This window comes from Campylobacter sp. RKI_CA19_01128 (genome assembly GCF_025771175.1).
GTDB lineage: Bacteria > Campylobacterota > Campylobacteria > Campylobacterales > Campylobacteraceae > Campylobacter_D.
Genome location: NZ_JAKMPU010000002.1, coordinates 1 through 57,671 on the forward strand (window position 1 = coordinate 1; position 57,671 = coordinate 57,671).

Sequence of the window (57,671 nt, forward strand, 5' to 3'; positions counted from 1 at the left end):
CCTTTTGTTCTAATACAGCAAGCATTTCATTAAGATAATTTTTAAGTTCAAGCAATTGAGGGTGTGCTGGCATAGCAGTGATTCTTGCTGCTAAATTGCCACCTTCAACCTCTCTAACGGTTTCTACTGATTGCTCTACTGCTTTAGCATCTTGTTCTAATGCATTTTTAGTTTTAGTGATGTTTTCATTAATAGCTTTTGCTATTATTCCAAATTCATCGTTGCTTTTAACATCTATCATAGCAGAATCTTTAGTTTTATGATTGATGAAGTCAAAGAAAGAACTAAGACCATTTTGTATAGCTTGTAAAGGTGATAGATAATAAGAGATGATGAAGTAAAGTAAAACAATACTTATAATACTTGTAAAAATAACAATAATAGTTTGAATGTAAGCTATTTTTAGTGCAGGGGTTTCTATTACCTCTACATCTTCACCAGCACAAGTTGTATAACCATCAATTTTTACACAAATACCAAATCTATCGCCACCATTTTGAGTGGTATAATTAAAAATATTATAATCTCCAGCATTTTCATAAGCTTTAGCTACTGTAACTATATCTGGATTTTGCTCTCCGCCAACTAATGATTTATCAGTTGATGCAAATACAGTATAAGCATGGTCAAATACAAAAGTTCTTCCTGGTAGTTCGTTAAATTTTTCTTGTAAGTCTTTAACCAAAACATCAATTGCTAATACCCCTATAAATTTACCATCTTTAATTAAAGGCATAGCATAGGTAAAACATGGCAATCCTGTTGTTGCATCAATATAAGCTGCTGTGATATATAAACCATTTTTCTTTCTAGCTTCTATATAAAATTCTCTTGTGGTGGCATCATAATTGTCAGCTTTTCCATAAATTCCATAGTCTAAGCCTTTACTATCGCTATCTGGATCGCTTACTATTAATTCTCCATTTGATTGAGCTATATAGACAGCCAAATAGCTGTTTATATCTCTAACGGTTTTAAGTAAATCGCCTGTGTTTTCCATAAGCTTTTCTTGGGTATTAAGTTCGTTATATGGAAGTCTTAAAATAGCTTGAGAAAGTTGCTCTAAAGAATGAGTATGGAGACTTTTAAAATCTCTCATTGATTTTTCTGCAACTTTTACATAGTTAGTTTCAGCCTTAACCACCTCATGATTTAAAGCTTTTTTTGTAAAAATAAAGCTAATAATTCCAAGTACTATCAAACAGATGATAGCTATAACATTAGCAATTAATGAAATTTTTAATTTAATACTTTTCATTAAATAACCTCCTTTTTCATTTGCAATGTTGAAATTTGGTTTTATTATAACATTAAAATCAAAAATGTACAAATATTATCTAAATGATAAATTTTTATATTAATGTTTTTAAGAGTTTAGAGCATGCCTGCGAGAGTATAGTATAAGTCTCATTAAAATCTCCGCTATACCAAGGATCAGGAACTTCATCGTATCCTAATTCTAAAGCATAAGAAGTGATTTTGTGAATTTTGTGTTTAAAATTTGGAAAATTTTTAACTACATCATTATAATTAGAATTATTCATAACGATAATAAGATCATTTTCTTCACACATTTTTAAGCTTAGCTTTTGACTGCAAAATGGCTTGGAGTTGATATTTTTACTATTTAACATGGCTTTGGTTTTATAGTGCATATCCTCTCCATCATGATAACCTGAAGTGCCTGCGCTAGAAACAATAAATTTATCGTTTAAATTTGCTTTTATTAAAAGATCTTTCATAATAAATTCAGCCATAGGGGAACGACAAATATTCCCTAAGCAAACAAAAATAATTTTAGTCATTTTTTCCTCAAAAATTGTGTAGTTTTTTCAAAATTATAGCAGTATTTCAAAATATTTTTTAAGATTAATTAAAACTAAGATATAATTTTTCATTAATGGGGAGCTTTTGCTGAGAGGAAGTTAGACTTCGACCCTTGAGAAGTTTGGTAATGCGAACTTTGAATTCTTGCAAAAACTTTCCTTTTTTATAAAAAAGGATAAAAATGATACAAGCAAAAACAAAAACTAAAATTCCTATCTTAACTATAGCAGGAAGTGATTGTAGCGGTGGGGCTGGCATACAAGCTGATTTAAAAACTTTTAGCGCTCATAATTTATTTGGTATGAGTGTAGTTTTAAGCGTTGTGGCTGAAAACACTGCAAGAGTGATTTCTTGTTTTGATATACCCACTAAGATAATAGATGAGCAAATGTTAGCAGTTTATGAAGACATAGAGCCAGCTGCTGTGAAAATTGGGATGCTAGGTTCAAAAGAAATTATAACTTGCGTAAAAGAAAATTTATTACGCTTTAAAGCCAAAAATGTAGTGATTGATCCTGTGATGTTTGCAAAAAATGGCTATGCTTTAATGCCTTTGGAAAATTGTCAGTTTTTTAAAGATGAAATTTTATCTTTAGCTGATGTACTTACGCCAAATATACCTGAGGCTGAATTTTTATGTGATTTTAAAATACTTAATGAAGAGGATATGAAAAAAGCTGCTATAAAGCTTTTCAAAGAAGGTGCAAAAAGTGTTTTGATTAAAGGTGGGCATAGTAAAAATAATACTAATGATGTTTTTTATGACGGAAAGGAATTTAGTATTTTTAAAGCAGAAAAAATCAACACAAAAAACACACATGGTACAGGTTGTACATTAAGTTCAGCTATAGCTAGTAATCTTGCCTTAGGTAAAGAAAAGCATGAAGCTATAAAGCTTGCTAAAGATTATGTATATGGGGCTATATTAAATTCCTTAGCACTTGGAAAAGGTTGTGGTCCAACAAATCATTTTTATCAATTTGATAAGGAATAAAAAATGATTAAAATAGTAAGAGAAAAAAATCCTTTGATTCATCATATTACTAATTATGTTACAGCTAATGATTGTGCGAATGTAACTATAGCAATGGGAGCAAGTGCTGCTATGGCTGATTTTTATGAAGAACAAACTGATTTTGCTAAAATAAGCTCAGCCTTAGTATTAAATACAGGCACTATTAATCAGCTTGTAGCAAATTCTATGCTAAAAGCAACCAAAGAATATGCTTTATTAAATAAACCTATAGTTTTTGATCCTGTTGCTTTGGGTGTGAGTAAGGCAAGAGATGGGATTAATTTTGAATTGCTTAATCTAAAAGGTATTAGTATTGTTAAAGCAAATGCGTCTGAAATGGCTAGTGTTATAGGTTTAGATGGTAAAGCAAGAGGGGTTGATAGTACTTTTGTAATTAATGATGAGTTTTTAGAAAAAGCTAGAGAATATTCTTATAAAACTAAGCGTGTTTTAGCTATAACTGGAAAAATTGATTATATTATAAATCAAGAGCGCATTGCAAAAGTTTATAATGGCTCTATCATGGCTACTAAAATAACTGGAGCAGGTTGTATGTGTGCTTCTTTGTGTGGGGTTTTTGCAGGAGCATTAGAAGATAAATTTCAGGCTAGTTTATATGCTTTATTGAGTTTTGGTATAGCTAGTGAAATCGCTCAAGAACTTTCTAGTGGGAGTGGTAGTTTTAGAGTGAATTTAATCGATGCTTTAAGTAATTTAAATGATGAAGAAATTAAAAAAAGAGCTAAATATGAAATCATTTAAAATTTATCTTGTTGCAAGCAAGGGTGAGAAAAGTGAAAGTGAGTTTTTAAATATTTTAGAAGCTTCTTTGAAAGCCAAGATTGATATTTTACAACTTAGAGAAAAAAATCTTAGCACTTTAGAATTTTATAATCTTGCTTTAAAAGTTAAAACTTTGTGTGAAACATATAATACGCCTTTTGTGATAAATGATAGAATCGATATAGCCATGGCTGTGAATGCAAATGGAGTGCATATAGGACAAAAGGATATGCCTTTAAAAAAAGCAAGAGAACTTTTAGGCGAAGATAAAATCATAGGACTTACGATTAATCATAAAAGTGAGCTTGTCAACACTCAAAGCGCTACTTATCTTGGAGTAGGGGCTGTTTTTGCTACGCCTAGTAAGCAAGATTGTGTTGTACTTGGTATAGATGGATTAAAAGAAATTGCTAGTTTAAGTTCTTTACCTATTGTAGCTATAGGTGGGATAGATGAAACTAATTTAAATTTGCTTAAAGACTGTAATATACAAGGTATAGCTGTGGTTAGAGCAATAATGCAAGCAAGTGATCCTTATATGGCAACTTTAAATTTAAGATCAAGTTTTGATAAAACTTTTATAGGAAAATAATGATTTATTTTATAGGGGATAAAGAATTTGATGGCGTTAAGACTATAAGATTAAATGAAATCAAATTTCTTGATTTTGAAGTGAATTTAAAAGAATTTGATTGTTTAATCATTAGCTCTAAGAATGCACTCAAAGCATTAATGTCAAGTAAAAGTAAAATTAATTTTGATATTAAACTTTATGCTGTGGGGCAAAAAAGTGCTGATTTTGCAAAAGAACTTGGTTTTAAAAATATCAAATATCCTAGTAAAGCTTATGGTAAAAATTTAGCTAGCGAGTTTTTATCTGAGTTTAAAAATAAAAAATGTCTTTATTTAAGAGCTAAGAAAATTAGCTCAGGCCTTGATGAAGTTTTATTAAATGAAAATATCTCTTTAAAACAATTAATTGTTTATGAAAATGTAGCCATAGAGCCCAAAAAAGATGAGTTAAAAATACAACATCCTAGCGTTTTTATCTTTAGTGCTCCTTCAAGCATAGAGCAATTTTTGAAATTTTTTGCATTAAAAAACGAAGATAAAGTTGTAGTTATAGGTCAAAGTACAGCTTTAAAACTTTGTAATTTTAAAAATTTATATATATGTGAAAAGCAAGATCTAAACTCTTGTTTAAATTTGGCTAAGAGTTTAGATCTTTAAAAGTATTATATAGTAAAATTGAAGCAATAAAAATCATACAAATATCGCCCACTAAAGTAGCTAACCAAACTCCATTAATCCCTAAAAATTGCGTTAGTATAGATAAAGATAAAAATGGAAAAATAAGACTTTGGGAAATAGAAATTCCTAAAGAAAGCAAAGGTTTATCAAGTGCTGTGAAAAATGAAGCGCAAAGTTTTCCAAACCAGGAAAATAAAAACGAAAAAGAAAAAAATATTAAGGCATTTTGTGCTATATGGATAAAATCTTGGTTGTTATCTTTGTTGAAAACATTTACTATAAGGTTATTGAAAAAATAAACAAATAAAAACACTATTGTGCTTATACCCCAAGAAGCAAAAAACATTCTTTTAAAAATAGCTTGAATTCTTGCAATATTTTTGTGTCCATAATTATAACTTAACGCGGGTTGCATAGCATCGCACATGGCCAAAACTAGCATGAAAACAAAAGTACTAAGATATAAAATCACTGAAAATGCTGCAACAGCTGTACTTCCAGAAAGTTCAAGCAAGAAAGCATTAGCTAAGATGGTATAAAAAGAGCTAGAAATATTAGAAAAAAATTCAGATGAGCCATTATAAAGTATATTTTTTAGTATTTGTAGCTTGATTATTGGCTTTTTAAATTTTAAAACTAAATCTTTAAAAACAAAAGGTAATATCCCCAAAACGCTTCCTAAAAACATACCTATGCAAGTTGCTAAAGCTGCTGAAAAAAGTCCCCAATCAAAAACCACTATAAAAAGCCAATCAAGAAAAATATTGCTCAAAGCAGTAACAACATTAACTACCATGCTATAAAAAGTTTTTCCGCATATTCTAAGATAATTATCCATAGCAAAAGCTAACATTGTAAAGGGAGCAAAAACAGCAAAAATTTGCATATATTCAGTAGATAAGCTTTGAATATTCTCATCAGCTCCCATAAAAGCACTTAATGCTTTTGCTAAAAAAAATCCTAAAATTCCCATTAAGCAAGAAATTGCAAAAATAAGAACTATGCAAAAAGAAAAAATAGCTCTTGCTTTTTCAATTTTTCCTTTACCTAGATTAATTGCTATTTGCACCGATGAACCTATGGCTATCATGTCAGCTAAAGCAAAGCTTATCATGATAAAAGGCATCATTAAATTCATAGCAGCAAGCGCGTCTGAACCTAGATATTTTCCAACAAAAATTCCATCAATAATCACATAAAGATAAATAAAAGCCATACTAGCCATATTTGGCAGGGCGCATTTTATAAATAGTTTGGTAGGATTTAATGTAGTGTAAAAATTATGTATTGACATAGGTTTTCCTTATTAAAAATTATTTTATTTAGATTATGCAGATAAAATAAATTTAATAAAGAGATTCTATGCCTTCTATGATATCTTTAAAATACGGATCAACAATGATTATAAAAAAATCTCTAAAAAGCATTTATATCACCTAAATTTTAAAAATACAATAAATAAAAGAAATTATATTATAGTAGTGGTTATAAATTTCTTAATATAAAATTTAATAATTTTTATCCGATTTTTATAAACCCACAAAAAAAAGGAGCAAGGATGCAAATAAATTCGTATTCACGTGTGGCAGTGGAGTCACAGATTAGCAATAGGAAGGCTGATTCGAATACTAAGCTTGAAGATGCCAATACTAAAAGCGCTAATAGCACAAAAGATATTGATGAGGATAAGCTTAGTAAGCTTGCTAGTATAGGCGGAAAAGGCATAACAGAACTTTATGCTATGAGTTTTATGCAACAAGCATTTAGCATGAGTTCATCTAATGGTCTATCTCAAGCTGGGATTTTTCAAGGAGCTCAGTCTAAGGATTTTTTAACGGCTATTTTATCAAATGTAGATTTTAAAGCTATAGGATATGAAGGTAAAGATATACTTAGTTTAAATGCTGATGAGGCAAAAGAGCTTATTGGGGAAGATGGGTATTTTGGTGTAGCAAAAACATCTCAAAGATTGGCTGATTTTGTTATTAATGGGGCTGGTGATGATATGGAAAAACTTCAAAAAGGTTTAGAAGGTCTAAAAGCAGGATTTGCGCAAGCGGAAAAAATGTGGGGTGGCAAACTTCCTGATATCAGCTATGAAACAATTGATAAAGCTATCGAAAAAGTAACTCAAAAAATCAATGAAATGGGTGGAAATTCTTTAGATATCAATGCATAAATTTATATCCCTAGTTTCAAACTAGGGATTTAGTCTATTTTTAAAACGCTTAAAAATGCTTCTTGAGGTAAATGTACTTTGCCAATAGCTTTCATTCTTTTTTTACCTTCTTTTTGTTTTTCAAGAAGCTTTCTTTTTCTAGTAATATCCCCGCCATAGCATTTTGCGGTTACATTTTTACCCATAGATTTTACATTTTCTCTTGCGATGATTTTATTTCCAATGCTTGCTTGGATAGCAACTTCAAAAAGCTGCCTTGGGACGATTTCTTTCATCGCTTTTACCAGCTCCCTGCCTTTACTTAGTGCCTTTTCATTTGGCACTATGATGCTTAGTGCATCGACATTTTCACCAGCTACTTTAATATCAAGCTTTACAAGATCACCCACTCTAAATTCAATAGGCTCATAATCAAAACTAGCATAACCTTTGGTAAGTGATTTGAGTTTATCGTAAAAGTCCATAACGATTTCATTTAAAGGTATATCATACTCAAGTAAAACACGCTCAGGGGTGATATAATCCATCTTAACTTGCATACCACGTTTGCGATTTAAAAGAGTGATTAAATTTCCTAAATATTCGCTTGGGGTTATAATGGTTGCTTTTACATAAGGTTCTTTTATGTGATCGATTTTATTTACTGGAGGCAACTCACTTGGGTTTTGAATTTTTAAAACTTCTCCATCGGTTTGATAAATTTCATAAGTAACAGTTGGAGCAGTAGCAATCAAATCAAGGTTAAACTCACGCTCAAGTCTTTCTTTAATAACCTCCATATGTAAAAGACCTAAAAAACCAACTCTAAAACCAAACCCTAAAGCTAGAGATGTCTCAGGTTCATAGGTAATAGAACTATCATTGAGTTTTAATTTATCTAAAGCATCTCTTAAATCTTCAAATTTATCCGTTTCTATAGGGTATAACCCTGCAAAAACAAAAGCTTTAGCTTTTTCAAAACCACCAATGGCTTCTTTTGCTTTGTTTTTGGTAAGCGTTATGGTATCACCTACTTGAACATCAGCAACATTTTTAAGTCCAAGCACGATAACACCTACTTCACCTGATTCTAATTTTTTGGTTTTTATAGGGCTTAATGGATGAGGGTAAAAAAGATCTTGCACAAGATGTTTTTTATCTGTACTCATAACTAAAACTTCATCATTTTTAGCTATATTTCCCTCATAAATTCTAACCAAAGCCAAAGCTCCAAGATAATTATCAAACCAAGAATCATAAATTAAAGCTTTAGTAGGTGCTTCATCATCGGTTTTTGGCGCAGGAATTTTTGTGATGATGGTTTCTATGAGTTCTTTTATACCTATACCTGTTTTTGCGCTAACACAAATAGCATTAGAGCAATCAATGCCTATAATATGTTCTATTTCGTGCTTAACTTTTTCTATATCAGCTGAAGGAAGATCTATTTTATTTATCACTGGTATGATTTCAAGATCGTTTTCTAAGGCTATATAAACATTGGCTATAGTTTGAGCCTCTACTCCTTGAGAAGCATCAACAACAAGTAAAGCCCCTTCACAACTTGCTAAAGAACGACTTACTTCATAGGAAAAATCAACATGACCTGGAGTGTCTATTAAATTTAATACATATTCTTCATTGTTGAATTTATAATTTAAACGCACAGATTGAGCTTTTATAGTTATACCACGCTCTTTTTCTATATCCATAGTATCCATTACTTGGGCGCTCATTTGTCTATCGCTAATTGCACCACACTCGCTGATAATTCTATCGGCTAATGTACTTTTTCCATGATCAATATGAGCTATAATAGAGAAATTTCTAATATTTTTCATCAAAAAACCTTAAGATTGTCTCATTTTTCTTTTTGCTAAACCTATTTGCTCATAAGCATCTATTTCGTTTTTTAAAGTTTTATATCTTTTTTTTAATTCATTATTTAAAAACGAAATATTCTTAGGAGTGGCATTGGCATTTGCTGAAATAGCACTAATAAAATCAAGTTTTCTTTTAGTGGCGCTATCTTTTGGATTAGATCCTAATTTTTGTGAATTTAAAAACTGCAAAATCAAAGCTTGAATTTCTTGAGAATTTTTTGCGGCATTGGCTTTGGAGATAAAATCTTCTATGCCGCTTATTTTTGGAGTTTTGTTTATGTTGGTTTTGTTGGGTTGTTTATCTTTGTGTGTAAAAAATAAAACTAAAAGAATTCCAAGTATAATAACAATAACTAAAGCAATAATCAAAAATACAAAAAGAGAATTATTCATTTAAAACTTTCCTATAATTTTTTTGCATAAGATTTTTTGAAATAACTTGCTATGCTTAATGCCACCATAAATAAAAAGCCCCAATACACATAATCAGGAATTTTTACTGAATCTCCTGCTGCGTAAGAGTGCATACCAGTTAAAAAGTAATTTACTCCAAAATAAGTCATAATAATCACCCAGTATGCAAACATAGAGCAAACCGCAAAAGTGTATTGATTTGCCCATTTTGGCACCATTCTAATGTGTAAAATAGCCGCATAAACTAAAATACTAATTAAAGCCCAAGTTTCCTTGGAATCCCAACTCCAATATCTTCCCCAGCTTTCATTTGCCCATATAGCACCTAAGAAATTTCCAACTGTAAGTAAGCAAAGTCCTAAGATCATAGCCATTTCATTAATTCTTGTTGCTTCTGTAATATTTCTTAAAATATTTTCATTATGTTTACCATTGATTTTTAGCATGCATAGTAAAACAAGTACAAATATACCTAATAATGCACATAGTCCTAAAAATCCATAGCTAGCAGTAATAACTGAAACATGTATAGTTAGCCAGTATGATTGCAACACAGGAACTAAGTTGGTAATTTGTGGATCCATTTGGCTAAGATGAGCTACACCTAAAGTAACCCCTGCTAAAATAGAAGTTAAAGAAAGTGCAATAGGGCTTTTTCTGGAAAAGAAAATTCCAGATAATGATAAAGCCCAAGCTATATAAACCATACTCTCATAAGCATTGCTCCATGGTGCGCGACCTGCTATATACCAACGCAAAGCCAAACCTAAAGTATGGATGAAAAATGCCACGATATTAAATACATAAACACATTTAAAAATAAAATCAATGCGTATTTTTGGCAGTAGCATCTTAACAAAAACTATAATTAAAAGCAAAAATCCAGCACAAAGATAAAGAGGGGTAAGATTTACAAAAATTTGACTTTTATTAAAAAAGATTTCTGTGCTAATTTTTTTAGCACTAGGCATAACTTCATGGCCGTATTTTTCTTGGTAATTTTTGATAGCATTTAAGTTTTTAGTTGCTTCATCCCAGTTATTATGTACAATGGAATTACTAACTGCATTAAAATAGTTTTCTAAAATACTTTTAACTTCTGCACCTTCTGCACCTTTTAATCCTATATAAGCTTCACGTGGTGCCACCCATTGATTATTTGTGCTATTTTGTAAAGGAATAAATCTAAAAATATCACCTGAGAAAATTAAATTTACAATATTAACCCTTTCATCAAGCTTGATGATTTCTTTATCAAAAACACTTCTGCGGTTTGGATTTTTTCTATTAGCATTTTCTACATATTTTTGTAGTTTATATGAATCTGTAGTGAAAAAATCTTTAAAACTAGTATAGGCTCTAGGCTCAATTTCTAAAATTTTAGAAATTTCTTCATTAACCAAACGACTGCTTGGCATAAAAATAATATCTTTATCATACCATGCACTACCATCAAAAATCATTGATATGATTGTTGCTTCAGCACTTTGTCCTTGGAAGGTCGTTGTTTTATGTATTTTTTCTAAAACTTCCATGGCTAAAGTATTAAAAGGAACCATTCTACCATCAGGCTTTTGCACTATCAAAGAAGCAAGTTCTTTAGCGTGTGCTTCATCTACCTTGATGGGCTCATTTGCGTAAGTATTTTGGCCTGCAAATAAAACTAATATAAAAGCCAATATCGCGCTTGTTCTTTTCAAGGTGTCTTGATTGATTAATTTAGCTAAGGTTCTAAATCTTGAATGAGGATTTAAAATATTTAAAAACATTCCTAATGTGAGTAAAAAATATCCAATATATGTAGGAATTTTACCCGGATCTTTATTGACTGAAAGTATGGTACCAAGCTCATCTTGATCATAAGAACTTTGGTAAAATCTATAGCCTTGATAATCTAAAACATTATTCATGAAAATTTTATATTCTAGTTTCTTATCAGCATTGTCAATTTCTACATAACTTGCATAAGACATAGGCGACATCGAGCCAGGATAGCGTTCTAATTCAAAGTCTTTTAGGTACATTTCAAATGGCATTTCTATTCCTTTAGGACCCCATCTTAAAAAGAAAGGTTGGCCTGCTACATCAATACGGATAGGCGAGTTGTATTCTACTAGGAAAACTTCTTTGGATTCTCCTTTGTAACTTAGTTTTAATTTTAAAGCATTAATAGCATTATCTGAAAGTTGAGTTGGCATATATTTAGTACTTTGAGCAAAGTCTTTGAAATTATTTAATAAAGAATTATTCCAGTATTTTGCCTCGCCAAATAAAGAAATCAAAGCATTGCGTCCTAGCTCTATCCAACTATTTTTAAACCAAGTAAAAAAGCTTTCATCTTGAGCTTGATTGATACCTTCTAAAGTTTTTTTGCCATGCAAGGAAGCAAATTTAACCACTAAATTAATATCATTAAAAGAATATAATCTTAAATCTTTAGCTTGTGCTTTTTGATTTGCTTTTAAAATATTTTCTTTGCCATCACTCATTGACATGTATTTTAAATCAAAATCAGCACTAAGTTTTAAATCTTTATCGATTTTTATATAAGGACTTGGAACAGAGTCGTTTAAAAATGCTATATTAACGCCGTTGATATTTTCAATATCTCCTGCTTGAAAAAGCAATTCTTTAGATTCGTTATTTTGTGAAAGCATTAAAGATAAAAGTGGAGCAGAATTATTATCATCAATATAAACTTCTTTTGCATCTAAGATTAAATTTTCATATGCAATTTGAGCTTTTTCATCAGGCAAGATTAAGTCAAATGAAAAATCATTTACAAAAGGCAGGGTTGCAATATATTCAGATTTTGAAGCACTATATACTTTATCATCTTTTAAGGTTGCTATGTAAATATAACTTTTTGAAGTTTCAATAATATTGTTTTTTTCATTTTCTCTAATGTGTAAATTTCCCTCAAATCCCATATATCTAGTCATCGCTGAGCCTAGTAATATAAATAAAAATGAGATATGAAAGATTAAAAGTGGTATTTTTTTCTTATTAAACATTTTGTATTTAAAAAGAGCTACTAAAAGATTAATCCCTAGTATGAGTTGTATAAAGCCAAACCAAGAAGAGCCATAGATCATTGCCCAAGCTGTTGGTGTATTATAAGCACTTTCTATGAAAGTAGCTAGGGCGCAAAATAGGGCAAAAATTAAAAACAAAAAAATAGAAATTTTTATATCCCCAAAAGCTAAAAGTTGTTTTTTCATGAATTAAGCTCCAAGGTATTTTTTTCTAATCTCATCATTGCCGATAAGATCTTTTGCAGGTGCATGCATAGCAATTTTGCCATTTTCCAAAACATAAGCATAATCGCTGATTTTTAAAGCTGAAAATGCATTTTGCTCTACTAATAAAATGGTGATTCCTTCTTCTTTTAATTTGACTATAATATCAAAAACTTCTCCAACTATTTTTGGAGCAAGACCTAATGAAGGCTCATCAAGCATTAAAAGTTTTGGCTCACTCATGAGTGCTCTTGAGATAGCTAGCATTTGAGCTTCTCCGCCACTTAGAGTTCCTGCAAGGGCATTTTTTTTATCTTTTAATCTTGGGAAAAGCCTATACATTTGATTTTTTAAATGCTCATAATTTTCTGCATTATTAAAAGCACCAATTTTTAAATTTTCCTCTATAGTAAGATTGATAAAAACTCTTCTTCCCTCAGGTACTAAGGCGATACCTTTTTGAACTAGAGTGTGCGGTAAATGTCTTTGAGTGTCATAACCTAGAAAAGTTACCTCGCCAGTTTTTTTAACACAATTTAGCATAGCATTAAGTGTTGAGGTTTTTCCTGCGCCATTTGAGCCTATTAAGCTAACTATACTTCCTGTTTTTATAGTAAAATCAATACCTTTAACAGCTTCAATCAAACCATAATAAACATGTAAATCTTTAACTACTAGCATTAAAATCTCCCAAATATGCACTAATTACTTCAGGGTTTTGCACCGCATCGTTTGGTTTTCCCTCAAAAATAGTCTTACCATAATCAAGCACCATAACCCTATCACAAAGTTTATTTACAAATTTCATATCATGCTCTATAAGTAAAACACTAATTTTTTTATTATCTCTTATGTTAAAAATTAACTCAGCTAAATCATCACTTTCTGTAGAATTCATACCTGCTGCAGGTTCATCTAGCAATAAAAGTTTAGGATTTGTTGCTAAAGCTCTTGCTATTTCAACTTTTCTTTGCTGACCATAGCTTAAACTAGTAGCTTTTTCATCAGCCAAATGAGCAATATTGAGTTGTTCTAAAATTTCATAAGCTGCTTTTTTTGCATTTTTTTCTGCTTTGGAAAATCTTCCAAGATGTAAAAAGGCTTCGAAAATATTATATTTAATACTCTTATCAAAACCAATCAATACATTTTCCAAAACACTCATGCTTGAAAAAAGTCTGATGTTTTGAAAAGTTCTTGCTATACCTAGATGAACTATTTTGTGTGGTTTTAAATGATCAATTTTTTTTCCTAGAAAAAAGACTTCCCCGCTACTTGGCTTATAATTTCCTGTAATAATATTAAATAACGTAGTTTTTCCTGCGCCATTTGGGCCTATAAGTCCAAAAATTTCACTTTCTTTAATGGCAAATGAGGTATTAGCTATAGCGCTAACTCCACCAAAATTTTTATGAATTTCTTTAAGCTCTAAAATCATTTTTTCTTCCTTTTAGAAAACTTAAACAAAACATCTGTTAATTCTTTATCTCCCATTATTCCTCTTCTTGCAAAAAGCATTACCAAGATCAATACAATGGAAAATACAACCATTCTAAGACCAGGCATAGCAGGGGTTTCATAACCAAAAATATTCATACTTTCATCTAAAAATCTTAAATACTCGCTTCCGCCTATTACTAAAATAGCCCCAATGATAGCACCAGTAGTTGAACCTAAGCCACCTAAAACAATGATGATTAAAAGTTGGAAGGTAAATAAAAAGTCAAATTGCTCAGGTGAAACTGAAGCTAGTGCACAAGCTAGCAAGCCTCCCCCAACACCTTCTAAAAACGCTGAAGTACTAAAGGCTAAGGTTTTAATATTAAAGGTGTTTATACCCATTGCTAGCGCTGCATCTTCATCATCTCTTACAGCTTTCATGGCTCTACCAAATTTTGAACTAACAATGTTTAAGATGATAACAACTGAAAATATGGCAATCCCGCCACTCCAGTATAAAGTAGTGTGTTTAGGAATGTCGTTTAAGCCCAAAGAGCCATTTGTAACAGAAGCAAAGTTAATCGCCATAAGTTTAATGATAATACCAAAACCTAGTGTTACAATAGCTAAATAATCCCCTCTAACTCTAAATACTGCAAAAGCCAAAACTAAAGATAAAAGCATAGCGCAAAGTCCGGCAGCAAGTAAAGCCACAATAAAACTTGGCGAATGAATCATCAAAATAAAGCTACTTGGATCTTCTAAAGAAAACTGGTCGATTTTGCTTTCACTTGTAAGTAATACTAAAGCTGCAACATAAGCTCCTATAGCTACAAAGCCATTTGGTTCTAGTGAAAATTGTCCCGTAACCCCGTTGATAAGATTATAGCTTACTGCTAAGATAACAAAAATAGCAATATTGCTTAAAATTCCTATTTTATAATCATTGAAAAAATAAGGAGATATAAAAAGAAAAGCAAGCGCTATGATAAAAAAACTTAAATGTGTAATTTTTCTTGCAACCATCTTAAAACCTACTTTTTTCAAAATTTATGCCCAAAATTCCGGTTGGTTTAAAAAGCAAAATCAATACTAAAAAGATAAACGCAAAAGCATCTTTAAAACCAGAAAGATCGGGGAAAATAGCAACTACAACAACTTCTGTAAATCCTATAATCAAACCACCTAATACCGCTCCAGCAACCGAACCAATACCACCTAAAACAGCAGCGCCAAATGCCTTAAGTCCTATAAGAGTTCCCATGCTAGGTTCAACAGAAGGATAACTAACAGCCCAAAAAATACCACCAATAGCGGCTAAAGCTGAGCCTAGTGCAAATACAATAGCAATAATACGATTTGCATCAATTCCCATTAAATTTACAGTATGAATATCAAAAGCTAAAGCTCTAATAGCAATGCCATATTTGCTTTTATAAAGTATGAATAAAACCACTAATAGTATAAAAAATGTCAAAATAGGCACTAAAATACTATTAATGCTAATGCTGATATTATTAAAATTAATCACTGTTTCAAGATAACTTGGCACAGGAAAATATTTTGGTGTTGAGCCAAATAAGACATTAAATACATTTTGTATTAAAAAGCTTATGCCTATAGCTGTAATAAGTAAAGAAATTCTAGGTGCTTTTCTTAAAGGTTTATAAGCTATCCTATCAATAGCTATACCTAAAGCTGCTGCAAATAACATAGCCAAAGAAAGAGCTCCTAAAAAAGGCACATTCATACTTGTGACACAAAATAAAGCTGAGTATGCACCTACCATCATGATATCGCCATGTGCAAAATTAATCAATCTTAAAACACCATAGACCATTGTATAGCCTATAGCAATAAGTGCATACATGCTACCTAAGCTAAAACCATTTATAATTTGCTGTAAAATTAAAGAACTATCCATTGAACCTCTTAAAATTTTATTTACGGAAGAATCGTATCTTTATAAATTTGTTTTTGATTTTCTATTGATTTTATAACAATTGAACGCGTAGCATTGCCTGTTTTGTCAATGTTAATTACTCCGCTAACACCTTCAAATTTTGAAGTAGCGTGGATATTGTTATTAATGCATTCACTGTTAAAATCATTAACACATTTTTGCATAGCTTCAAAAATCACAAAATACGCATCTGCACCCATAGCTGTGAAATTTGGAACTTCTTTGCTTTGTTTTTCTTTTTCATAAGCTAGTATGAAGTCTTTTGAAAGTTGTGTTGGTGGGTTGTTATAATCAAAGCTATCGGTAAATAAATATCCTTCTGCAGCATCTTGAGCTAAATTAATAAAGGTTTCATCAGCCACCCCATCTGCTGAACCCATAGGGATATTTATACCCATTGCTTTTGCTTGTCTTGCAAATAAAGAAGCTTCGGTATAATATACTGGAAGATAAATAAAATCAGGTTTTAAATTTTTAATTTGTGAAAGAATAGCTTTGAAGTCTTTATCGCCTGCTGTGATTCTAAATTTATCTAAAATTTTTCCACCTTGCTTACTAAATTCTTTTTCAAAGGCTCTAGTTAAACCCAAAGAATAATCCGCGCTTTGATCGCTAATTATCACAGCTTTAGTATAGTTAAGTTTATTTTTTACATAATTAGCTAAAGATGAGCCTTGGAAGCTATCCATAAAACAAACTCTACTAGCATATAATTTTTTATTTAAAATTTTATCAGCAGTAGCTGCAGGAGCAACCACTGGGATCTTTTTTTCTTCGCCAATTCTTATCACTTGCAAAGTATTAGCTGTTAGCATTTCACCAATTAGCGCATAAGCTTTGTTTTGCGAAACTAATCTTGTGCTAGCATTGGCACTTTCTATTTTATCACCTTTTGTATCTACTACTACTAAATTTACTTTATCTCCATTACTTAGAGTGTTTTTCATGGAATTTGCAATTTTCACTCCATCTAAAGCACTTTGTCCATATGCTGCCGTAGAACCTGTTAGAGGTAAAACTACGCCAATGTTGATTTCTTTTGCTTGTATAATATTGCAAGCTATGACAGATAATATAGCTATACTAATTTTTTTCATAGTTTACCTTTCAAGGATTGATAATAGTTTTATATACTTGTTTTTGATCTTGTATTTCTTTTATAACTACAGAACGACTCGCATTACCACTAGCATCTATGCTTATAACCCCACCCACACCTTCAAAATTACTGGTTAAGTGAATTTTTTCATTAATGCATTGTGCATTAAGATTGCTAGCGCATTCATTCATTGCATTTACCATTACATAATAAGCATCAGCTCCCATAGCAGAAAATGCTGGAAGCTCTTTGGTGCCATGATCTTTTTCATAAGCATTGATGAAATTTTTAGATAAAGTTGTTGGAGGATTGTTATAATCAAAACTATCAGTAAATACTACTCCATTGACAGCATCACCACCAAGCTCAATAAATGTTTTATTGTTTACCCCATCTCCTGCGCTTAAAAGTTTGTTAAATCCAACCGCTTTTGCTTGTCTTGCTATTAAGGCAGCTTCTGGGTGATAAATTGGCATATAAACAAAGTCTGGATTGATACTTTTAAGTTGTGAAACAATAGCTTTAAAGTCCTTATCACCCGAAGAAATGGTTAATTTTTTAAGTACTTTTCCACCATTTTGCTTAAATTCTTTTTCAAAAGCTCTTGCTAGACCCAATGAATATACATTGCTTTGATCGACTATAACAACCACGCTTTTTAAATTTAAATCTTTATAGGCATAATTAGCAAATTTATCTCCTTGAAAGCTATCCATAAAACAAACTCTACTAGCATAGCTTTTTTTATCTAAAAGCTTATCGCCTGAGGCAACTGGAGCTATAGCAGGAACTTTTCTTTCTTCAGCTATGGATAAAACTTGCATAGTATTTGGTGTAACAGCTTCGCCTATAAGCCCCAAAACTTTATCTTGAGAGATAAGTCTAGTAGTAGCATTTGCTGCCTCTATTTTATCACCTTTAGTATCAATAGCTATAATTTTAATACTATCTCCATTTTTTAAATTTGGATTTAAAGTATTGGCTAGTTTAATGCCCTCATATACATCATTACCATAGGCTGCTAAAGTGCCAGTAAGCGGCAAAACAACCCCTATTTTTACCTCTGCAGCATAAATTGAACTAGCACAAAGTAAGCTAGCTAACAGTAGATTTTTTTTCATGAAAACTCCTTTTTGTTATTTTAAAAATGTATTGTGTTTAGTTTTTGGTGCTGGCTCTTCTTCTAAAAGATCTTTTTGATTAAGCTCTATAGAAAAATTTTGTCCTTTTAAATAAGCTATGATGTGGTTCATATCACTATCACTTAATTTTTTAGCATACAAACTCATTTGGATATTATCGCTTGATTGATTTTTAAAATATCCATTAGCATAATCTTTCAAAGCACCTTTGATTTCTTCTGGACTTAAGTCTTTAAGAGCTCTTTTGCCATAAGAATTTTTTTCTCCGTTCTCTCCATGACAAGTATTACATTTGTTTTTAAAATATATCTCTTTAGCTTTTCCTAAGTCATAACTAATGTTATCATTAAAAGTATAAGTAAATAAAGATTTTACATTAAAAGCTAATAGTGAATTAAAAAATAAAACACTTACAATAAACAAGCGCAACATAAATATAACCTTTTTTAATATATAAATAAAGCTCGATTATATCTAAAAAAAATAAATAATCTCACTTTACTCTCACTTTTTTAAAAAATTCCAAAACTTTAAGTCACTTTGCAAAGGCTTATAGGGGTAAAATATTAAGAATACTAGCAAGTAAAAATATACATAGCAAAGAAGCTTTACTAGAAAATCTACCTAATGATTTAAAAATAAAAGAAATTAAAATACACGGATTAAAAGAAGAAATAATTTTAGATATAGCAAGCTAAGCCTTTTTGGCTTAGCTTTTATAATTAGAATTTGTATAGAGCTTCAAGTCTGATGAATTGATCATCTTTATCACTTGTACCAGCTGTATTGAAATCTTCTGTTAAGTAAGAATAGAATCCACTGAATGTAAGTTTTGGACTATAAGCATAAGATATGCTACCTACATACTCATTTTTATCTATATCATTTTTACCTGTTTGCTCAGTTTTACCACCAATATAGTCAAATCCTACTCTTAAAGTTTCAGCAAAAGTATAGCCTAAACCTGCAAAATAGAAGAAGTTTTCACCATATACATGAGTTAATTGACTAGTACCTTTAGCATAGAAAATTTGTTGACCTGGAGCAATAACTCTACCTGTATCTTCTAGAGTAACTACAGTTTGTTTGTCTTTATCACCATAACCAACTACACCAGCTTGGAAATCAAATGCAGAGATATTACCACTGAATTTAGCTGCATAGAAGTTACCATTGTCTACATTATTACCATAAAATTTTTCAAAATCGCTATCTAGACTATTTCCTAAGTATTGACCTTGGATTTTAAAATTCATATCATTAAATGCAAATTTATAGCTAGCATCTACTGCATATAAGAATGCATTATTAGCTGAATAAGCAGCCCATAATTGGAAAGCAAATGGATCAAAATCACCTAATACAGCAGCACCATATAATGATGATTTCTTAAGTTTTGTATCCGTAAAATCGCTATCATCTTCCCAGTTGAAAGCATCAAACCAGTAACCTGCAAAAGTTAAACCCTCGATAGAGTTGTTAAGAACTTTAGCTCCTGTTCCTACTGCATCATCAGTCCAAATTGAACCAACTTCCATTTTACCGAAAATTACATTTGTAGCATAAGCTTCATTAGTATATTCTAAGTAAGCTTGGTTTACATTAAATGTATCACTTGTAGTAGTGCCTTGTGCTCCATTTTTATTACCAAAACCAACATCTGTTGCATCATATTGGAATTGAACGAAAGCTTTGAAGTTATCATCTAAAGCTGCTTTGAAGTTTAATTGAGCTTTAAATTTATGCTCATTGTTTTTAGAGCTGTTGTAACCATCTGTAATCACATCACCTTGCTCTTGTCTATCAGATTGGAATCTGTATCTCATCATTCCTGATACATCAACATCTTTTATAGCTTCTTCAAGTGAAACAGCGTTAGCTGCTGAAAAAGCACCTGCAGCTAAAGCTGCTACTAAACTAAGTTTAACTAGTTTCATGAGAATTCTCCTTATTAAAATTAAAACTATGGTTTGTATTATATCATAGTTTTATATGAGAATTCTTAAAGTAAACAAAAATATGTATTTATTGGGATATATATTTGAAGTTATAGCGTGTTGTTATACTATAATTATTAGTATATAATGATTATAGTTTAGATAATCAAACTATATTTAAGTTAAATCTTTAAAATTATAATTTAATTTTATTCCTAATTTTATATTTTATAAATAATCTCATTCATATTTAAAACTATATATCTTTAAAGATCTAGTAAAAAACTAGATCTTTAAAAACTAAGGAGTTATCTATGAATGTTTGCTTTTACAGATGTAATTATGCTCTTTGATAGTTAATGTTTGGAAACTGGGTTAGCATTTTAATTTTTTAATAACACTGTCTAATTTTTTACTATCTCCATCTTTTAAATCTTCTAAAGCCTCTATAGCAGGAACGAAATCTTCCATTTCATCAAGATAGTTTTCTAAAGCATTGCGTAAAATTTCAGCCTTTTTCTTTTTAGAAAATTTTGCAGTTTGACTTAAGCGCTCGTAAAGTTCTTCTGAAAGAGTTAGGGTGTATCTTTTATTCATTGTCTAGCCTTTATTTTGTCTTATTGCTTCTTGGCAAGCTTTACATTTATAATTTGCGTTAGTTGTTTGTATTTTTTGATGAATTTCATAAGGAACTTTGTGAATTTTATTTGCGCAAGAACAAATGTATTCATAAAATTCTTGCAATTCTCCTAAGTTTGTATTTTTGTTTTTTTTGCTAAGTTGGGCTTGATGCCATTTTTCTATTTTCATATCTTCTCTTAAAATATGCTCTAAAAGCCATTTGGATGCAATTATATTAAGTTTTTCTTTTAAATCATTAGTACTTTTTAAATTTTGAATCAAATCTATCATGGATTGTATGATGCTTTTATGAATTTTTTGATGATTAGCAAGTTCAGGATAGCCTATTTTTGCCATATATTTTTCTTCTTCGGCAAAATGTTCTTTCATGTAATTGAAAAAATCCGCAAGTAAAAATTTAATCTGTCCTTTATGAATAGGTTTATCTGAAATCATCTCAACATTGGCAGCAAGTTCAAAAAGTTTTTGGTGCTGCTTGTCGATTTCTTCATTGTGAATACTATATTTGTCGCACCATTTTGGTAACATACTAAAACCCCTTGTTTGGTTTGTGGGAGAGTTCTTGATGTATTATAATTTACAATATTTTAAATTATGATTAATTTTTATTAAATTTCGGTTTTTTCTTTACATAAAATTAAATTAGTAGAGCATTTTTTACATTTAAATTGTACTTTAGAATACTGCATTTTTAAATGAATGTCATAAGGAACTTTATGAATTCTACCTTCGCATTGGCATTGATATAAGAAATTTTTTATTTTTGGTTTTTCTTCTTTAAAGTTATCTGAAGAATTTTTTGTTTGCATACTTTGTTTCTAATACTGTATCATCGTATCATGCTGAATGATATGTTCTATAAGCCATGAATTAACCATTATGTATAATTTTTCTTTTAGGTCGTTGGTGCTTTTTATGCTTTGTATGAGTTTTACCATAGATTGTGTGATTTGTTTATGCATGAGTTTATGTTGGTTAAATAAGGATAATTAATCTCAGCCATGTAGTTTTCTTCATCTTGAAAATGAATTTTAATATAGTGAAAAAAATCAGCAACTATTTTTTAAGTTCGACTTGATAAATTGGTCTATCTGAAATTTCCTCTACTTTAAAAGTAAGTTCAAAAAGTTTTTTATGTTGTTCATCAATTTTTTCATTATTAATGCTGTATTTTTGATCCCATTCAGGTAACATAAGAGTCTTAAATATAAGATATAATATTATATAAATACCAGGCTTTAATTCTACTAAATTCACACTCAATTTACACAAAAAAAATATAATGTTTTAAGTAAAATATAATAAAAAGGTTAAAAATGGCTACACAAATTCTTTTGTTAGAAGATGATATTAATTTAGGAGAAATTGTTAGTGAATTTTTAGAAGAAGAAGGTTTTATAGTTACTTTAGTGGATAATGCTCAAGATGCGCAAGATAAAGCTTATGAGAAAAATTTTGATTTATGGATTTTAGATGTAAAAGTTCCACAAGGTGATGGTTTTAGTGTGCTTAAAAATTTAAGAGAATCTGGCAAATATACTCCAGCTATTTTTATGACTTCATTAAATACTACTATGGATTTACAAAAAGGTTTTGAAAGCGGTTGTGATGATTATATTAAAAAGCCTTTTGAATTGCAGGAGTTAAAAATAAGAATTAATGCTATTTTAAAGCGTTCTTTTGCTCATAAAAATGAAGATTATGAAGACTTAGGAAATGGTTTTAAATTTGCTTTTGTTTCACAAACTTTATATCAAGACGATAAGCCTTTAACCCTGCCTTTAAAAGAATTAAAGCTTTTATCTTTGCTTTTAAAAAATAAAGGTAAATTTATAGATACTGCTTGCATTTTTGAAGAAATTTGGGAGTATGATCAGGAGCCAAGTGAGCTTAGCTTAAGAGCTTATGTAAAAAATTTACGAAAAATTTTAGGTAAAGATAGTATTGTCAACCAAAGAGGAAGAGGGTATTGTTATGTATGAAGCCAAGCGCGTTGCGTGGCAAATTCTTTCTTTGTATTTAGTGAGTATAGGAAGTGTTCTTATAGTACTTTTTGGCGTATGGTATGCAAAGTTAATAGAAGAATTAATAACTGAACATAGTATAAAATTAAGACAAGAGCATCGTTTTGTAATTTTACAAATGGAAAAATTACGTTTTGAACCTATAGAAAAAGGTGCTAGAAAAATTGCTCAAATTTCTAATATAAAATTTGCAATATTTGATAGAACAAAAGTTTATTTTTCTAATCTTGACTTGCCTGCTCAAACAACATTTTTTAAACTTAATAACGCAAATATTTACAACAACAACACTCTAATTTATGTGGCTGATGTAAATTTAAATAATTTATTGCTTGCAAATACTCAAGGACAAGATGCTTTGGAGGTCTTAGGTGATGTTAATCGTTTGAGGGTTTTAGTACAAGGTGATGATATCTCTAAAGAACTTGGATTTATAAGATTTAAAGTAGCTTTGGCTATGGTTTTTTCTTTGATTTTTGTAAGTATAATGGGGTATTTAATCCTTAAATTTGCGCTCAAGCCTTTAGAAATGAGAATAAGATTTTTAAATAATTTTATAAAAGATACCACTCATGAGATTAATACTCCAATTAGTGCGATATTAATGAGTGTAGAAGGTTTAGAAAGAAAAAAGAATTTTGAAGAATTTAAAGCTTTAAAGCGTGTAAAAATAGCTGCTTTGACTTTGAGTCATTTGTATTCAGATTTAACTTTTTTAAATTTTTCTCAAGCTTATGAAGCTAAAAAAGATTGGATATTTTTAAAAGATTTGATTAAAGAAAGAATGGAGTATTTTAAGATATTTTTGGAGCAAAAAAATATTAACTTAGAGCTTAGCTTGAAAGATGATGGAAAAATTTATGCCAATAAAGAGCAGTTTTTTAAAATGTTTGATAATCTTGTTAATAATGCTATAAAATATAATGTAAAAAATGGACATATCAAAATAATGCTTTTGGAGCAAAGACTTATAATAGAAGATAGTGGCTGTGGTATAGCAAAGGAAAATTTGGCCAACATTTTTGAGCGTTATTCAAGATTTAATGAAAATCAAGGTGGTTTTGGTATAGGGCTTTCTTTAGTGGATAAAATTTGTAAAGATCATAACATTAACATAAAAGTAGAAAGTGAGCTAAATAAAGGAACAAAATTTATTTTAACTTGGAAAAATTAAAATTATTTATTGCTCATTTTAGCCTTTTCTTTGGCATTTATAAGTGTTGTGATAAATTTATTTAAATTTTTAGTATCGTTTTGATTTAGAGTTTGTGAGGTATGATTTAGCATTTGAGTGATTAAGACTTCGTTGCTTAAGTCATTATCACCAAATTCTCTAGCCTTTTGTAAAATTTTCAAAGCAAGCAAATTTTTTACTTCATACATTTTAATCCTTTAAATAAATCACGCTAACAATGCGCTTTGGAGTTTGGTTTTTTCTATAAGAAAAAAATCTTTCATCATCAAAAGTGCAAAGATTGATATCAAAAATATCATTAATACCTAATCCTTTTGCTTGAAATTTAACTAATGCTTTTAAATCAAGCTTATTTTCATGTAAAAAAGGTGCAAAATTTTCTTTGCTATAATTTAAAACCTCGCCATTAATTTCATAATTTTTAGCACAAATTCCTGCTGAAATAATGAGTTTTAAATTCATGGTTTGAGTGTTAAAGCTTTTTTGCATTTTTAAAACAGCTTCTTTTAAGATGTTTTCAAAACAACCATTTCTGCCTGAATGCAAAGCTGCTATGGCTTTATTTTTATCATCATATAAAAGCAAAGGTAAGCAATCAGCACTTAAAATGCACAAAGCTACATTTTTTTCATTGCTAATTACCCCATCAGCATCAAAGTGAAAATCTTTATTATATTGAGTGATGATATTAGAATGAATTTGATTTAAAAATACACACTTTTTTATAGAATTTTCCCAAGGAAAAATATTATCATAAATTTTTGCTCTAAAAATATTATAATCTTGATCAAAAGCTACAAAAGCTTTTGCAAAATCATTTTCTAATAAAGTGATGTAATTTTGTCTATTTGTTGCCATGAAATTTCTTTTTTATAATTTAATTGTCTGTGTATGTATCTTGCTAAAAGATCGCTTTCTATATTAACGCGTCTTCCTATGATGTAATCTTTAAATAAGGTTTCATTAAAGGTTATAGGAATGATAGTTAAACGAATACCATCTTTTAAAACTTCATTGATAGTTAAGCTCACTCCATCTATGGCTACACTTGCTTTGTTGGCCATATAAATTTGTATATCATCAGGACATTTAATATAAAAATCAACTCCGTTTTCTTTTTTAGAAATATTAGTAATTTCACCTATACCATCAATATGCCCTTGCATTAAATGCCCATCTATTCTATCACCATAAGCTAATGCAGGTTCAATATGCACATAATCTTTTAAATTTTCAATAGCTATGTGAGTTCTTGTTTCATAAGAAAGCTCAAGATTAAAACCATCATCAAAAAGTTTTATTACGCTCAAACACGCACCATTGACAGCAATACTATCGCCTAGTTTTGGTTTGTAGTTTGCTTTTAATCTTAAAGTGTTGTTTTGATATGATTTGACAAAGGCTAATTCGCGGATTAATCCATTAAACATTCAATACCTTTAATTTTTATGAGATTTTATCTAAAACTTTTAAATTTCAAAAAGTATTTTTAGTGTTTTATTTTAAAAAATATTATATAATTTTTGCCTTTTTATAAAAATGAGGTCAAAATATGTATGATATAATCGTAATAGGTGGTGGGCATGCTGGAGTTGAAGCTAGTGCCGGGGCTGCTAGAATGGGTAAAAAAACTTTACTTTTAACTACTTTAATCGAGCAAATTGGTGCTGCAAGTTGTAATCCTGCTATAGGTGGTTTAGCAAAAGGACATTTGGTAAAAGAGCTTGATGCTATGGGTGGACTTATGGGGCAAATTACCGATGAGGCTGGAATTCAATTTAGAATCTTAAATGAAAGCAAAGGTGTTGCAGTGCGCGGAAGTAGAGCGCAAATTGATATGGATGCTTATAGAATTTGTGCTAGAAATATGCTTTTAAAACTTGAAAATTTAGAAATCTCTCAAGAGCAAGCTTTGTCTTTGCTTATAGAAAATGATGAAGTTAAGGGCGTTAAAACTAATTTAGAAAATACATATTTTGCCAAAAAAATCATACTGACAACAGGAACTTTTTTAAATGGACTTATCCATATAGGTGAAACCAAGCTTCAAGCAGGTAGGGTAGGCGAGCTTGCATCTGTAAATTTGGGAGATTACTTAAAACAAAGTGGTTTAAAAGTAGGAAGATTAAAAACAGGAACTTGCCCAAGGGTTGATGCTAAAAGTATTGATTTTAGTGTTTTAGAAATTCAACCTGGAGATGAAAATCCTAAAGCTTTTAGCTTTAAAACAAAAAATTTCAAGCCCAATCAACTTCCATGTTATATAGCAAGAACAAATTTAAAAACACATGAGATTATAAAAAGTAATTTTTACCGTGCTCCGCTTTTTACAGGGCAAATTGAAGGTATAGGGCCAAGATATTGTCCTTCTATAGAAGATAAGATTAATCGTTTTGGTGATAAAGAAAGTCATCATTTATTTATAGAGCCACAAACTAAAGATGCGACTGAATATTATATCAATGGCTTTTCTACCTCGCTTCCTTATGAAGTGCAAATTGCAATGCTAAGAAGTATAAAAGGTTTTGAAAATGCTAAAATCACGCGTTTTGGCTATGCTATAGAGTATGATTATATTGATCCAACAGAACTAAAACATACTTTAGAAACCAAAAAGATTAAAAATTTATATTGTGCTGGGCAAATTAATGGAACCACTGGTTATGAGGAAGCTGCTGCGCAAGGTTTTATGGCAGGAGTGAATGCGGTTTTAGCAATTGATGAAAAAGATCCTTTTGTGTTAAGGCGTGATGAGGCTTATATAGGGGTGTTGATTGATGATTTAGTGATGAAAGGCACTAAAGAGCCTTATAGAATGTTTACTTCAAGAGCTGAGTATAGATTGCTTTTAAGAGAAGAAAATGCCATTTTAAGACTTGGAGAATATGGATATAATTTTAAACTTTTAAGTCAAGAAGATTATGCATATATTGAAAATATAAAACAAAATGTTGATAAAGGACTTGAGTTTTTACTTCAAACTACATGGACACCAAGTAAGCAAAATAATGAATTTTTACAAAGCATTGAAGAAGAAAAGATTACTTCAATAGTGAGTTTGCAAAAAATTGTTGCAAGAGCTAGTTTTAATATAGAAAAATTAAAAGCTTTAGATGAAATGTTTAAAAATATGGATGAGTATTCTTTAAATGAAATTTTAAATGAAGCAAAGTATTATCATTATATTGCAATGCAAAAAGCACAAATTGAAAAAATGAAAAATTTAAATGATTTGAAAATCCCTGAAAATTTTGACTTTAAAAGTGTGAGTGGATTGAGTAATGAAGTAGTGGAAAAACTGCAAAAATTTAATCCACCAACTATTTTTGCTGCTTCGCAAATTAGCGGTATTACTCCTGCTGCTTTGGATATTTTACATATTTATATCAAAATGAAAAAACAATAGATAATAAATTTATCTATTGTTATGATTTAAAACAAACATTTATTTTTGTTTTTAAATAAATATCCATATATCTTAAATCAAGCTTTTTATACCAAAGAAAAAATTTATCATTTTTTAGATAAACTGCTAAGTTTTACAAAAAAATCAAAACAAAGGAAGTAAAATGGCTACATCTGAAAGTAGACGAAGCTTTATGGGCTTTGCCTTTGGAACGGTAGCTGCTGTGGGTGGTGCTTTTTCATTAGTTGCAATGAAAAAAACATGGGATCCACTCCCAAGTGTAAAAGCAGCAGGTATTACTACTGTAGATCTTTCTGGCATGAAAGAGGGCGAGCTTAGAACAATTGAATGGCGTAAGAAGCCTATATTTATCTTAAAAAAAGATGCAGATATGGCAAAAGATAGCAATAGAGATGTTGTTGTAGGTGATGTTGCTTATACTGTAGTTATTGGTCTTTGTACGCATTTAGGCTGTATTCCAGCTTACGCTCCAAGCGAAAAATTATTTAAGTGTGCTTGCCATGGTGGTGAATTTGACACCAGTGGTAAAAATGTATTTGGTCCTCCTCCAAGACCTTTGGATATTCCTCCTTTTAGAATTGATGGAACAAAATTAGTATTAGGCGAAGAAGGTCCAGAATATAAAAAAATGATCGCGGAGGCTTAATATGGCACAGATAAAAAAAGCAAATGGTATTGTAGATTGGCTTGATCAAAGATTAGCTGTAAATAAGCTTTTTAATGTTTTAATGGCTCAATATTGGATACCAAAACAAATTAACTTCTTATGGGCAATGGGTGTTATTTTAACTACTCTTTTTGCTATTTTATTTATTTCAGGTTTATTTTTAGTAATGTATTACAAGCCAGATGTAGCTTTGGCTTTTGATAGCGTAAATAAAACTATCATGCAAGAAGTGGAGTATGGGTGGCTTTGGCGTCATATGCACGGTGTGGCTGCTTCGGTTGTATTTTTAATCATATATATCCATATGTTAACAGGAATTTATTATGGCTCTTATAAAAGAGGCCGCGAAATGATTTGGATTAGTGGTATGCTTTTATTTGTTGTATTTTCAGCAGAAGCATTTAGTGGATATATGTTGCCTTGGGGGCAAATGAGTTTTTGGGCTGCTCAAGTTATTACTCAACTTTTTGGTGGAATTCCTTTTATAGGTGATGCGTTGGTTATTTGGATAAGAGGAGATTTTGCAGTTTCAGATCCAACTTTAACTAGATTTTTTATGTTGCATGTATGTTTATTGCCTATCGTGATTTTAGCAATTATTGCATTTCACTTTTATTCTTTAAGAATTCCTCATGTAAATAATGAAATTTCAGAAGAAATTGATTTTGATTTGGAAGCTGAAAAATATTTAGCAGGTGATACAAAAGGTTCTAAAGTTATTCCTTTTTGGCCAGGATTTTTAGCTAAAGATTTTATGTATATTGCGCTATTTATGATTTTCTTCTTTTACTTGGTGTGTTTTAAATTTAATTTTGCAATGGATCCAATCAACTTTGACCCAGCAAATTCTTTAAAAACACCTCCTCATATTTATCCTGAATGGTATTTCTTATGGAGTTATGAAGTTTTAAGAGGATTTTTCTTTGATGTTGGAAGCATTAAAGCTTTTGATATAGGGCTTGCAGCATTTGGTATAGCACAAATTATTTTCTTCTTATTGCCTTGGCTTGATAGAAGTGATGTTGTAAAACCAGCACATGAAAGACCGATGTTTTTTGTATGGTTTTGGGTGTTATTGATAGATTTAATTGTACTAACAGTTTATGGAAAACTTCCTCCAACAGGAATTAATGCTTGGATAGGATTTTATGCTTCTATGGTATTTTTACTATTATTGTTAGTAGTCTTGCCAATTATTACTATCATGGAAAGAAAAAGGGGCTAATAATGAGAGAATTAAAAATATTTTTTGTAGTTGTCTTTTTCACAGGTTTAGTTTATTGGGGGGTTGAGCCTTATGCACATTCAGTGATGAATCCTCCTTCAACTCCGGTTAATTTTGACTTTGCAAAAGCTGATGCAGAATTTACCAAAGGTGAAGTTGCTTTAAAAGAAAAAGCAGCAGTGGATGCTAATGCTTCAGGAAGTGAAAAAGCTATAGCTAATGCTCAAAAAGCATTAGAGCTTGCAAAAAGTCAAGAAGAAGCTACTAAGCAATTATGGGAAAAAATCGCAAAAATTGATTTTAGTAAAGGTAATGCACAAAAAGGAAAAGAGCTTTTTGAAGGAAATTGTATTGCATGCCATGGTGTGAAAGCTGTCGGAATTCCTGCTACTATTACAGATTCTTCTTTGGGTGTAACGCCTCCTGATTTGAGTGATGCAGGTGCTATCTATGATGAGAAATTTTTAGCGGCATTGATTGTTGATCCAGTTAAAGCTTTACAAATTTCACATAAATTTAATGATGAAAATCCATTCTTAATGCCTGCTTATCCTTTAAGTGGCGATGAAACACAAGATAATCAAGATTTAGCAGATTTAATTGCATTCTTTAAAAATACAGCTAGTGAATATGAAAAAGAATTTGATGCAAAATTAAAAGCTGATTTAGAAGAAAAATATGCTAAAAATCAAGAGCTTTCAGAGCAAGCAAAAACAGCTTTAATTGCAAAAGAGTTTGATTTTGCTAAAAACAAACATACATTTGAAAATGCTTGTGGAAGATGCCATGATGTAAAATATGATGGCTTTGTTTCAAGCTCAAATATGAGTGATTTAAAAAATTATCTTGGTATGACACCTCCAGATTTATCTATGATGATTCGTTCTAAAGGTGCACATTATCTTGAAATCTTTATCAATGAACCTCAAAAGAAAATTCATGGAACTGCTATGCCAAGAGTTGGTTTGAATGAAAAAGCACAAACTCAAGTTGTTAATTATCTTGAAAAAGTTGGTGATAGTAAAAAAGAAGAAAGAGAGCAAACAGGAATTTATATCATGATATTCTTTGCTATCTTAAGTATTTTTGCTATAGGCTGGAAAAGATCAGTTTGGTCTAAACTACACTAATTTACCCAAAGAACGCCTTGTGGCGTTCTTTTTCTTCAATAATAAGCTAAATATAAAATAAAATTTGATATAATATTCTTTCATTTCACACGCATTAATTTCCTTATTAGGTTGCTTATGGGTTAAAGAATGCGGAGGAATAAACCTAATTATTTTATTTCAAGGAGAATTTCATGGTAAGCATGAGAGATTTATTAGAGTGTGGTGTACACTTTGGACACCAAACAAGAAGATGGAATCCAAAAATGAAAAAATTTATTTTTGGAGAAAGAAAAGGTATCTATGTAATTGATTTACAAAAAACACTTAGATACTTTAGATATACATATAACATCGTTCGCGATGCTGCTGCAGAAGGTAAAACAATTTTATTTGTTGGTACTAAAAAACAAGCTGGTGGGGCGATTAAAGAATATGCTGAAAAATGCGGTATGCCTTATGTAAATCATAGATGGCTTGGTGGTATGATGACTAACTTTGGAACTATCCGCCAATCAATTAGAAAATTAGAAGTTATAGAAAAAATGGAAGAAGACGGAAGCATTAAGCTTTTAACTAAAAAAGAAGCTTTAATGCTTACTAGAAAAAAAGAAAAATTACTAGCATATCTTGGTGGTATTAGATATATGAAAACCCAACCTGATATGATTTTTGTTATCGATACTGTTAAAGAAAAAATTGCAGTACAAGAAGCTAATAGATTAAAAATCCCTGTGGTTGCTCCACTAGATACAAACTGCGATCCTGACTTAGTAGATTTCCCAATTCCAGGAAATGATGATGCAATTCGTTCAGTTCAACTTTTCTGCCAAGAAATGGCTGAAGCAATCAATGAAGGTAAAGCTTTAAGAGAGCAAGATGGTGAAGCAAATGAAGAACAACCAATCTCTGAAGAAGAAAAAAAAGAAGTTTTAGATGAGGCTATGAGTGAAGAAGATTTTGAAGGAGATAAAGAGTAATGGCTGAAATCACTGCACAAATGGTAAAAGAACTGCGTGAAAGTACTGGCGCAGGTATGATGGATTGTAAAAATGCTTTAAAAGACACAGATGGTGATTTTGAAAAAGCAGTGCAACTTTTAAGAGAAAAAGGACTTGGAAAAGCTGATAAAAAAGCCGATCGTTTAGCTGCTGAGGGTTTGGTAAGTGTAAAAGTAAGCGATGATTTAAAATGCGCAACTGTAAGTGAAATCAATTCTGAAACCGATTTCGTTGCTAAAAATGAACAATTTATTGCTTTAACAAAAGATACAACAGCACATATTCAAGCTAAAAGCCTTCAAAATGTTGAGCAGTTGCATTCAAGTGAGATTAATGGTGTTAAATTTGAAGAATATTTAAAAAATCAAATTGCAACTATAGGTGAAAATTTAGTTGTAAGAAGATTTGCTACTGTAAAAGCTGGAGCTAGTGGAGCGGTAAATGGTTATGTTCATTCTAATGGACGCGTGGGTGTTATTATTGCTGCAGCTTGTGATAGTGAAGCTACGGCTAATAAGTGTGGAGAATTTTTAAAACACCTTTGTATGCATATTGCTGCAATGAAACCAAGTTATCTATCTTATGAAGAGCTTGATATGGATTTTGTAGAAAATGAATATAAAGCTTTAGTTGCAGAGTTGGAAAAAGAAAATGAAGAAAGAAGAAGATTAAAAGATCCTAATAAACCAGAGCTTAAAATTCCAAAATTTGCAAGTAGAAAGCAATTAACCCAAGAGATAATCCAAGAAGCTGAAGAGGCTATTAAAGCTGAACTTCAAGCACAAGGAAAACCAGAAAAAATTTGGCCTAACATCATCCCAGGTAAACTAAATAGCTTTATAGCGGATAATTCTCAGCTTGATGGTAGACTTACCCTAATGGGACAGTTTTATGCGATGGATGATAAAAAAACTGTCGAGCAAGTAATTGCAGAAAAAGAAAAAGAATTTGGTGGAACTATTAAAATAGTAGAATTTATTCGTTTTGAAGTGGGTGAAGGTCTAGAAAAGAAAACTGAAGATTTTGCTGCTGAAGTTGCTGCGCAAATTGGTTAAAAATGGAACTTTTAAAAGCGGAAAATTTAAGTCATAGTTTTGATATTCCGCTTTTTGAAAATCTAAATTTTACTTTAAATGCAAAAGATTGTATTGCAATATGTGGAAGTAGTGGGTGTGGCAAATCTACTCTTTTGCATATTTTATCTACCTTGTTAAAACCTCAATCAGGAAAAGTTTTTTATAATAATCAGGATTTGTATTCCTTAAACGATGAAGCTTTATTAGAAATTCGTAGAAAAGATTTTGGGATTATTTTTCAAATGCACTATTTATTTAAAGGTTTTTTAGCTTTTGAAAATATAGAGCTTGCAAGTATTTTGAGTAGGCAAAATATCGATTATGAGTTATTAAAAAAACTTGATATTGTTGATTTAATGAATCAAAAGATCACAAAATTAAGTGGTGGACAGCAGCAACGAGTAAGTATAGCTAGAGTTTTAAGTAAAAGACCAAAAATCATTTTTGCTGATGAGGCTACTGGTAATTTAGATTTTAAAAATGCTTTAAATGTGTTAGATATTTTGATTAGTTATGTCAAAGAAAATAATGCAGCTTTAGTTTTTGTGACTCACGATCAAGAACTTGCTAAAAAATGTGATAGGATTTATCATTTAAGTAATTATGGAATTTGTTAAATATTTAGGCGATGAAAATGTTGTAATTTTCATGCTTTTATTTGCCAGAATGAGTGGATTAATAGTATTTTTCCCTTTTTTTTCTCACAATAGTATACCTTTGGTAGTAAAAACAACTTTAGCTTTATTTTTAACAATGTTTTTATATCCTTTGGCAAAACTTGAAAATAATACACCTGATTCTTTTTTTATTTTGTATCTTTTAAGTGAAGTGCTTTTTGGGATGGTTGCAGGTTTAATTTTACAAATGATTTTTGCTATTTTACAAATGGCAGGTGAGCAAATTTCTTTTACCATGGGTTTTTCTATGGCTAGTATTTTAGATCCAGCTACAGGTGCTAATACTCCAGTAATTTCTCAAGTTTTAAATTTGCTTGCATTGTTGGTTTTTTTAGCATTTGATGGTCATCATTTGGTATTGCTTTTTATATCTAGTTCGTTAGATTATATTAGTTTGGGTGGATTTTATCCGCATGAGAATTTAATGCTTTATTTGAATAAAGCTATGGTAAATATCTTTGTACTCGGTTTTTCTATGGCTTTTCCTATTTTAGCAATATCTTTATTATCAGATGTTATTTTTGGTATGCTTATGAAAACTATGCCACAATTTAATCTTTTGGTGGTGGGTTATCCTATCAAGATATTTTTATCTTTTGCAGTGCTTATTGCTATTTTACTCATCATGATGCAGTATTTTAAAAATTTAATGTTAAAAAGTTTTGAGCATATGGAGTTATTGTTTTTCAATATATAAGCAATAAATAATTAAAAATGTTTTAAAATAATACATTTCTTTAACTTTGGGAGATGACAGATGAAGGTTGTGCTGATAAATTCTAATGTAGCTGTTTCAAAATTAATTAGCTTGGGGGTTCAAAAACTAGGTTATGAATTTGAAGAGCTTGCAAGTGCTGAAGAACTTGAAGACTTTTATGATATTATCATCATAGATCATGATATTGAAGCTAATTTAGATGAATTGAAAAGTAAATGCAATAGATTGATTTATTTATTGCCTAGAAACCAAGAGCAAGTAGAAGGCGTAGAGTGTTTATATAAGCCTTTTTTACCGACTGATTTTATAGAACTTTTGGGTAATGAAAAAACTTTAAGTGAAAGTAAGGATAGTACTTTAGAAGAAGATGAATTGAGTTTTGATGAGGATGTTTTAATTGATAAAGATATGCCTTTAGATGGAAATGAACTTTTGGCTGGTATTGATTTGTCTGAGCATGAAGAAAGTTTAAGTGAAGATGATTTAAATCTGCAAGAAGATTTTTTTGAAGAAAATTTAGATAATTCATTAGAAGCTGAAGATAAATCTAAATTATCAAATGAAGCTGATATTGACAAGGAATTAGATGATAAGTTAACATTAGTAGATGAACAACATGAAGAAAATATAGAAGAAAATATAGAAGAAAATATAGAAGAAAATATAGAAGAAAACCCCGCCGAATTTGATTCTCTTGATGATTTACCTATGGTTGAAGAAATGAGCGAAAAAGAGATGAGTTTTGATGATTTACCTGAAGATGCTCAATTTATTGGTGAAGCAAAAGATGATGATAGTGTTGCAGAAGAAAATGAACCTTTAGTAGAAGAGGTTTTTGAAGATGAAAGTATAGATGATTTTCAACCAGAAGAGGAGTTAAGCACTCAAGATAAAATAAAAGAAGAATTAGCTGCTATTGATGAACTAGATGAAGAATTTGGTGATATTGATGAGAATTTAATGAGTGATTTTGATATGCAGGATTTAAGTGAGGGTGAAGATTTACAAATGAAACCACAAGCCGATGTGAATGAGGAAAATATAGAGGAAAATATGAGTGAAGTTTTAGATGAAACGCAAGATGAATTTGCAAATTTAAACGAAAATGATATTATGTTAGCTTTAGGAGAAGAACTTGCTCCAGCTATTGTAGAAAAGAAAGAAGTAAGCAAGGTAAACACTGAAGAAAAAGCAGAGAATTTACAAGAAGATGAAATGGTAAATGAGCTTAGTAAAAGCATAGCTCAAACTATCACTTCGAGTATTACTGATGATACTTTAAAAGCAGCCTTAAAAGGCATGAAAATGAATATAAACATTAACATAAGCTTTGATGAGGATAAACATTGAGTGGTCAAATTTTAATCATCTCAGGGCCAAGTGGAGCAGGTAAGAGTACCTTGCTTCAAAGGCTTTTTAAAGAAAAAGATAATATTTATTTTTCTATTTCAAGTACAACAAGAGCTCCTAGAGAAAATGAAAAAAATGGAGTAGATTATTTTTTTATTAGCGAAGAAGAATTTAAACAAGGTATAGAAAAAGGTGATTTTTTAGAATGGGCTTTGGTACATAAAAATTATTATGGCACTTCGTTAATCCCTGTAAAAAAAGCATTACAAGAGGGTAAAAGTGTCATTTTTGATATCGATGTGCAAGGTTTTTGTATAGCTAAAGAAAAAATGCCTGAATATATTACTTCTGTTTTTATTACAACTAAAAATAAAAAAGAACTTGAAAAAAGATTGCTTAAGCGAAATACTGATAAAATAGAAGATATTAGCAAAAGATTGGAAAATGCTAGTGATGAAATGGCTTATTTGGATCGATATGATTTTTTAATCATAAATGATGATCTTGAAAAAAGCTATAGGGAGTTAGAAGCGGTTTTTGAAGCTTCAAAATTAAAAAGTACAAAACATGATTTAAAACAAATTCAAATTCAATGGAATAAAGGAGAATAAAATGCATATGCCAAGTGGAACTCAATGGTTGATTATATTACTTATAGTAGTGTTACTTTTTGGTGCAAAAAAAATTCCAGAGCTTGCTAAAGGCTTAGGAAAAGGTATTAAAACTTTTAAAGATGAAATGAATACAGAAGATGATAAAAAAATTGTTCAAGAAGATGCGCAAAAAATTGAAAAAATCAATGAAAAAGATGTTCTTGTAAAAGAAAATAACGAAGAAGTAAAAAAAGCTTAAGGCAATACATTGAAAACTTTAGTTTATAAAGAAATTAAAGAAAAATTAGGAAGAGATTTTATCTTAGAAAATCCCAAGAATAAAAATCTAGCTCATTTTGCCACGCCTTTGGCTTTTTCTTTGGCTAAAGAATTAAAGCAAAATCCTATGATAATTGCCAATGATATTGTTGCTAAGTTAAAAGATTGTGATTGTTTTGAAAGTGTAGAGGCTTTAAATGGTTATGTAAATTTTAAACTTTCAAAAGCTTTTTTAAATTCTTTGGCTACGCAAGCTTTGGGCGATAGTGAAAATTTTGCAAAAGATGATAAAAAAGAGCAGAGTTTTTTACTTGAATATGTGAGTGCAAATCCGACAGGACCTTTACACATAGGACATGCTAGAGGGGCTATTTTTGGTGATACTTTAACTAGAGTTGCTAGGCATTTAGGGTATAAATTTGATACAGAATATTATGTCAATGATGCAGGTAATCAAATTTATCTTTTAGGTCTTTCTATATTACTTGCAGTAAAAGAGCATTGTTTAAAAGAGCAAGTTCAATATCCTGATGAGTATTATAAAGGCGAATATATCGTAGATGTAGCAAAAGAAGCTTTTGTTGATTTTGAAAAAGATTTCTTTGTAGAAGAAAGCATTCCGCAATTAGCACTTTGGGCTAAGGATAAAATGCTTAAAATTATCAAGCAAAATTTGGCCGATGCTAAGATATTTATTGATACTTATGTGAGCGAAACGAGTTATTATAATGAATTAGAAAATACCTTAAAAGCTTTAAAAGAGCATGGCGGTACTTATGAACAAGATGGTAAAATCTGGCTTGCATCAAGTGCTAAAGGCGATGAAAAAGATCGTGTGATTATTAAAGATGATGGAAAAGGAACTTATCTAGCTGCTGATATAGTTTATCATAAAGATAAAATGAGCCGCGGTTATGATAAGTGTATTAATATATGGGGAGCTGATCATCATGGTTATATAGCTAGAATGAAAGCTGCTATGGAATTTTTAGGTCATGATAGTCAAAATCTTGAAATTATCTTAGCGCAAATGGTTTCATTATTAAAAAATGGTGAGCCTTATAAAATGAGCAAAAGAGCAGGAAATTTCATCTTAATGGGTGATGTTTTAGAAGAGCTTGGCAGTGATGTGTTAAGATATATTTTTATTAGTAAAAAATGTGATACACATTTAGAGTTTGATGTAGATGAGTTTAAAAAAGAAGATAGCTCTAATCCTGTGTATTATATTAATTATGCTCATGCTAGAATTCATCAAGTATTTGCTAAAGCAGGTAAGAGTGTAGATGATGTTATGCATGCTAAATTTGAGAGTTTGAATGAAGATGGCATGAATCTTTTATTTGAAAGTTTAAATTTAAAAGCAGTGCTTAATGACGCATTTGAGTCAAGAGCCTTGCAAAAAATTCCTGATTATTTAAAAAATTTAGCTTCTTTATTTCATAAATTTTATAATGAAAATAAAGTGGTTGGTTCAGATAATGAAGATGAGCTTTTAAAACTTTTTGCCGTATGTGCTTTAAGTATTAAAACAGCTTTTGCACTTATGGGAATAGAGGCAAAAAATAAAATGAATCACGATTAATTTTGGTCGTGATTTTTACTTTTTTTAATACTTCTTGTCATCATAAAGCTTTGCTCAAAAAACAAAAGCAAAGTCACACTTACTCCTACTGCTAAGGCCAGTGTTACTGAAAGTGTTGTAAAAAAATGATCGAAAAATTGAATCAAGAAATTAGTCTTTTCGCTAATATCTTCTGAGCGTATAAAAGAAATCAAATACAATATAGCTTTATATGCATAAATTCCAGGTATCATAGGAATGAGAGCGGGAAAAGCTATGATTTCAGCAGGTGTTTTAAAAATCTTAGCTAAAAACAAACCAAGACAGCCTATGCTAAAAGAAGCTATAAAGGTTGCAATAGCCAAGGTTTGAAAGTCAAAATACCCCATCAAGGTAAAGCGCATGCCATGAGCTATAGCGGCTAATATGGCTGAGAGTATGAGTGTTTTAAAGGGTGGATTACACACATAAGCAAAACCAAAACCTGTTAAAGCTGCAAAAAACATATCCCAAAGTATAGAAGAATAATCAATCATCTTAAAATCCCAAAATCATTAATACCAAGAGTAGTGTAAATTCCAATGGCAATACAACATACTAATATCGCTACGCTTATAATACGACTAAGTCCCATAAGTATATGATCTTTTAAAATGTCTATAACGGAGTTTATAAAATAAACTCCAGGAATTAAATATAATATACTAGAACCCAAAGCAACATTAGCTTCTTGCACGAGTTTTAAATCCACTCCAAAAAATACAATAAAAGAAGATAAAAAAGAACAAATAATGTATTGAATTCTTAAATCAATTTTTATTCTAGTGAGTAAAACTCTTAAGCTAAAACCTACTAAAGTAGCTAAAAATACAAACAAGCAACCATAAAAATCTCCTCCAAATAGCTTGCAAAATGCTGAGTTTGCCACTGAAACTAAAAATAAATTCGCTAAAAAAGGATTTCTTGTGCTTTGTTTGAGTTTTAAAAGAGAAAATTTAGCTTCTTCTAGGTTGTATTTATGATCATGAATTTGCCAGCTTAATGCACTGAGCTCTAAAATAAATTTAAAATTAATGTGATTGTGTTTATTAGGTATGATATAGGTTCTTTGTATGGAATTATCATCTTTATCAAAAATATTTAGTGTGGTATGATGAAAGAAAAAATTCATGTTAATCTCATAACCATATGCATTAGCTATCCTTCCAACGCACTTTGCCACTCTTGCTGTGTAGGTTCCAGCACTTAGAAAAACACTAATGTATTCGATTAAAAAATCTGTTAAATTTTGAATAGATGGCTTTTGCATAACATTTTTCTTTGAAATAATTTTTATAAGATTTTATCAAAAATCAAATATAAAATCATATAAATTTAAATGTTTTTAGAAAATATATATTAAATTAAAGGAAATAATAAAATACCTAGCTAATGAAACTAGGTATTTAAAATTGAAATTTTAAGATATCTTTTTCCTTTTTTGGATATAGATATAAATAGCTACAATCATAGTAGCAAAAATAATACAAGCTACAATAACAAAATGCAAATATTCTTTGATTAAATCTTCATTTTTACCTAAAACATAGCCTAATATAAGCAAAATCAAACACCAAATTCCAGCCCCTAAACTAGTATAAAATATAAACTTTTTCAAATTCATTCTTGCTAATCCTGCGGGTAAAGAAATATACTGACGCAAACCAGGGATTAATCTACCACTAAAGGTTGATATCTCACCATGTTTGTTAAAAAAGGCTTCAAATTGAGCAAATTTTGCTTCATTAACTCCAAAATATTTGCATATTTTCAAAAGAACTTCCCGTCCTAAAAAATAACATAAATAATAATTAAGTAAAGCTCCTAAAAGAGCTCCAAAAGTCCCACAAAGCAGACATAGCCAAAAGTTAAGTTCGTTTTGATGGGCTAAATATCCAGCAGGTATCATCACTACTTCACTGGGAAAAGGAAAAAAGGAACTTTCTACAAACATAAGAAAAATAATCCCCCAATAACCCCAATCTTTTGCAAGAGTGAGTAAAAAATCTATAATATCACCAAGCATAAATAACCTTTATTTTTTAAGCTAATGATATAAGCTTAGTTTTAATGTTTTAAAAATATAGCATGGCTTTTGCGCAAATGATTATTAAAATACATAAAATCAATGCAATCAAGTGAGATTTTAAAGGATCTTTTCTTTTTAAAACTTTTATAAAAAATAAAGAATAAAAAGTCAAAGCTAGCATTGTTATTAGCAGCAAAAGCTTGATAAATAAAAATATGCCAAAATTACTCGCAAAAAAATCCCAAAAAGAGTTAATTTCATAAAAGCTCAAAAGATAAAATCCACTTAGTAAAAGTAAGATGAAAATACCAGCAAAAATAAAAATACTTGATTTAGTATAGGCTTTTTTGATTTTATCACAATCTTCTTTGTTTGCGTGTTGATAAGCAAAGTGATAAACACATACATCAAAAAATACATAGGCTATAAAAAATACAGCGCAAATAAGATGAATACAAATAAAAATAAAATGCATAATTAATCTCCTTAAAAATCATAGCACAATTTTAAGGAGATGTAAAATTAAAGTTTTTCTAAAATTTGGATAGTTTTGATTTTATCTCCTGCTCTAATGCTATCTAGTACTTCCAAACTTTCTTTATCTTCAGGGTTAATTTGCCCAAAGATAGTATGCACTCCGTCTAAATGAGGCTGTGGGCTGTGACAAATGAAAAATTGCGATCCGCCTGTATCTCTACCAGCGTGAGCCATAGATAAGCTACCTCTTAAGTGCTTGTGTTTTTGATCGTCACATTCACATTCTATCTCATAGCCAGGGCCACCTGAGCCTATACCATAAGGACAACCACCTTGTATCACGAAATTTGGAATCACGCGGTGAAAAACAAGCTCATCATAAAAACCATCATTAGCTAAATTAGCAAAATTACACACAGTTTGCGGTGCTTCATCGGGAAATAATTCTAATTTCATATCACCTTTTTCGGTGCTAATGATAGCAAAATTGTATTTTTTTGCATTTTTTGTGTCGATTTTTTTAAGCATTTTTTTGATCCTATTCTATATTAGTATAAACTGCTTGCACATCATCATCATCTTCTAATTTATCAAGCAATTTTTCAATATCAAGAAGTTGTTCTTCGCTAAAATTTACAGGATTGTTAGCAAGATACTCAAGTCCTGCTTTTTTAAGCACTAAACCTTTTTTTTCTATGGCATTGCTAAGCTCGCCAAAGGCAGTGTAATCACCTATAATTAGTAATTCCTCTTCATTTTGCTCAAGCTCTTCAAGTCCTGCATCAATGAGTTCAAGCTCAAGTTCTTCTAAATCTCCATCATATTTTTCAAGATGAAAAACAGCTTTATGTGAAAACATAAAAGTTAAAGAGCCATTTTGTAAAATTTCTCCACCATTTTTGCTAAAAATCGCTTTTACATTTGCTACTGTGCGTGTAGGATTATCACTCATACACTCAACAATGATTAAAGCTCCATGTGCTGCTTTTCCTTCATAGTGGATATTTTTAATATCAGCGCTATCTTTTCCACTTGCTCTTTTAATAGCTGCATCGATATTGTCTTTTGGCATATTATTAGCTTTTGCAGTAGCTATGGCACTACGAAGCTTTGGATTCATATCAGGATCAGCTCCGCCTTCTTTTGCTGCTACTTGTATAGCCTTTGCAAGTTTTGGAAAAAGTTTGCTCATTTTATCCCATCTTGCTTCTTTAGAGGCTCTGCGATATTCAAACGCTCTTCCCATAAATTCTCTCTTTCTTATATTGTTTTAAAGCTAAAAGTATAAACTAAAAAATCTAAATTTGATTTTAAGAATTACTTAGATATAATGAATAAATATTATAAAACATTATTTTATCTCACGACAATAAAAATCAAAAACATAAGGAAAAATATGAGTGCAAAAAAAGAAGTTTTAATTGCATGGTTTTTTTTAATTGGTGCTATTGTGTTTGAAGTTATAGGAACAAGCTTTTTAAAAATAGAGAATAAACTTTTTGGCTATTTTTTTATGGCCTTATTTATCGCTTTTTCTTATTTTCTTATGGGGCTTGCGGTTAAAAAAATTCAAATTGGTATTGCTTATGCAATATGGGAGCTTTTGGGGATGATACTAATTCTTTTGGTTTCTTTTGTGCTGTTTGAAGAAAGACTAACTAGTTTGCAAATTTTAGGAATTATTTTATCGATAATTGGAATTGCGATGATTAATTTGGGCGAGGTAAAAGAAGAATGAAATTGTATTTAGCAGTGATCGTTTTGTCAGCCGTTCTTGACATAGTGGCAAATTTGCTATTAAAAAAATCTGAAAGTTTTAAACATAAAAAATGGGGATTTGGGGCGATTTTTTGTGCAATTTTAGCTTTTTTTATGCTTTCTTTTAGTTTGGAATATGTTCCATTAAGTATTGCATATTCTACTTGGGGTGCTATTGGGATTATAGGAACTTGTCTTGGTGGTTGGGTTTTTTATAAGGAAAAATTAAATAAAATTGGCTTAGTTGGTATTGTTGTGGTTTTGATCGCAGTTGTGCTTTTAAATTCTTAAAATAAGGATAATAAGTGATTGTAAAAACTAAAAATATTAATTGCCAAAGTTGTGTCAATTTAATCAAGGCTTCACTAGAAGATGAATTTGGTACTATGCAAATAAATGTTGAAACAAAAAGCATAGAGATTGATTTAAAAGCAGAGCAAGTTGAAGAGTTCAAAAAACAATTGCAAGATTTAGGTTTTGAGATAGATGAAGCATGAGTTAAAATTAAAAATAGGTAATATGACTTGTGTTAATTGCTCTAATGCTATAGAAAAAGTTTGTGCAAAAATTGATGGAGTCGAAGATGTAAGTGTTTCTTATGTCAACTCTAGTGGAGTGTTTTTGCTTAAAGATTTATCCTTGGAAGTAAAAATCAAAGAAAAAATCAAAGCTTTGGGTTTTGAGATATTACAAGAAGAGCAAAATTTATACGAGTTTAAACTCAAAGAGCTTAAAAATATGAAAACAAAGCTTATCATGAGTATAATTTTAAGCTCTATTGTGATGTATTTTGAAATGTTTGTCCAAGGAAATGTTTCCGCTTTAATTCAAATGTTTTTATCTATGATAGCGATTTTTTATTGTGGAAAAGGTTTTTTTATCCACGCTCTTAAAGGATTAAGGCATAAAAATTTAGATATGAACACTTTGATATCCTTAGGTGCCTTTACTTCTTTTGTATATTCTTTTTTTGTGTATTTTGAAATATTTAGCAAAGATGGTTATTTGTATTTTAGTGGCGGAGCGATGATTATAAGCTTTGTTTTATTAGGTAAATACTTAGAAGAAAAGGCCAAATTTAAATCCTTAGAATATCAAAATAAATTAAAAAACATAGATATTAAAAAAGCTAATATAATCTTAGAAGATGGAAGTATAAAAAGCATACCCAGTGCTTTTGTAAAAGAAAATGATGTGATTTTAGTAAAAGAGGGCGAAAGCGTTGTTGCTGATGGGGTGATTATAGCAGGTGAAGCTGAGGTTGATGTGAGTTTTTTAACAGGAGAGTTTTTACCACTTTTAAAAAAGCAAGATGATGAGATTTTAGCAGGAACTGTGTTGATTAATGGAAGTTTAAAGATTAAAGCTAATAAAAAGGCGATTGAAAGTTCATTAGAACAAATCAAAGATCTTGTTTTTAAAGCAGGTAGTGTCAAAACACCTTTAGCAAATTTAGCTAATAAGATTTCAGCTTATTTTGTAGCTTGTATTATAATTTTATCACTTTTTGTGTTTGCTTTTTGGTATTTCAAAGAAGGAATTAATGCAGCGTTTTTACATGCTTGTGCTACGCTTTTAATCTCTTGTCCTTGTGCTTTGGGCTTAGCAACCCCTATAGCCATAGTTAGCGCTTTAGCAAATGGAGCAAGAAATTTTATCTTAGTGAAAAATCCAGCAGTGCTAGAGAATTTAGCTAGTATAAAACTTGCTATTTTTGATAAAACAGGTACTTTAAGTCAAGATGACTTAAGTGTTTATAAGCATAATCTAACTCAAGAAGATTTTCAAAAACTCACCCAAATTGAAAATTTAAGCTCACATCCAATCGCAAAGGCTTTTACTAAAGAATTGAATGTAAATTTAAATTTGCAAGGAAAATTAAGTGTTTTAGTGGGTAGTGGTTTGCTTTATGAGGAAAATGATGATGTGTATTTAATAGGCAATGAAAAATTAATGCTTGAAAATAGTGTTGATATACAAAAAAGCAAGCAATTTTTGCAAGAATTTGAAGATCAAGCACCTATATGTTTGTATTTTGCAAAAAATAATATTTGTCTTGGTGGGGTTTGCTTGAAAAATGAACTTAAAAACGAAGCTAAGGATTTGATAGCAAATTTAAAACAAAAAGATATAAAAAGCATTATTTTAAGTGGTGATAATGAAAAAAGTGTTGCCAAAATAGCAAATGAGCTTAATATTGATGAATATTATTTTGACTTAAAACCCGAGCAAAAGCTTGATTTTATAAAAGAAAAAATTAAAAAAGAAAAAGTGCTTTTTATAGGAGATGGTATCAATGATGCTCCTGCTTTAAATTTAGCTAGTGCAAGCATAAGTTTTTCCAAAGCAAGTGAGCTTGCTAAAAAAAGTGGAGATTTGATTTTAATAAAAGATGATTTATCTTTAATAGCTTATTGTTTTGAGCTTTCTCAAAGAACTAAAAATATCATCAAACTTAATCTTTTTTGGGCTTTTATTTACAATGCTTTGTGTATTCCTATTGCAGCAGGTTTTGTGCCATTTATAAGTCTTAGTCCGCATTTGGCAGCTTTAGCAATGTGTTTTAGTTCAGTAACAGTTGTACTAAATTCTTTAAGATTACGTTAGGTATTTAAGTTTATTTAATATTTTCTATAATATATTAATATAAATTTAACAAAAAGGAGTACTAGAATGAATTGCAACTGCGGTTTTTCTATGATGAATATAGTAAGATATTCTAAAATGATTATCTTGCTTACAGTTGCCTCTTTAGCGGCTATTGTTGTTTTTGGTAATGTAACTGATTACAATTCAAATTTTCAATTTGTAAAACATGTTATGAGCATGGATACCAAACCTGATTATTTAGGTAATGCTATTGTTTATAGAGCTATTACAAATTCTACTATCCATCATATTGCCTATATTTTTATTATTTGTTTTGAAGCTTTTATTATGTTAACTGCTTTAAAAGGCGTCTTGGATATGTTTAACGCAAGAAATTCAGATGCAAAAACTTTCCATGAAGCTAAAAAATTTGGAATCATTGCTTTAACTTGTTGTTGTTTACTTTGGTTTTTTGGCTTTCAAGTAGTAGCTGCAGAATGGTTTGGTATGTGGATGAGTAAAACTTGGAATGGCTTACCTGATGCTACCAGATTAGTAACTTATATGCTTTTAGCTTTAATTTATATTAGCATCAAAAACGATGATTGATTCATCAAACTCCTAAAAAGGAGTTTGATTTTATAGTTCATTAACAGCACGATATGCTTGATCAATTGCTGCGTGCATATAAGCATCCCAATCAGCATCTGAATTTGCTATAACGATATTACCAAAAGGTTTTCTTGCAAGTTCTATAGTTTTTTGCGCTTCTTCACTATCATCAAACAGACTGTTTTCTGTATATGAATAACAATGCCCCCAACGATTTACAACTATAGCCTTAATGTCTCTTTCATGGTCAAATCCAGCCGAGCCTAACATGCCTTGAAGTTGATCGCGAACGATTTTTTCATGTTCTTCAAAACTCATAGTGAATAATAAATTTCTACCCACTCTAGCTCTATCTCTTGCATCCATTCCTTCAAGGTCGATTCCTTGCATAGAAGCAAATACTAAAGGCGAGCATACCATATGAACACAAATAGGCTTTTTAGGATCTCTTGGGTGATGGTATCCTCCCATATCCACAGGATAATCAAGCTTGGTTCTAGCATAAGGCATTTTTGGTGAATAAATTTCATGTACTCCAAGTTTTATAAATGGTTCCCAGTTGCTTATAATAACATTTGTGTGTAAAAGAGAGGTTTTTACGTTTTTACTTAAAGCATCTTTTTGATCTTGTGGCATGCTTGGTACTATGTATGGAATCATACTATTATAATTTGCCATTACAACTTTTTTAGCTTTTACTCTATAATTTTTGCCTTTATTAACATAAGTTACTAAAGCTCCATCTTTTGTGTTTTCTACATTGATAACAGTGCTGTTTAATCTTAAACGCACTTTGTTTTTAGCAAGATCAAGTTTAGAATAATCAAAATGAGCTAGAGTAACTTCATCCATATCTTTACCTTTTTTAGATACATCAGGAATTAATCTTCTAACCATTAATCTAGCAACAGTAGCATTACCATCAGCGCAGTGGTGGATGTATGGTTCTTCCATTTCAGCTAATGCTTCTCCTTCGATTGGATCAAGACCAAGCTTGTCAAAACCAGGTAAAAATGAAGCTCTAGCATCTTCACAAGAAACAGCATCAATACCCAAAGCCAAAAAGTCATCTGTCATACCTTCAAAGAATTTTACAGCTTGTGGTGAAAGCTTAACTTTTTCTTCTAAGAATTTTTTATAGCTTGTTTTTGCTACATACTCATCTCTTTGCTCTTTTGTCAAGCCTTTTAAATAGTCTTTTTCGCTTTTAAATAAAGCAATTAAATCTTTTTTATCTTTTTCATTAAGAGGAAAATCACCTATAAAAGCTTCAACACTTCTGCCATTATGTCTTCCCTCAGGAATATCATCACAAATTACTTTTCTAGGGTTGCCACTTACGACCTTATCTACTCCAAATTCAGCCTTAGAAAAATACACACCCCTGCTAAGATTTAAATCAGGATAAAAATTTACATCAAAACGTTTAGCAAGCTCATCAATATCCACACCCAAAGATGATAATAAATCTACTACTTCTTTAGAATATAACGCCTTTGGTGATTGAAATGTTTCGCTACCACCATAACTTAAAATAGTACCATCTTCTAAATCTATTTCATTTCTTCTAGCATGTCCACCAAAATCATCATGATTATCAAGGATAAGAATTTTTTTATCTTTTCCAAATTTGTTTTGATAAAAACAGGCAGCTGCTAAACCACTAATTCCAGCTCCAACTACAACCAAATCATATTCTTGTTTAGGTTTGATAGCGCTAAAGTCAAATTTTTCACCATCTCTTAGCATATGTGCAAATTCATAACTTGCATTATTGCTACCCCTTAGTCCAAGCCATTTTGGAGGATAGTATTCTTTGGTAAAATCTTCGATTTTGGCTTCTTTACCATATAATACTTGCAAAGGAGTCATTCCTGCAAGTATAGTTAAAGCCATTCCGTTTAAAAAATCTCTTCTTTGCATGATCGTCCTTAAAATAAGATATATCAAGTCTTATTTTAAGAATATATTTATATATTTACTCTTAAAAGTGTTTCATTTGAATACAAATTTTTATAAAAAAGTTACTTTTTTTCTCTTTTTATAATTTTTATATAGTTTAATAAGTAGAAAAATCAAGGCTAGACTTAAAGCTAAAAAATGTGGAATTTGTGGTATTTTTGCAGATAAAAAATAATGCCAAGCTACTAGCAAAAAGCAAAAATATCCAAGTTTTCTTATTTTACTCATTTTTTTAAAAAACTTAAATGAGCTTATAAACATAAATGTGAGTATAAAAAAGCTTACAAAACCACTAAATTCTAAATTTTTACTAAAAGTATCTTTGAAAAAAAGTATTAAATCTAAATTTTTTCCAAAAGCAAAATAATTAAAAAAGTGAATCAAAGTCCAAAAAAATGCATAAAAACCTAAAAATTTAGGGTAATCTTTTGTGTGTTTATACTTTAAAAGTGAAAAAAACAGGCTCAATCCAAAAAAGATTAAGCCAAATATACCACTATAAAAATATACAGATTTTACAATATCAAATTCTTGCATGATTTGATAGATGCTAAAAACAATACTTAAAGCAAAGGCTAAAAATCCACCGATATTATAAACTTTTTTGCTCATTAAAAATTAACCTTTAAATCCATATCTTTATACAAATGTGCTACTTCTTTTTCATAGCCATTAAACATTTGTGTAGGCTTAGTGAAAAAATCTCCCAAAGGACGTTCGTTTGCTTGAGACCATCTTGGATGAGAAACATTTGGATTAACATTGGCATAAAATCCATATTCTCTAGGGTTTGCTAGCTCCCATGTGGTTTTAGGTTGTTCTTTGGTAAATTCTATTTTTACAATAGATTTTATACTTTTAAAGCCATACTTCCATGGAACTACAAGACGAATCGGTGCTCCGTTTTGTCCTAATAAAGGCTTTTTGTACATACCCACAGCCATAAGCGTTAGTGGATGCATAGCCTCATCTAATCTTAAACCCTCTACATAAGGATAGTCAAGAGTTGGGAAAAATGAAGCTTGATCGGCAAATTGATTTTTATCAAAAAGAGTGGTAAATTTTATAAATTTAGCCTCACTTTTGACTTTGCATTTTTCTATTAAAGCACGCAATTCAAAACCAACCCAAGGCACTACCATAGACCAAGTTTCAACACAACGAAATCTATAAATTCTCTCTTCTAAAGGAAAGGCTAATAAATCTTGCATGGTTAAAGTCAAAGGCTCTTCAACTTCTCCGCTAACTTCTATTTTCCAGCCGTTTGTGTTAAAATTTTTCGCAAGCTCTACGGCTCTTTTTTTATCAGTAGAAAATTCATAAAAATTTACATAATTAGTCGCAATTTTTTCATCGCTAAGTTTTAATTTTTCATTATTAGGATCAGGAAAGAAATTTAATGCCATCAATTCAGATTGAACTAAGGCTGAACTAACTAAAGCTCCAGCACCTAGTTTTAAAAAATGGCGTCTTTTTTTATATAATTGTTCGTTTGTGATATTCATAATTTTCCTTTATAAGTTTTGTGATATTAAAACATATAAAGGAAAATAAAAGGATAATTTTTATTATATAAAAAAATATTTTTAAAAAATTATCTCACTGTTTTCAGATAGAGCAGGGTTGTTTTTTGGAAATGGAGAGGTATTGGTATAATACTCTCTTTGCTTTTCATAAATTCCTTGATAAACTCCTTTTGGAATGATAAATTTTCTAGCACTATCAGGATAAAGTTCTAAGTATTTTGTTAAAAATTCTTTAAAAACCGGAGCAGCGGTTCTTGCGCCACCTTCGATTTGTTTCATAGGTTTATTATCATCATTTCCATACCAAATGATAGCTTCTATTTCAGGAGTCAAGCCACAAAACCACGCATCTATGCTTTTATTTGAAGTACCTGTTTTTCCAGCTATTTCAATCCCTTCTACTCTAGCATTGCGTCCAGTGCCTTTTTTAACAACATTTTGCATCATATCATTGACTAAAAAGGCTTGTTCGGGTTCGCTGATTTTTCTTTCTCCTGAATTAAATTCTACTACTATTTTGCCATTTTTATCAATTACTCTTTTAATGAGTATTAAATCTTTTTGCACGCCATAGTTTCCAAATACTGTATAAAGTTTAGCATAGTTATAAATAGAAATTCCAAAGCTACCCAAAACTATAGATAAATCAACCGGTATATTCTCAAAGCCCATAAATTGAAGTTTATCATGGATCACATCAAGTCCTAGGGCAAGAGCTAAATTTATGGTAGCTAGGTTTCTTGATCCAGTTAATGCTTCTTTTAAGCTTATAAGCCCTAGAAATTTTCCACCGTAATTTTTAGGTTTCCAGTCTTTCTCATCTTCTTTGGTACTTTCAAAAATTCTTGAAATATCAGCAACCTTGCTCATAGGAGAATAACCCATGTCAATAGCAATTTGGTATAAAAAAGGTTTAAAAGAACTTCCAGGCTGTCTTAAACTTTGAGTAGCGCGGTTGAAATTACTTTTTGTATAATTTACTCCACCTACTAAGGCTAATATATCTCCATTTTGGTGATTTGCTACTATCATAGCTCCATTAAGTGTGCTTAAATTTGCATCTTTGTCTCTTTTAACTATTTCATCATAGCCAAATTTTAAAGCTTCTCTTGCAATATTTTGCACATCAAGATCTATAGCAAGCTCTATTTTATAACCGCCACTTTTTAAGTCTTTAATTCCGCTTAGTTGTTTTAAAACTTCTTGAGTAACATAAGGAGCTGCATTTTGTGTTAAAGTATCATCATATACCTTTGGAATTTCTTTTAAGGCATTTTCATACTCTTCTTTAGAAATCCAACCAAGATTATACATTCTTTGTACTACGCTATTTGCTCTAGCTAAAGAAAGATCTAAATGTCTAGTAGGATCATAAGTGCTTGGAGCCTTTGGCATACCTACTAAAATGGCAATTTCTTTCAAACTAAGCTCATCTAAATTTTTTCTAAAATACCCAAGCGCAGCAGTTTTTACTCCATAATATCCATGTCCAAAGAATATGAAATTTAAATATCTTTCTAAAATTTGCTCTTTAGTTAAAGTACTTTCTATTTTGTATGCAAGTAAAGCTTCTTTTAGCTTTCTACTTAAAGTACGCTCTGGGGTTAATTCTGTGTTTTTTATGAATTGTTGTGTAAGAGTGGAAGCTCCTTCCATGGTTTTTCCACCGCTTCTTATGATTTTAATAGCTGCTCTAAAAATCGCATCTATATTAACCCCACCATGTTCAAAAAAGCTAGTATCTTCAATGGCCACCAAAGCTTCTATAAGTCTTGGTGGAAGTTCTTCATAAGGGGCATAAAAGCGGTGTTGCTCGAAAACATTTGCAACTAATTTTCCATTTTTATCAAAAATTTGTGTTGTAAGAGGTGGTTTGTAATCTTTAAAGGTGTATTGATTTAAATCAGAATCAGAAAACAAATAAGCAATAAATATAAAAATTCCAACCGCACACACTACACAAAAAGAAAGAAATATTTTTAAAATTTTTATCATAAAAATGCTTTCAAAAGTTCTATATTAAGCCCTAGTGCTGTACTTTGATGGCCTATGATTTTTTTAATGTATTTTTTATGAAATCCCTCGCACATCACAGCTCCGGCTTTGCCTTGATAAAGTTTTGACTCAACGTATTCTTGCATATCTTTTAGATCAAATTTATCCAAAATCAAATCACACTTGCTAAGATTAAAAATCTTTTTATCTTCTAAAACTAAAATCATCGCGCTTAAAACGCTAATGCTTTTGCCACTTTGCAAATTGAGCATATTAAAAGCCTCATTATCGCTTTTAGCTTTAGTAAGAATGATATTTTGAGCACAAACTATGCTATCAGCAAATAAAACATTTTTTAAATCAGGATATTTTGCAAAAAACTGCCTTTCTTTTTCTAAAACAATTTTTTGCACATAAGAGCTTGGATTATCTTTTTTTACCAAGCTCTCATCATAATCGATAATAATTTGTTCAAAAGCGATATTTGCTTCTTTTAATAAAGCAACGCGTGAAGGCGAACTTGAAGCTAGATAAAGCATTAAGCAAGACTTTCTTCTATGATTTTCTTAGCATGATCAAGCGCTTGTTTTATTTTGCTTGTATCTTTACCGCCAGCTGTTGCAAAATCATCTCTACCACCACCGTTTCCACCAAGTATTTGCGCAATTTCTTTTACCAAAACACCAGCTTTTAACGAAGTGTCTTTAACACCTGCTGCTATGATAATCTTACCTTCTTTTTCTTGTAAAAGTAAAATCACAGCTTTGTTAAATTTATTTTTAAACTCATCTATCATGGTTTTTATATCACCATTATCTATTTTTTGCACGCAATATTGAATGCCATTTAGTTCTTTAGAGTTTAATTCTGCTTTGTTTGAATTTTTTAATTCATTTTTTAAACTAGCTATTTCATTTTTTAATTTTGCCACATAGCTTAAAATATCATGAGTTTTTAACTCTTCTTTAGCTTGGTTTAGTTCTTTTAAATTTTCATTAACATAATCAAGTGCAGCTTTGCTTACCACTGCTTCTATCCTTCTAACTCCAGCACTAACTCCGCTTTCTTTGATGATGTAAAAACTTCCTATTTCAGAGCTATTTTTCACATGGGTGCCACCGCAAAGCTCTTTACTAGCTCCTAGGGTTAAAACTCTTACTTTTTCTTGATATTTTTCACTAAATAAAGCTATGGCACCACTTTTTTTAGCTTCATCTAAAGCCAAAATTTCAATTTTAGCTTCATTTGCTTGCATGATGTAAGTATTTACCAAAGCTTCTATTTGCTTTAATTCTTCTTTGTTTAGGGCTTTTGGATGAGTAAAATCAAATCTTAATTTATTATGCTCTACCAAAGAACCTGCTTGACTAATGTGTGAGCCAAGAATTTCTCTTAAAGCATGGTGTAGTAAATGTGTCGCACTATGATGTCTTGCGATTTGTTCTCTTTTTTTAGTATCTATGCAAGCTAACACTTCATCATTTGTTTTAAGATTTTGTTTTAATTTCACTTGACTAAGATTAATATCAAAGAATTTTTGTGTATCTAAAACCTCATTTTCATTGATAAAACCTATATCAGCGCTTTGCCCTCCACTTGTTGCATAAAATGGAGTTTTTTCAAGCATTAACCATGCTATATCTCCTGCCTTAGCTTCGGTTATGATTTTAAAATTCTCATCCAAAATAGCCATGATTTTAGTTTTTTCTTCATAGTTTTCATAACCACTAAAAGTATTTTTGCCAAATTTTTCTAATAAAACTTTAAAGTCTCCGCTAACTGCTTTATCTCCACTTCCTTTCCAAGAAGCTTTGGCTCTATCTTTTTGTTCTTGCATAAGCTCATTAAATTTAGCCTCATCTACACTAAGATTTTTTTCTCTTAGCATATCTTGGGTTAAATCAAGCGGAAAACCATAAGTATCATAAAGTTTAAAAGCTACTTCACCACTAAAAATATCTTTAGTTTTTTTAAGTTCTTCATTGAAAATTTCAATACCATTTTCGATAGTGCTTAAAAATCTTTCTTCTTCTAGTTTAATCTGCTCTTTGATAAATTCTTTTTTTTCATTTAAGTAAGTATAATGTCCACCCATTAACTCACACACTACATCTACAAGCTCATACATAAAAGCTCTTTTAAGACCTAATAAATATCCATGTCTTAAGGCACGGCGCATAATTCTTCTTAAAACATAACCTCTACCTTCTTTATCAAAGCCAACTCCTTGAGCAAGTAAAAATACACTTGATCTAATATGATCAGCGATTACTCTATAGCTAGCTCCACTTTCATAGGTATAAGTTTTACCGCAAAGTTTTGCAATACTCTCAATAATAGGCATAAACAAAGAACTATCAAAATTGCTAAATTTTCCTTCTTTTATAGCACTAACTCTTTCAAGTCCCATACCTGTATCAATGCTTGGTTTTGGCAATGGAGTAAGTGTGCCATCAGCACTTCTTTCATACTGCATGAAAACGAGGTTCCAAATTTCTAAGAACCTATCTCCATCACCACCCATATAATCTTCACTAGAATTAAAATGCTCAGCACCTTGATCATAAAAAATTTCACTACAAGGCCCGCATGGTCCAGTATCGCCCATTTGCCAGAAATTATCTTTATCGCCAAATTTATAAATTCTTTCTTTTTCTATATGTTTTTGCCAAAGCTCATATGCTTCATCATCGCTTTCATGTACAGTTACATATAATCTTTCTTTAGGTAGTTTTAAAACTTCAGTTACAAATTCCCAAGCATAAGCAATAGCTTGTTCTTTAAAATAATCCCCAAAACTAAAATTTCCAAGCATTTCAAAGAAAGTATGATGTCTTGCTGTGTAGCCTACATTGTCTAAGTCATTATGTTTTCCACCAGCTCTTATACAAGTTTGACAGCTTGTTTTACGCGGAGGATTAGGGCGTGGTACTTCTCCAGTAAATATACTTTTAAAAGGCACCATACCTGCATTAGTAAAAAGTAAAGTCGCATCATCAGGAACTAAAGGGCTTGAAGGAGTGATTTCGTGTCCTTTTGACTTAAAAAATTCTAAATATTCTTTTCTTATATCCATAGATTTTCCTAGCTAGTTTTTTGCTTAAAATAATACCAAAAATACTTTAAATTAAGTAAAACTATCTTATAATCACGATTTTAAATTTACTAAGGTAATACAATGAAAATTCCTTTTATAGACTTAAATACTCAATATAATGCTTATAAAAATGAAATCGATGAGGCTATTAGTGAAGTTTTACAAAGCACTTCTTTTATAGGTGGTGCAAAATTAGAAGAATTTGAAAACAATTTAGCTAAATATGTAGGTATTAAACACGCAATAGGTTGTTCAAGTGGCACAAGTGCGTTATTTTTAGCCTTGATGGCTTTGGGTGTGGGTAGAGATGATGAGGTAATAGTGCCAAGTTTTACCTTTATAGCTACAGCTGAAATGGTTGCTCTAATCGGCGCTAAACCTGTTTTTGTAGATATTGATTTTAAAGATTATAATCTTAGTTTAGAAAAAGTTCAAAGTGCTATCACGCCTAAAACTAAAGCTGTAATTGCTGTGAGTATTTTTGGGCTTATGCCTGATATGTTTGCTCTAAAAGAGCTTTGTAAAAGTCAAAATATTGCTTTGATAGAAGATAGCGCGCAAAGTTTTGGAGCTAGTCAAAAGGGCATAAAATCATGTGCTATAGCTGATATATCTTGCACAAGCTTTTTCCCGTCTAAGCCTTTAGGTGCTTATGGAGATGGCGGGGCGATTTTTACCCAAGATGATGAATTAGCGCAAAAAATAAAAATTTATTTAAATCATGGACAAGTGCAAAGATATAAGCATAAATACATCGGTATTAATGGAAGGCTTGATACCATCCAAGCAGCTATTTTAAATGTGAAATTAAAATACTTAGATGAAGAGATTAAAAAAAGAGAAGCAATAGCAAAAATTTATGATGAAAATTTGAAAAATTGTATTTTACCGCCAAGGAAAGATGGTTTTATGAGTGCCTGGGCTCAATATAGCGTGCGTGTAAAGAATAGGGAAAATTTCATGCAAAAATTACAAGAGCAAGGCATACCTACTGCGGTGCATTATCCTTTGGGGCTTCATTTACAAGAAGCTTTTGATTATCTTGCTTATAAAAAGGGTGATTTGCCAAATACAGAGCTTTTGAGTGATGAAATTTTATCTTTACCTATGAGTGCATTTTTAAAAGAAGAACACCAAGCTAGAGTGATAGAGGCTTTTAAATGAAAATAGGGCTTATAGGTCTTGGTAAAATGGGTAAAAACCATTTAAGAGAACTTGAGCGTAATTTAAAAGTAAAAGAAATTCATCTTTATGATCCTTTTTGCAAAGATGAATTTAAACACTTTTTTCATAAAAATTTTGATGATTTTTTAGCACAAAATCTTGATGGTGTTATCATTGCTACGCCTACCCATACGCATTTAGATATAGCTTTAAAGGTTTTTCCTAAAATAAAAAATGTTTTGATAGAAAAGCCTTTGGCATTAAATGTTGATGAAATTTTAATCTTAGAACAAAAAGCTAGAGAAAATAAAGTCAGGGTAGGGGTGGGCTTTTGCGAGAGATTTAATCCTGCTATTTTAACTTTAAAAGAAAAACTTTTAGAAGATGAGATTATAAGTATTAATATACAAAGAATTTCTCCTTATCCACAAAGAATAAACGATGTGGGTGTTTTAAGTGATCTTAGTGTGCATGATATTGACTTGGTTAGATTTTTAAGTCAAGAGCAAATTTTAAAAGCAAATATTTATAAAAGCTTTCATCATGATAAATTTGAAGATGAGGTAATGATAAGCTTAAAATTAGAAAATATCTTAGCAAGTATTCATGATAGCTGGAATGGACAATGCATTATAAGAAAAATCACACTTTTAGGTAAAAAACATACTTATGAACTTGATCTTAAAAATTTTGAACTTTTTATCAATATGCAAAAAATTCCAAATTTATATGAAAATTCTCCTTTATATGCTGAGCATGAAGCCTTTTTTGAGCTTTTGCAAAATGGGGTTTGTAAAAATTTAGCTAGCATTGAAGATGCTTTAAGAGTGCAAGAAATTTTAGAAGGTGTTTGATAGTGAAATATGTATTTTTTTTAAATATGGGCGGGGTTAATAAACTTGATGAATGTGAAGTTTTTTTAAAAAATATGTTTAATGATCCTTATATTTTAGGGATAAAAAATGTTTTTTTAAGAAAATTTGTAGCCTTTATGATAAGAAAGTCAAGACTAAAAGCTATGAAGCAAAACTATGAAAAAATGGGCGGGAAGTCCCCGCTTACCCAAATCACACAAAGTTTATGTGATAGATTAAATTCCAAAACTAGAGAATATAGCTTTGATTTTATTAGTCTTTATGTGCCACCCTTTGCAAATGAGGTTTTTTCAAAATATGATTTTCAAAAAAATGATGAAATCATTTTATTTCCTTTATATCCTCATCATTCTAAAACCACTGTAACTAGTTCTTTAGAAGTGGTGCAAAATGAGCTAAGAAATATCCAAAATCAAGCTAATGTAAAAATCATTGATGTTTTTTATAAAGATGAACTTTATAATGAAATGATTATAAAGCATATTTTAGAAAAAAAGAAAGAATGTGATTATAAAACTTTGATTTTTTCTGCGCATTCTTTACCGCTTTCAGTGATTAAAAAAGGCGATTTGTATGAAAAACATGTGCAAGAGCATGTGGGTATCTTAAAAGAAAAACTTAAAAATGAATTTGATCATATCATTTTATCGTATCAATCAAAACTAGGTCCAGTGAAATGGCTTGAACCTAATACAAGTGATATTTTAGCAAATTTAGATCAAAAAGCTTTGATTTATCCTATATCTTTTTGTATAGATTGTTCTGAAACGATTTTTGAACTTGGAGTTGAGTATAGACACTTAGCAAAAAGTGATTATGAGCTTATTGCTTGCCCTAATAATAGTGATGAGTTTATAGAGTTTATTTTAAATTGTTTAGTTTAGAGTCAAATAAAACTCTAAATTTTAAAGTTAGTTTGGATTAGTTTTTATCGTTTTGTTCTCTATAGGCTTTAAATAACTTTCTTTTATCATAAGATTTACTGTATCTTTAAACATAGGTAAAGCACTTTGTGCAGCATAATAACTATAAGCCTTGGTAGGATTTCTCACCAAAACCCCTATGGTGTAATTGTTTTTCTCATCATTTGCAAAGCCAAAAAATGAAGCATTGTAGCGATTTGAAGTATAGCCTTTTCTTTCAGCAATCCTAGCTGTACCTGTTTTGCCGCCTATGATAATGCCTTGAGTTTGTGCTTTTTTACCCGTTCCTTTTTCTATAACATTGATTAAAATTTGTTGCATTTCTTTGGCAGCTTTACTTGAGAGAATTTTTTCTTTTTTAACTTCATCATCAAGTTTTATTAAACGCCCATCTTGATAAATTTTATTTGCAATTTGTGGTGTGATATAAATTCCATCATTGTTAAATACATTATAAGCAGCTAGAAGTTGCATAAAAGTTGTTTTTAAGCCATAACCATAACTTAATACAGATTTTTCTACTTCTCTTAATCTTTTTGGATTTGGTATTTCTCCTTTTTGTTCATAAGGAAGGTCAATACCACTTCTTTCTCCAAAACGAAAAATTCTAAGCCCTGAGATGATTTCAAGATTGCTTAATCTTTGGGCGATTTTAATCATACCGACATTTGAAGAGTAGGTAATAACTTCTTCCATGCTCATTTTATCTTTTCTATGATCATCGCGTATGGTAAAACGACCAAGTTTGTATTGTCCGCCTTGGGTATTGATGATTTCATTGACTTTGATTTTATCAAGCATTAATGCAGTGGTAAATATAAAAGGCTTTATAACAGAACCTGCTTCATAGCCATATTCTATTGCACTTGCATTAAGCACAGATAGATCTTTTCCACGATTTTGCGGATCGTATCTTCTTGAGCTAGC

The 57,671-nt window shown here is 30.5% G+C and carries 62 protein-coding genes (1 of these 62 running past the window's edge); 27 read left to right on the forward strand and 35 right to left on the reverse strand.

All coding sequences use genetic code 11. The features are described from left to right. Both L8U98_RS01650 and L8U98_RS01655 read right to left on the reverse strand, forming a co-directional pair. Positions 1-1,258: PDC sensor domain-containing protein (locus L8U98_RS01650; RefSeq protein ID WP_263724744.1), on the reverse strand; the 1,258-nt coding region annotated here is incomplete at its 3' end. 94 nt (positions 1,259-1,352) lie between these two features. Further along, the gene (locus tag L8U98_RS01655; protein WP_263724745.1) at positions 1,353-1,805 is read right to left on the reverse strand and encodes a low molecular weight protein-tyrosine-phosphatase; all 453 of its coding nucleotides are present in this window, start codon (positions 1,803-1,805) and stop codon (positions 1,353-1,355) included. Between the two features lie 206 nt (positions 1,806-2,011). On the opposite strand from L8U98_RS01655, the gene thiD reads away from it, so the two are divergent. The 4 genes from thiD to L8U98_RS01675 are packed head-to-tail and all read left to right on the forward strand — an operon-like array spanning position 2,012 to position 4,855. Beyond that, on the forward strand, positions 2,012-2,821 hold the full coding sequence (gene thiD, locus L8U98_RS01660) for a bifunctional hydroxymethylpyrimidine kinase/phosphomethylpyrimidine kinase (protein ID WP_263703119.1): 810 nt from the start codon (positions 2,012-2,014) through the stop codon (positions 2,819-2,821). 3 nt (positions 2,822-2,824) lie between these two features. Then, positions 2,825-3,604, forward strand: coding sequence for a hydroxyethylthiazole kinase (thiM, locus tag L8U98_RS01665; protein ID WP_263683258.1), 780 nt, complete (start codon positions 2,825-2,827; stop codon positions 3,602-3,604). Continuing rightward, complete coding sequence (gene thiE, locus L8U98_RS01670; protein WP_263724746.1) at positions 3,591-4,217, forward strand: thiamine phosphate synthase; 627 nt, start codon at positions 3,591-3,593, stop codon at positions 4,215-4,217. Before thiM ends, thiE begins: the two co-directional genes overlap by 14 nt. Next, on the forward strand, positions 4,214-4,855 hold the full coding sequence (locus L8U98_RS01675; RefSeq protein WP_263724875.1) for a uroporphyrinogen-III synthase: 642 nt from the start codon (positions 4,214-4,216) through the stop codon (positions 4,853-4,855). The genes thiE and L8U98_RS01675 overlap by 4 nt, the downstream gene beginning before the upstream one ends. Here the strand turns inward: L8U98_RS01675 and L8U98_RS01680 are convergent. Beyond that, positions 4,836-6,164, reverse strand: a complete 1,329-nt coding sequence (locus L8U98_RS01680) for an MATE family efflux transporter (protein ID WP_318529458.1) — start codon at positions 6,162-6,164, stop codon at positions 4,836-4,838. The two genes, L8U98_RS01675 and L8U98_RS01680, sit on opposite strands and share 20 nt — an antisense overlap. 270 nt (positions 6,165-6,434) lie before the next feature. Here L8U98_RS01680 and L8U98_RS01685 point away from each other — a divergent pair, with 270 nt between their 5' ends. Further along, on the forward strand, positions 6,435-7,055 hold the full coding sequence (locus tag L8U98_RS01685) for a hypothetical protein (protein WP_263724748.1): 621 nt from the start codon (positions 6,435-6,437) through the stop codon (positions 7,053-7,055). 29 nt (positions 7,056-7,084) lie between these two features. Here the strand turns inward: L8U98_RS01685 and lepA are convergent, their stop codons facing one another. The 16 genes from lepA to L8U98_RS08220 form a co-directional block, all read right to left on the reverse strand. Next, complete coding sequence (gene lepA, locus L8U98_RS01690; protein WP_263724749.1) at positions 7,085-8,875, reverse strand: translation elongation factor 4; 1,791 nt, start codon at positions 8,873-8,875, stop codon at positions 7,085-7,087. Between the two features lie 9 nt (positions 8,876-8,884). Further along, the gene (locus L8U98_RS01695; RefSeq protein WP_263724750.1) at positions 8,885-9,310 is read right to left on the reverse strand and encodes a hypothetical protein; all 426 of its coding nucleotides are present in this window, start codon (positions 9,308-9,310) and stop codon (positions 8,885-8,887) included. Between the two features lie 11 nt (positions 9,311-9,321). Continuing rightward, the gene (gene ccsB / locus L8U98_RS01700) at positions 9,322-12,552 is read right to left on the reverse strand and encodes a c-type cytochrome biogenesis protein CcsB (protein WP_263724751.1); all 3,231 of its coding nucleotides are present in this window, start codon (positions 12,550-12,552) and stop codon (positions 9,322-9,324) included. Positions 12,553-12,555: 3 nt separating this feature from the next. Beyond that, entirely contained in the window at positions 12,556-13,251 is a 696-nt protein-coding gene (locus L8U98_RS01705; RefSeq protein WP_039618807.1) for a high-affinity branched-chain amino acid transporter, ATP-binding protein, read from the reverse strand. Next, entirely contained in the window at positions 13,238-14,008 is a 771-nt protein-coding gene (locus L8U98_RS01710; protein WP_263683264.1) for an ABC transporter ATP-binding protein, read from the reverse strand. Before L8U98_RS01710 ends, L8U98_RS01705 begins: the two co-directional genes overlap by 14 nt. After that, positions 14,005-15,036, reverse strand: a complete 1,032-nt coding sequence (locus L8U98_RS01715) for a branched-chain amino acid ABC transporter permease (protein WP_263679679.1) — start codon at positions 15,034-15,036, stop codon at positions 14,005-14,007. The genes L8U98_RS01710 and L8U98_RS01715 overlap by 4 nt, the downstream gene beginning before the upstream one ends. Before the next feature lies 1 nt (position 15,037). Next, a complete protein-coding gene (locus L8U98_RS01720; RefSeq protein ID WP_263679677.1) occupies positions 15,038-15,934 on the reverse strand; it encodes a branched-chain amino acid ABC transporter permease in 897 nt (298 codons plus the stop codon). 20 nt (positions 15,935-15,954) lie between these two features. Further along, complete coding sequence (locus L8U98_RS01725) at positions 15,955-17,070, reverse strand: ABC transporter substrate-binding protein (protein ID WP_263724752.1); 1,116 nt, start codon at positions 17,068-17,070, stop codon at positions 15,955-15,957. A gap of 10 nt (positions 17,071-17,080) precedes the next feature. Further along, entirely contained in the window at positions 17,081-18,193 is a 1,113-nt protein-coding gene (locus tag L8U98_RS01730; protein ID WP_263724753.1) for an ABC transporter substrate-binding protein, read from the reverse strand. Between the two features lie 15 nt (positions 18,194-18,208). Then, entirely contained in the window at positions 18,209-18,646 is a 438-nt protein-coding gene (locus L8U98_RS01735; RefSeq protein ID WP_263683269.1) for a c-type cytochrome, read from the reverse strand. A 290-nt stretch (positions 18,647-18,936) separates the two neighbouring features. Beyond that, positions 18,937-20,151: a major outer membrane protein gene (locus L8U98_RS01740; protein ID WP_263664335.1), complete on the reverse strand. Its 1,215-nt coding sequence runs from the start codon at positions 20,149-20,151 to the stop codon at positions 18,937-18,939. Between the two features lie 375 nt (positions 20,152-20,526). Further along, the gene (locus L8U98_RS01745; protein WP_263708933.1) at positions 20,527-20,748 is read right to left on the reverse strand and encodes a ribbon-helix-helix protein, CopG family; all 222 of its coding nucleotides are present in this window, start codon (positions 20,746-20,748) and stop codon (positions 20,527-20,529) included. A 3-nt stretch (positions 20,749-20,751) separates the two neighbouring features. Beyond that, complete coding sequence (locus L8U98_RS01750) at positions 20,752-21,321, reverse strand: bacteriohemerythrin (protein WP_263724754.1); 570 nt, start codon at positions 21,319-21,321, stop codon at positions 20,752-20,754. Between the two features lie 80 nt (positions 21,322-21,401). Further along, positions 21,402-21,602, reverse strand: a complete 201-nt coding sequence (locus L8U98_RS08210) for a hypothetical protein (RefSeq protein ID WP_318529454.1) — start codon at positions 21,600-21,602, stop codon at positions 21,402-21,404. Between the two features lie 9 nt (positions 21,603-21,611). Further along, positions 21,612-21,755, reverse strand: a complete 144-nt coding sequence (locus L8U98_RS08215) for a hypothetical protein (RefSeq protein WP_318529455.1) — start codon at positions 21,753-21,755, stop codon at positions 21,612-21,614. 94 nt (positions 21,756-21,849) lie between these two features. Continuing rightward, entirely contained in the window at positions 21,850-21,987 is a 138-nt protein-coding gene (locus L8U98_RS08220) for a hypothetical protein (protein WP_318529456.1), read from the reverse strand. A gap of 122 nt (positions 21,988-22,109) precedes the next feature. Between L8U98_RS08220 and L8U98_RS01760 the strand changes: the two genes are divergently transcribed. Then, positions 22,110-22,775 carry a response regulator transcription factor gene (locus L8U98_RS01760; protein ID WP_263703146.1) on the forward strand — a complete coding sequence of 222 codons (666 nt, stop codon included), beginning with the start codon at positions 22,110-22,112 and terminating at the stop codon, positions 22,773-22,775. Further along, positions 22,738-23,991 carry a sensor histidine kinase gene (locus L8U98_RS01765; protein ID WP_263724755.1) on the forward strand — a complete coding sequence of 418 codons (1,254 nt, stop codon included), beginning with the start codon at positions 22,738-22,740 and terminating at the stop codon, positions 23,989-23,991. Before L8U98_RS01760 ends, L8U98_RS01765 begins: the two co-directional genes overlap by 38 nt. 2 nt (positions 23,992-23,993) lie before the next feature. Here L8U98_RS01765 and L8U98_RS01770 read toward each other — a convergent pair whose 3' ends face one another. The 3 genes from L8U98_RS01770 to ribE are packed head-to-tail and all read right to left on the reverse strand — an operon-like array spanning position 23,994 to position 25,442. Then, complete coding sequence (locus L8U98_RS01770; protein WP_263687289.1) at positions 23,994-24,200, reverse strand: hypothetical protein; 207 nt, start codon at positions 24,198-24,200, stop codon at positions 23,994-23,996. A 1-nt stretch (position 24,201) separates the two neighbouring features. Further along, on the reverse strand, positions 24,202-24,870 hold the full coding sequence (pgeF, locus tag L8U98_RS01775; protein ID WP_263724756.1) for a peptidoglycan editing factor PgeF: 669 nt from the start codon (positions 24,868-24,870) through the stop codon (positions 24,202-24,204). Beyond that, a complete protein-coding gene (ribE, locus tag L8U98_RS01780; RefSeq protein WP_263724757.1) occupies positions 24,834-25,442 on the reverse strand; it encodes a riboflavin synthase in 609 nt (202 codons plus the stop codon). The genes pgeF and ribE overlap by 37 nt, the downstream gene beginning before the upstream one ends. 122 nt (positions 25,443-25,564) lie before the next feature. On the opposite strand from ribE, the gene mnmG reads away from it, so the two are divergent. From mnmG to argS, 12 genes are all read left to right on the forward strand, one after another. After that, positions 25,565-27,418, forward strand: coding sequence for a tRNA uridine-5-carboxymethylaminomethyl(34) synthesis enzyme MnmG (mnmG, locus tag L8U98_RS01785; RefSeq protein WP_263724758.1), 1,854 nt, complete (start codon positions 25,565-25,567; stop codon positions 27,416-27,418). A gap of 163 nt (positions 27,419-27,581) precedes the next feature. Next, on the forward strand, positions 27,582-28,085 hold the full coding sequence (locus L8U98_RS01790; protein WP_039618773.1) for a ubiquinol cytochrome c oxidoreductase, 2Fe-2S subunit: 504 nt from the start codon (positions 27,582-27,584) through the stop codon (positions 28,083-28,085). Between the two features lies 1 nt (position 28,086). Continuing rightward, on the forward strand, positions 28,087-29,331 hold the full coding sequence (locus L8U98_RS01795; RefSeq protein ID WP_039668616.1) for a ubiquinol cytochrome c oxidoreductase, cytochrome b subunit: 1,245 nt from the start codon (positions 28,087-28,089) through the stop codon (positions 29,329-29,331). Positions 29,332-29,333: 2 nt separating this feature from the next. Then, the gene (locus L8U98_RS01800; RefSeq protein ID WP_263724759.1) at positions 29,334-30,461 is read left to right on the forward strand and encodes a c-type cytochrome; all 1,128 of its coding nucleotides are present in this window, start codon (positions 29,334-29,336) and stop codon (positions 30,459-30,461) included. A gap of 173 nt (positions 30,462-30,634) precedes the next feature. Next, a complete protein-coding gene (gene rpsB / locus L8U98_RS01805; RefSeq protein WP_263679725.1) occupies positions 30,635-31,420 on the forward strand; it encodes a 30S ribosomal protein S2 in 786 nt (261 codons plus the stop codon). Further along, a complete protein-coding gene (gene tsf / locus L8U98_RS01810) occupies positions 31,420-32,496 on the forward strand; it encodes a translation elongation factor Ts (protein WP_263664303.1) in 1,077 nt (358 codons plus the stop codon). Before rpsB ends, tsf begins: the two co-directional genes overlap by 1 nt. 2 nt (positions 32,497-32,498) lie before the next feature. Beyond that, positions 32,499-33,134, forward strand: a complete 636-nt coding sequence (locus L8U98_RS01815; protein ID WP_263664302.1) for an ABC transporter ATP-binding protein — start codon at positions 32,499-32,501, stop codon at positions 33,132-33,134. After that, positions 33,121-33,891 carry a flagellar biosynthetic protein FliR gene (gene fliR / locus L8U98_RS01820; RefSeq protein ID WP_263664301.1) on the forward strand — a complete coding sequence of 257 codons (771 nt, stop codon included), beginning with the start codon at positions 33,121-33,123 and terminating at the stop codon, positions 33,889-33,891. The genes L8U98_RS01815 and fliR overlap by 14 nt, the downstream gene beginning before the upstream one ends. Positions 33,892-33,951: 60 nt before the next feature. Continuing rightward, entirely contained in the window at positions 33,952-35,262 is a 1,311-nt protein-coding gene (locus tag L8U98_RS01825; protein WP_263724760.1) for a hypothetical protein, read from the forward strand. Next, a complete protein-coding gene (gene gmk / locus L8U98_RS01830) occupies positions 35,259-35,873 on the forward strand; it encodes a guanylate kinase (protein WP_263663070.1) in 615 nt (204 codons plus the stop codon). The genes L8U98_RS01825 and gmk overlap by 4 nt, the downstream gene beginning before the upstream one ends. Before the next feature lies 1 nt (position 35,874). Beyond that, positions 35,875-36,114, forward strand: coding sequence for a twin-arginine translocase TatA/TatE family subunit (locus L8U98_RS01835; protein ID WP_039618758.1), 240 nt, complete (start codon positions 35,875-35,877; stop codon positions 36,112-36,114). A 9-nt stretch (positions 36,115-36,123) separates the two neighbouring features. Beyond that, positions 36,124-37,719: an arginine--tRNA ligase gene (gene argS, locus L8U98_RS01840; RefSeq protein ID WP_263724761.1), complete on the forward strand. Its 1,596-nt coding sequence runs from the start codon at positions 36,124-36,126 to the stop codon at positions 37,717-37,719. Here the strand turns inward: argS and L8U98_RS01845 are convergent. From L8U98_RS01845 to L8U98_RS01870, 6 genes are all read right to left on the reverse strand, one after another. After that, positions 37,716-38,234, reverse strand: a complete 519-nt coding sequence (locus L8U98_RS01845; protein ID WP_263724762.1) for a threonine/serine exporter family protein — start codon at positions 38,232-38,234, stop codon at positions 37,716-37,718. The two genes, argS and L8U98_RS01845, sit on opposite strands and share 4 nt — an antisense overlap. Continuing rightward, positions 38,231-39,007, reverse strand: a complete 777-nt coding sequence (locus L8U98_RS01850; protein ID WP_263724763.1) for a threonine/serine exporter family protein — start codon at positions 39,005-39,007, stop codon at positions 38,231-38,233. Before L8U98_RS01850 ends, L8U98_RS01845 begins: the two co-directional genes overlap by 4 nt. A gap of 150 nt (positions 39,008-39,157) precedes the next feature. Further along, positions 39,158-39,763 carry a DedA family protein gene (locus tag L8U98_RS01855; RefSeq protein ID WP_263678813.1) on the reverse strand — a complete coding sequence of 202 codons (606 nt, stop codon included), beginning with the start codon at positions 39,761-39,763 and terminating at the stop codon, positions 39,158-39,160. A 49-nt stretch (positions 39,764-39,812) separates the two neighbouring features. Beyond that, positions 39,813-40,241 carry a trehalose-6-phosphate synthase gene (locus L8U98_RS01860; protein WP_263724764.1) on the reverse strand — a complete coding sequence of 143 codons (429 nt, stop codon included), beginning with the start codon at positions 40,239-40,241 and terminating at the stop codon, positions 39,813-39,815. A 47-nt stretch (positions 40,242-40,288) separates the two neighbouring features. Then, complete coding sequence (locus L8U98_RS01865) at positions 40,289-40,771, reverse strand: peptidylprolyl isomerase (RefSeq protein ID WP_263663075.1); 483 nt, start codon at positions 40,769-40,771, stop codon at positions 40,289-40,291. A gap of 10 nt (positions 40,772-40,781) precedes the next feature. Beyond that, on the reverse strand, positions 40,782-41,489 hold the full coding sequence (locus L8U98_RS01870; RefSeq protein ID WP_214098152.1) for a YebC/PmpR family DNA-binding transcriptional regulator: 708 nt from the start codon (positions 41,487-41,489) through the stop codon (positions 40,782-40,784). Between the two features lie 150 nt (positions 41,490-41,639). Between L8U98_RS01870 and L8U98_RS01875 the strand changes: the two genes are divergently transcribed. The 5 genes from L8U98_RS01875 (at position 41,640) to L8U98_RS01895 (ending at position 45,199) form a co-directional block, all read left to right on the forward strand. Beyond that, positions 41,640-41,981: a DMT family transporter gene (locus tag L8U98_RS01875; protein WP_263707311.1), complete on the forward strand. Its 342-nt coding sequence runs from the start codon at positions 41,640-41,642 to the stop codon at positions 41,979-41,981. 2 nt (positions 41,982-41,983) lie between these two features. Then, positions 41,984-42,292 carry a DMT family transporter gene (locus L8U98_RS01880; protein ID WP_263707320.1) on the forward strand — a complete coding sequence of 103 codons (309 nt, stop codon included), beginning with the start codon at positions 41,984-41,986 and terminating at the stop codon, positions 42,290-42,292. Positions 42,293-42,306: 14 nt separating this feature from the next. Beyond that, positions 42,307-42,498, forward strand: coding sequence for a cation transporter (locus tag L8U98_RS01885; RefSeq protein ID WP_263707309.1), 192 nt, complete (start codon positions 42,307-42,309; stop codon positions 42,496-42,498). Continuing rightward, positions 42,488-44,608 carry a heavy metal translocating P-type ATPase gene (locus L8U98_RS01890; protein ID WP_263724765.1) on the forward strand — a complete coding sequence of 707 codons (2,121 nt, stop codon included), beginning with the start codon at positions 42,488-42,490 and terminating at the stop codon, positions 44,606-44,608. Before L8U98_RS01885 ends, L8U98_RS01890 begins: the two co-directional genes overlap by 11 nt. 66 nt (positions 44,609-44,674) lie before the next feature. Next, positions 44,675-45,199 (forward strand): DUF2165 family protein, encoded by a 525-nt coding sequence (locus L8U98_RS01895; protein ID WP_263724766.1) that lies wholly within the window; start codon positions 44,675-44,677, stop codon positions 45,197-45,199. Between the two features lie 30 nt (positions 45,200-45,229). On the opposite strand, the gene L8U98_RS01900 is transcribed toward L8U98_RS01895, so the two are convergent. The 6 genes from L8U98_RS01900 to alaS form a co-directional block, all read right to left on the reverse strand. Continuing rightward, the gene (locus L8U98_RS01900; protein WP_263663081.1) at positions 45,230-47,125 is read right to left on the reverse strand and encodes an NAD(P)/FAD-dependent oxidoreductase; all 1,896 of its coding nucleotides are present in this window, start codon (positions 47,123-47,125) and stop codon (positions 45,230-45,232) included. A 90-nt stretch (positions 47,126-47,215) separates the two neighbouring features. Beyond that, complete coding sequence (locus L8U98_RS01905; RefSeq protein WP_263724767.1) at positions 47,216-47,776, reverse strand: sulfite oxidase heme-binding subunit YedZ; 561 nt, start codon at positions 47,774-47,776, stop codon at positions 47,216-47,218. Continuing rightward, the gene (gene msrP, locus L8U98_RS01910) at positions 47,776-48,669 is read right to left on the reverse strand and encodes a protein-methionine-sulfoxide reductase catalytic subunit MsrP (protein WP_257396805.1); all 894 of its coding nucleotides are present in this window, start codon (positions 48,667-48,669) and stop codon (positions 47,776-47,778) included. The genes L8U98_RS01905 and msrP overlap by 1 nt, the downstream gene beginning before the upstream one ends. Before the next feature lie 81 nt (positions 48,670-48,750). Then, complete coding sequence (locus L8U98_RS01915) at positions 48,751-50,682, reverse strand: PBP1A family penicillin-binding protein (RefSeq protein ID WP_263724876.1); 1,932 nt, start codon at positions 50,680-50,682, stop codon at positions 48,751-48,753. After that, the gene (gene maf / locus L8U98_RS01920; RefSeq protein ID WP_263663083.1) at positions 50,682-51,224 is read right to left on the reverse strand and encodes a septum formation inhibitor Maf; all 543 of its coding nucleotides are present in this window, start codon (positions 51,222-51,224) and stop codon (positions 50,682-50,684) included. Before maf ends, L8U98_RS01915 begins: the two co-directional genes overlap by 1 nt. Further along, positions 51,224-53,761 carry an alanine--tRNA ligase gene (alaS, locus tag L8U98_RS01925; protein WP_263724768.1) on the reverse strand — a complete coding sequence of 846 codons (2,538 nt, stop codon included), beginning with the start codon at positions 53,759-53,761 and terminating at the stop codon, positions 51,224-51,226. The genes maf and alaS overlap by 1 nt, the downstream gene beginning before the upstream one ends. Positions 53,762-53,869: 108 nt before the next feature. Here alaS and L8U98_RS01930 point away from each other — a divergent pair, with 108 nt between their 5' ends. From L8U98_RS01930 to hemH, 3 genes are read left to right on the forward strand one after another with little or no spacing between them, the layout of a single operon-like run. Beyond that, positions 53,870-54,946: a DegT/DnrJ/EryC1/StrS family aminotransferase gene (locus L8U98_RS01930; RefSeq protein ID WP_263724877.1), complete on the forward strand. Its 1,077-nt coding sequence runs from the start codon at positions 53,870-53,872 to the stop codon at positions 54,944-54,946. Then, positions 54,943-55,800 (forward strand): Gfo/Idh/MocA family protein, encoded by an 858-nt coding sequence (locus L8U98_RS01935; RefSeq protein WP_263724769.1) that lies wholly within the window; start codon positions 54,943-54,945, stop codon positions 55,798-55,800. The genes L8U98_RS01930 and L8U98_RS01935 overlap by 4 nt, the downstream gene beginning before the upstream one ends. A 2-nt stretch (positions 55,801-55,802) precedes the next feature. Continuing rightward, the gene (gene hemH, locus L8U98_RS01940) at positions 55,803-56,705 is read left to right on the forward strand and encodes a ferrochelatase (protein WP_263724770.1); all 903 of its coding nucleotides are present in this window, start codon (positions 55,803-55,805) and stop codon (positions 56,703-56,705) included. Positions 56,706-56,732: 27 nt separating this feature from the next. Here hemH and L8U98_RS01945 read toward each other — a convergent pair whose 3' ends face one another. Further along, a protein-coding gene (locus tag L8U98_RS01945; protein ID WP_263724771.1) for a peptidoglycan D,D-transpeptidase FtsI family protein crosses the window boundary here: on the reverse strand, positions 56,733-57,671 show its 3' portion. Its footprint extends 873 nt past the window's final position; 939 of the gene's 1,812 nt are visible here — the last part of the coding sequence; its start codon lies off the right edge, out of view — the gene reads right to left on this strand; its stop codon occupies positions 56,733-56,735.

Bases quoted from the DNA above. Each gene is read 5' to 3' on its own strand.
- lepA (WP_263724749.1), bottom strand. From the start codon at position 8,875: ATGAAAAATATTAGAAATTTCTCTATTATAGCTCATATTGATCATGGA.
- L8U98_RS01900 (WP_263663081.1), bottom strand. From the start codon at position 47,125: ATGCAAAGAAGAGATTTTTTAAACGGAATGGCTTTAACTATACTTGCA.
- L8U98_RS01720 (WP_263679677.1), bottom strand. From the start codon at position 15,934: ATGGATAGTTCTTTAATTTTACAGCAAATTATAAATGGTTTTAGCTTA.
- alaS (WP_263724768.1), bottom strand. From the start codon at position 53,761: ATGGATATAAGAAAAGAATATTTAGAATTTTTTAAGTCAAAAGGACAC.
- L8U98_RS01730 (WP_263724753.1), bottom strand. From the start codon at position 18,193: ATGAAAAAAAATCTACTGTTAGCTAGCTTACTTTGTGCTAGTTCAATT.
- ribE (WP_263724757.1), bottom strand. From the start codon at position 25,442: ATGTTTAATGGATTAATCCGCGAATTAGCCTTTGTCAAATCATATCAA.
- thiM (WP_263683258.1), top strand. From the start codon at position 2,825: ATGATTAAAATAGTAAGAGAAAAAAATCCTTTGATTCATCATATTACT.
- L8U98_RS01695 (WP_263724750.1), bottom strand. From the start codon at position 9,310: ATGAATAATTCTCTTTTTGTATTTTTGATTATTGCTTTAGTTATTGTT.
- msrP (WP_257396805.1), bottom strand. From the start codon at position 48,669: ATGAATATCACAAACGAACAATTATATAAAAAAAGACGCCATTTTTTA.
- L8U98_RS01750 (WP_263724754.1), bottom strand. From the start codon at position 21,321: ATGTTACCAAAATGGTGCGACAAATATAGTATTCACAATGAAGAAATC.
- tsf (WP_263664303.1), top strand. From the start codon at position 31,420: ATGGCTGAAATCACTGCACAAATGGTAAAAGAACTGCGTGAAAGTACT.
- mnmG (WP_263724758.1), top strand. From the start codon at position 25,565: ATGTATGATATAATCGTAATAGGTGGTGGGCATGCTGGAGTTGAAGCT.
- L8U98_RS01865 (WP_263663075.1), bottom strand. From the start codon at position 40,771: ATGCTTAAAAAAATCGACACAAAAAATGCAAAAAAATACAATTTTGCT.
- L8U98_RS01855 (WP_263678813.1), bottom strand. From the start codon at position 39,763: ATGCTTGGTGATATTATAGATTTTTTACTCACTCTTGCAAAAGATTGG.
- L8U98_RS01790 (WP_039618773.1), top strand. From the start codon at position 27,582: ATGGCTACATCTGAAAGTAGACGAAGCTTTATGGGCTTTGCCTTTGGA.
- L8U98_RS08210 (WP_318529454.1), bottom strand. From the start codon at position 21,602: ATGCAAACAAAAAATTCTTCAGATAACTTTAAAGAAGAAAAACCAAAA.
- L8U98_RS01745 (WP_263708933.1), bottom strand. From the start codon at position 20,748: ATGAATAAAAGATACACCCTAACTCTTTCAGAAGAACTTTACGAGCGC.
- maf (WP_263663083.1), bottom strand. From the start codon at position 51,224: ATGCTTTATCTAGCTTCAAGTTCGCCTTCACGCGTTGCTTTATTAAAA.
- L8U98_RS01905 (WP_263724767.1), bottom strand. From the start codon at position 47,776: ATGAGCAAAAAAGTTTATAATATCGGTGGATTTTTAGCCTTTGCTTTA.
- L8U98_RS01655 (WP_263724745.1), bottom strand. From the start codon at position 1,805: ATGACTAAAATTATTTTTGTTTGCTTAGGGAATATTTGTCGTTCCCCT.
- L8U98_RS01715 (WP_263679679.1), bottom strand. From the start codon at position 15,036: ATGGTTGCAAGAAAAATTACACATTTAAGTTTTTTTATCATAGCGCTT.
- L8U98_RS01895 (WP_263724766.1), top strand. From the start codon at position 44,675: ATGAATTGCAACTGCGGTTTTTCTATGATGAATATAGTAAGATATTCT.
- L8U98_RS01815 (WP_263664302.1), top strand. From the start codon at position 32,499: ATGGAACTTTTAAAAGCGGAAAATTTAAGTCATAGTTTTGATATTCCG.
- L8U98_RS01710 (WP_263683264.1), bottom strand. From the start codon at position 14,008: ATGATTTTAGAGCTTAAAGAAATTCATAAAAATTTTGGTGGAGTTAGC.
- L8U98_RS01850 (WP_263724763.1), bottom strand. From the start codon at position 39,007: ATGCAAAAGCCATCTATTCAAAATTTAACAGATTTTTTAATCGAATAC.
- L8U98_RS01705 (WP_039618807.1), bottom strand. From the start codon at position 13,251: ATGCTAGTAGTTAAAGATTTACATGTTTATTATGGTTTGATTGAAGCT.
- L8U98_RS01835 (WP_039618758.1), top strand. From the start codon at position 35,875: ATGCATATGCCAAGTGGAACTCAATGGTTGATTATATTACTTATAGTA.
- ccsB (WP_263724751.1), bottom strand. From the start codon at position 12,552: ATGAAAAAACAACTTTTAGCTTTTGGGGATATAAAAATTTCTATTTTT.
- L8U98_RS01800 (WP_263724759.1), top strand. From the start codon at position 29,334: ATGAGAGAATTAAAAATATTTTTTGTAGTTGTCTTTTTCACAGGTTTA.
- thiE (WP_263724746.1), top strand. From the start codon at position 3,591: ATGAAATCATTTAAAATTTATCTTGTTGCAAGCAAGGGTGAGAAAAGT.
- L8U98_RS01740 (WP_263664335.1), bottom strand. From the start codon at position 20,151: ATGAAACTAGTTAAACTTAGTTTAGTAGCAGCTTTAGCTGCAGGTGCT.
- rpsB (WP_263679725.1), top strand. From the start codon at position 30,635: ATGGTAAGCATGAGAGATTTATTAGAGTGTGGTGTACACTTTGGACAC.
- L8U98_RS01770 (WP_263687289.1), bottom strand. From the start codon at position 24,200: ATGTATGAAGTAAAAAATTTGCTTGCTTTGAAAATTTTACAAAAGGCT.
- pgeF (WP_263724756.1), bottom strand. From the start codon at position 24,870: ATGGCAACAAATAGACAAAATTACATCACTTTATTAGAAAATGATTTT.
- L8U98_RS01725 (WP_263724752.1), bottom strand. From the start codon at position 17,070: ATGAAAAAAATTAGTATAGCTATATTATCTGTCATAGCTTGCAATATT.
- L8U98_RS01870 (WP_214098152.1), bottom strand. From the start codon at position 41,489: ATGGGAAGAGCGTTTGAATATCGCAGAGCCTCTAAAGAAGCAAGATGG.
- fliR (WP_263664301.1), top strand. From the start codon at position 33,121: ATGGAATTTGTTAAATATTTAGGCGATGAAAATGTTGTAATTTTCATG.
- L8U98_RS08215 (WP_318529455.1), bottom strand. From the start codon at position 21,755: ATGCATAAACAAATCACACAATCTATGGTAAAACTCATACAAAGCATA.
- L8U98_RS01760 (WP_263703146.1), top strand. From the start codon at position 22,110: ATGGCTACACAAATTCTTTTGTTAGAAGATGATATTAATTTAGGAGAA.
- L8U98_RS01860 (WP_263724764.1), bottom strand. From the start codon at position 40,241: ATGCATTTTATTTTTATTTGTATTCATCTTATTTGCGCTGTATTTTTT.
- L8U98_RS01875 (WP_263707311.1), top strand. From the start codon at position 41,640: ATGAGTGCAAAAAAAGAAGTTTTAATTGCATGGTTTTTTTTAATTGGT.
- L8U98_RS01825 (WP_263724760.1), top strand. From the start codon at position 33,952: ATGAAGGTTGTGCTGATAAATTCTAATGTAGCTGTTTCAAAATTAATT.
- L8U98_RS01685 (WP_263724748.1), top strand. From the start codon at position 6,435: ATGCAAATAAATTCGTATTCACGTGTGGCAGTGGAGTCACAGATTAGC.
- L8U98_RS01735 (WP_263683269.1), bottom strand. From the start codon at position 18,646: ATGTTGCGCTTGTTTATTGTAAGTGTTTTATTTTTTAATTCACTATTA.
- L8U98_RS01845 (WP_263724762.1), bottom strand. From the start codon at position 38,234: ATGATTGATTATTCTTCTATACTTTGGGATATGTTTTTTGCAGCTTTA.
- L8U98_RS01935 (WP_263724769.1), top strand. From the start codon at position 54,943: ATGAAAATAGGGCTTATAGGTCTTGGTAAAATGGGTAAAAACCATTTA.
- L8U98_RS01890 (WP_263724765.1), top strand. From the start codon at position 42,488: ATGAAGCATGAGTTAAAATTAAAAATAGGTAATATGACTTGTGTTAAT.
- L8U98_RS08220 (WP_318529456.1), bottom strand. From the start codon at position 21,987: ATGTTACCTGAATGGGATCAAAAATACAGCATTAATAATGAAAAAATT.
- L8U98_RS01795 (WP_039668616.1), top strand. From the start codon at position 28,087: ATGGCACAGATAAAAAAAGCAAATGGTATTGTAGATTGGCTTGATCAA.